The organism is Streptococcus suis (genome assembly GCF_029616525.1).
Taxonomy (GTDB): Bacteria; Bacillota; Bacilli; order Lactobacillales; family Streptococcaceae; genus Streptococcus; species Streptococcus suis_AF.
The window spans coordinates 1-44,379 of record NZ_JANFME010000017.1 but is presented as its reverse complement, the minus strand read 5'-3'; the positions used below and the strand labels follow the sequence as shown (position 1 = coordinate 44,379).

Annotated in this window: 38 protein-coding genes; 35 read left to right on the top strand and 3 right to left on the bottom strand. The window is 41.8% G+C overall.

From position 1 onward, the window contains the following. Positions 1-394: 394 nt before the first annotated feature. Positions 395-2,524, bottom strand: coding sequence for a GH92 family glycosyl hydrolase (locus NOL38_RS07665; protein ID WP_277941852.1), 2,130 nt, complete (start codon positions 2,522-2,524; stop codon positions 395-397). A 244-nt stretch (positions 2,525-2,768) separates the two neighbouring features. Here NOL38_RS07665 and NOL38_RS07660 point away from each other — a divergent pair, with 244 nt between their 5' ends. The 14 genes from NOL38_RS07660 to NOL38_RS07595 all read left to right on the top strand — a co-directional run bounded on the left by NOL38_RS07660 (position 2,769) and on the right by NOL38_RS07595 (position 20,434). Next, positions 2,769-4,055, top strand: coding sequence for a glycoside hydrolase family 125 protein (locus NOL38_RS07660; protein WP_202106374.1), 1,287 nt, complete (start codon positions 2,769-2,771; stop codon positions 4,053-4,055). A 1-nt stretch (position 4,056) separates the two neighbouring features. Further along, complete coding sequence (locus NOL38_RS07655) at positions 4,057-6,729, top strand: alpha-mannosidase (RefSeq protein ID WP_277941851.1); 2,673 nt, start codon at positions 4,057-4,059, stop codon at positions 6,727-6,729. After that, positions 6,710-7,576, top strand: a complete 867-nt coding sequence (locus tag NOL38_RS07650; protein ID WP_277941850.1) for an ROK family protein — start codon at positions 6,710-6,712, stop codon at positions 7,574-7,576. Before NOL38_RS07655 ends, NOL38_RS07650 begins: the two co-directional genes overlap by 20 nt. Positions 7,577-7,588: 12 nt before the next feature. Next, on the top strand, positions 7,589-9,469 hold the full coding sequence (locus NOL38_RS07645; RefSeq protein WP_425244234.1) for a beta-N-acetylhexosaminidase: 1,881 nt from the start codon (positions 7,589-7,591) through the stop codon (positions 9,467-9,469). 201 nt (positions 9,470-9,670) lie between these two features. Then, entirely contained in the window at positions 9,671-10,600 is a 930-nt protein-coding gene (locus NOL38_RS07640) for an ABC transporter permease (protein WP_277941853.1), read from the top strand. Between the two features lie 9 nt (positions 10,601-10,609). Then, positions 10,610-11,533: a carbohydrate ABC transporter permease gene (locus NOL38_RS07635; protein ID WP_012027800.1), complete on the top strand. Its 924-nt coding sequence runs from the start codon at positions 10,610-10,612 to the stop codon at positions 11,531-11,533. Between the two features lie 69 nt (positions 11,534-11,602). Next, positions 11,603-13,084, top strand: coding sequence for an ABC transporter substrate-binding protein (locus NOL38_RS07630; RefSeq protein WP_277941848.1), 1,482 nt, complete (start codon positions 11,603-11,605; stop codon positions 13,082-13,084). 129 nt (positions 13,085-13,213) lie between these two features. Further along, positions 13,214-13,819 carry a DUF624 domain-containing protein gene (locus NOL38_RS07625; RefSeq protein ID WP_014638652.1) on the top strand — a complete coding sequence of 202 codons (606 nt, stop codon included), beginning with the start codon at positions 13,214-13,216 and terminating at the stop codon, positions 13,817-13,819. Continuing rightward, complete coding sequence (locus tag NOL38_RS07620; RefSeq protein WP_277941847.1) at positions 13,816-15,465, top strand: sensor histidine kinase; 1,650 nt, start codon at positions 13,816-13,818, stop codon at positions 15,463-15,465. The genes NOL38_RS07625 and NOL38_RS07620 overlap by 4 nt, the downstream gene beginning before the upstream one ends. Further along, positions 15,455-16,747 carry a response regulator transcription factor gene (locus NOL38_RS07615; protein WP_277941846.1) on the top strand — a complete coding sequence of 431 codons (1,293 nt, stop codon included), beginning with the start codon at positions 15,455-15,457 and terminating at the stop codon, positions 16,745-16,747. Before NOL38_RS07620 ends, NOL38_RS07615 begins: the two co-directional genes overlap by 11 nt. Before the next feature lie 12 nt (positions 16,748-16,759). After that, positions 16,760-17,617, top strand: a complete 858-nt coding sequence (locus tag NOL38_RS07610; RefSeq protein ID WP_277941845.1) for a helix-turn-helix domain-containing protein — start codon at positions 16,760-16,762, stop codon at positions 17,615-17,617. Positions 17,618-17,629: 12 nt separating this feature from the next. After that, on the top strand, positions 17,630-18,835 hold the full coding sequence (locus NOL38_RS07605; RefSeq protein WP_277941844.1) for a glycosyltransferase: 1,206 nt from the start codon (positions 17,630-17,632) through the stop codon (positions 18,833-18,835). Between the two features lie 111 nt (positions 18,836-18,946). Further along, complete coding sequence (locus tag NOL38_RS07600; RefSeq protein ID WP_277941843.1) at positions 18,947-20,077, top strand: ABC transporter ATP-binding protein; 1,131 nt, start codon at positions 18,947-18,949, stop codon at positions 20,075-20,077. A gap of 138 nt (positions 20,078-20,215) precedes the next feature. Further along, positions 20,216-20,434: a hypothetical protein gene (locus NOL38_RS07595; RefSeq protein ID WP_277941842.1), complete on the top strand. Its 219-nt coding sequence runs from the start codon at positions 20,216-20,218 to the stop codon at positions 20,432-20,434. Here NOL38_RS07595 and NOL38_RS07590 read toward each other — a convergent pair. Beyond that, on the bottom strand, positions 20,431-21,399 hold the full coding sequence (locus NOL38_RS07590; protein WP_277941841.1) for an aromatic acid exporter family protein: 969 nt from the start codon (positions 21,397-21,399) through the stop codon (positions 20,431-20,433). The genes NOL38_RS07595 and NOL38_RS07590 overlap by 4 nt on opposite strands. Before the next feature lie 74 nt (positions 21,400-21,473). After that, positions 21,474-21,863, bottom strand: coding sequence for a DUF1761 domain-containing protein (locus NOL38_RS07585; protein ID WP_222327777.1), 390 nt, complete (start codon positions 21,861-21,863; stop codon positions 21,474-21,476). Between the two features lie 184 nt (positions 21,864-22,047). Between NOL38_RS07585 and NOL38_RS07580 the strand changes: the two genes are divergently transcribed. From NOL38_RS07580 to NOL38_RS07485, 21 genes are all read left to right on the top strand, one after another. Next, positions 22,048-22,617: an NAD-dependent epimerase/dehydratase family protein gene (locus NOL38_RS07580; RefSeq protein ID WP_277941840.1), complete on the top strand. Its 570-nt coding sequence runs from the start codon at positions 22,048-22,050 to the stop codon at positions 22,615-22,617. Continuing rightward, entirely contained in the window at positions 22,618-23,061 is a 444-nt protein-coding gene (locus NOL38_RS07575) for an SRPBCC family protein (protein ID WP_277941839.1), read from the top strand. It abuts the gene before it with no gap. Continuing rightward, positions 23,058-23,525, top strand: coding sequence for an RrF2 family transcriptional regulator (locus NOL38_RS07570; RefSeq protein WP_277941838.1), 468 nt, complete (start codon positions 23,058-23,060; stop codon positions 23,523-23,525). Before NOL38_RS07575 ends, NOL38_RS07570 begins: the two co-directional genes overlap by 4 nt. Before the next feature lie 197 nt (positions 23,526-23,722). Further along, positions 23,723-24,181 (top strand): TM2 domain-containing protein, encoded by a 459-nt coding sequence (locus NOL38_RS07565; protein WP_277941837.1) that lies wholly within the window; start codon positions 23,723-23,725, stop codon positions 24,179-24,181. Between the two features lie 10 nt (positions 24,182-24,191). After that, positions 24,192-25,640, top strand: a complete 1,449-nt coding sequence (locus NOL38_RS07560; protein WP_277941836.1) for a Stk1 family PASTA domain-containing Ser/Thr kinase — start codon at positions 24,192-24,194, stop codon at positions 25,638-25,640. Between the two features lie 42 nt (positions 25,641-25,682). Beyond that, positions 25,683-26,411: a 23S rRNA (guanosine(2251)-2'-O)-methyltransferase RlmB gene (gene rlmB, locus NOL38_RS07555; protein ID WP_172064537.1), complete on the top strand. Its 729-nt coding sequence runs from the start codon at positions 25,683-25,685 to the stop codon at positions 26,409-26,411. Next, positions 26,412-26,933 (top strand): NYN domain-containing protein, encoded by a 522-nt coding sequence (locus NOL38_RS07550; RefSeq protein ID WP_171997173.1) that lies wholly within the window; start codon positions 26,412-26,414, stop codon positions 26,931-26,933. Next, on the top strand, positions 26,930-27,793 hold the full coding sequence (locus tag NOL38_RS07545) for a DegV family protein (protein WP_277941835.1): 864 nt from the start codon (positions 26,930-26,932) through the stop codon (positions 27,791-27,793). Before NOL38_RS07550 ends, NOL38_RS07545 begins: the two co-directional genes overlap by 4 nt. Positions 27,794-27,881: 88 nt before the next feature. Further along, on the top strand, positions 27,882-28,043 hold the full coding sequence (locus tag NOL38_RS07540) for a hypothetical protein (protein WP_171997175.1): 162 nt from the start codon (positions 27,882-27,884) through the stop codon (positions 28,041-28,043). 214 nt (positions 28,044-28,257) lie between these two features. Continuing rightward, entirely contained in the window at positions 28,258-28,704 is a 447-nt protein-coding gene (gene rplM / locus NOL38_RS07535) for a 50S ribosomal protein L13 (protein ID WP_002876943.1), read from the top strand. A gap of 19 nt (positions 28,705-28,723) precedes the next feature. Then, complete coding sequence (gene rpsI, locus NOL38_RS07530; protein WP_002942223.1) at positions 28,724-29,116, top strand: 30S ribosomal protein S9; 393 nt, start codon at positions 28,724-28,726, stop codon at positions 29,114-29,116. Between the two features lie 262 nt (positions 29,117-29,378). Then, on the top strand, positions 29,379-29,831 hold the full coding sequence (locus NOL38_RS07525; protein ID WP_277941834.1) for a pyridoxamine 5'-phosphate oxidase family protein: 453 nt from the start codon (positions 29,379-29,381) through the stop codon (positions 29,829-29,831). A gap of 130 nt (positions 29,832-29,961) precedes the next feature. Further along, positions 29,962-31,146: a glycosyltransferase gene (locus NOL38_RS07520; protein ID WP_208582305.1), complete on the top strand. Its 1,185-nt coding sequence runs from the start codon at positions 29,962-29,964 to the stop codon at positions 31,144-31,146. A 103-nt stretch (positions 31,147-31,249) separates the two neighbouring features. Then, complete coding sequence (locus NOL38_RS07515) at positions 31,250-32,212, top strand: polysaccharide pyruvyl transferase family protein (protein ID WP_277941833.1); 963 nt, start codon at positions 31,250-31,252, stop codon at positions 32,210-32,212. 91 nt (positions 32,213-32,303) lie between these two features. Continuing rightward, entirely contained in the window at positions 32,304-33,182 is an 879-nt protein-coding gene (locus NOL38_RS07510; protein ID WP_277941832.1) for a glycosyltransferase family 2 protein, read from the top strand. Next, positions 33,182-34,174, top strand: a complete 993-nt coding sequence (locus NOL38_RS07505; RefSeq protein ID WP_277941831.1) for a sugar transferase — start codon at positions 33,182-33,184, stop codon at positions 34,172-34,174. The genes NOL38_RS07510 and NOL38_RS07505 overlap by 1 nt, the downstream gene beginning before the upstream one ends. 6 nt (positions 34,175-34,180) lie before the next feature. Continuing rightward, complete coding sequence (locus NOL38_RS07500; protein ID WP_277941830.1) at positions 34,181-35,926, top strand: SP_1767 family glycosyltransferase; 1,746 nt, start codon at positions 34,181-34,183, stop codon at positions 35,924-35,926. After that, entirely contained in the window at positions 35,927-36,817 is an 891-nt protein-coding gene (locus NOL38_RS07495; RefSeq protein ID WP_277941829.1) for a glycosyltransferase family 2 protein, read from the top strand. Positions 36,818-37,071: 254 nt separating this feature from the next. Further along, the gene (locus NOL38_RS10525) at positions 37,072-37,383 is read left to right on the top strand and encodes a KxYKxGKxW signal peptide domain-containing protein (RefSeq protein WP_425244233.1); all 312 of its coding nucleotides are present in this window, start codon (positions 37,072-37,074) and stop codon (positions 37,381-37,383) included. Then, positions 37,289-39,943, top strand: a complete 2,655-nt coding sequence (locus tag NOL38_RS07490) for an LPXTG cell wall anchor domain-containing protein (RefSeq protein WP_277941828.1) — start codon at positions 37,289-37,291, stop codon at positions 39,941-39,943. The genes NOL38_RS10525 and NOL38_RS07490 overlap by 95 nt, the downstream gene beginning before the upstream one ends. 822 nt (positions 39,944-40,765) lie before the next feature. After that, positions 40,766-44,379 (top strand): KxYKxGKxW signal peptide domain-containing protein (locus tag NOL38_RS07485; protein ID WP_277941827.1); only part of this gene is annotated, 3,614 nt, incomplete at its 3' end.

Genomic DNA, 44,379 nt, shown 5'->3' with positions numbered 1-44,379 from the left:
GACTACTAGGGACGAGCTAGTAGCCTAACATAAAAAATTTTTCGCTTTGATTATATCATAGGGAGGGAGTTTTTGCATTCTTTTGAGTTTTCGTATAAGAACTCGACTGGTCAAAAAGAGTTCGTCAACAATTTTTCGTTTTAAGTTGTTGAGCTGAAACAGTCTATCCCCAGACTGTTTCACTCCCACCCCCGCACAGCTCAAACTGTCTGGGAGACAGTTTGAGGTTGGAGATAAGGCGAACTCTGTTCGCATCAGTCGTAGAGGTCAGATTTGGAGTGTAAAACACGAACAAATCTGTCAATCAACCACTGCGCTGAGATGTTGACACGAACTCTGAGAAGTGAGGTTGGGCTTTTTGCCCAGCCTCATTTCTTTTGTTTGTAGAAGCTGGTTAGTTGCTTGGTAGTAGGGCAAGCTCAAATTCCAGACACTTAGCTGTCACTAATTGGTCATGCTTGATGGTTTGGATGACTTGTTTGTCTAATGAAACTTGCTTGACAAACTGGAAATTTGCCTCGCTTTTTGGAGTAGAAATGGTCAGCTTGTGTTGATCTGCAAGTAGCAAGTCTACTTCCTTAAAATGCGGTAGTCCGATTTGGTAGTCGGCTTTTCCGGGACAGACAGGGTAGAAACCTAGACAGGAGAAAATATACCAGGCTGAAAGGCTACCGTTATCCTCGTCACCTGGATAGGCTTGAAAACCTGTCTTGAAAGCTGTTTGTCTGATTTTGTGAATGAGTAGACTTGTGTATTCTGGTTTTGTAGACCATTGGAAAAGATAAGGGATATGGAAGCTCGGTTGATTTGAAATAGCAAGCTGACCGAGATTGACTTGCGCCATTTCCGACATTTCGTGGATTTCGTAGCCGTATTGTTCAGGTGAGAAATAAGCTTCCTGATTGCACAGTTGGATGAGATAGGTGGTGAAGGCTTCTTTTCCGCCTATCAATTCTATCAGTCCATCGATGTCATGAAAGACGGACAGGGTTGCTTGTAGGGCAGAGCATTCGGCATAGTCTCTTCCCCAGCTTAGAGGGGAAAAATCTGCTCGGAATTGTTTCTGTCTATCCTTGGCACGCATGAGACCTGTTTGGTTATCGAATAACTGTCGGTAGCCGAGGCTCATTTGAGCGTATTGCTTAGCCAGTTGGTCCTGCCCCAGTTTTTCTGCTACTTGGCTGATAGCCCAATCACTGTAGGCATAATCAAGGGAATGGCTAACGGATTCATTGAAATCTAGAGGGAGATAGCCTAATTGGCGATAGATCTGACTACCATGGCGACCGTAACGTTGATCTGCATCGGTCTTTTGACTGGTTTCAATCATGGCTTGGAGAAAATCTTCCATCAAATCAAGAACAAGTCCCTTGCAGGCCGCATCAGCAATGACTCCATCCACAAGAGTTCCTGGCATGATACCGCGCTCGTCTGGCGATAGCCATTTGGGTAAAAATCCAGTATCTCGATAGTGTTGGAGAATGCCGTGGAGAAACTCTTCCAAATAGTCTGGGTAGATAAGTGAAAGCAGAGGATAGGAGGAGCGGAAGGTGTCCCAGTAGCCGTTGTTGGTGAAAAACTTACCTAGCTTGGCCTGATTGCTGATAGGGTCGAAATGAATGGCTTGTCCATCAGGACTAGGTTCATAGAAAGTCTGTGGGTAAAGTAGACAACGATAGAGGCAGTGGTAGAAGAAGTTAATGTCCTCTGTTTTTTTGTCACGAATCCGAACACGACCTAAGAGCTGATTCCATGTGTTTTCTGCTTGTTTTTGGGCTTGGGGGAAGTCAGGAACATCTTTCAATAGAAAGGTGGCCTGCTCAGGGCTGATAAAAGAGGTAGCCAAGCGCCCCTTGATAGAAGTGCTTGAGAAATTGATGCGAAGGTGCAAATCTTCTCCCACCACTTCCGTTTTAGCTATCTTGCGATCCTTGACCAGATGATAACCTTCTGTTATTTCCTCTTCAAATTCTAGGAGAGCATACATGCAGAAATCAGGGGATTGGCAGGCGCTGACCTGAAAAATCTGAATGAGCAATTGGTGAGGATTGAGTAGTCGATAAATGGATTTTCCAGATGAATAGAAGACTATTCCGATAGGCTGGTTAGCAAAAGACGCTATCTCAAAACTGGCTCCGTATCGGCTGGGAGCTAAACGGCTTATCAAGCGATAGCGGTTGGATTGTAATTGGAGGAGGTCAGGTCGAAAAATAGCTTGGTCGAGTTGGTAGCTGGATTGACGGTGAAAGAGGCTATCTCGGCTTAATTCGCCTGTGACAGGCGTCAATAGGAGGGAGGCAAAATCTCCCAACCAAGGACTGGGTTGATGGGTTAAGCGAATGCCCTGATAGACAGGTTCATAGGGATTGAACCACCAGTTTCCAGTCTGGTCGCTGGTCTGGGGAGCAAAATAATTCATGCCGAAAGGGACCCCTGTCAATGGCAGGATGTTGCCGTTTGAAAATGCATGTGAGTTATAAGTACCATAGCGGGTGTCAATGGTTGAAACGATGGAGGTATACATAGGCTATCCTTTTCTTTTTTATTGATAATAAGTTGTGTCTCCTTATTATATAGAGAAAGGGAAAGAAAGGAAAGCGTTTTCCAAAACTGGCAATATTTGTGTAAAAATGCGTTTAATTTGTGTATAGGATTTGCATATAGAATTGTATAGACTGATACTAGGAACCTTGTGTCTAATGAAAATTATATGGATTTTCCAGATAGAGGTTGGAAGAACTCTGAGCAAAGGATGAAAGGGAGAAATCATGTTTTACACAAAAGAAATCATAGAGAACTGGCTGACAGGCATTCAAAAGAAAACAGCAGACCACCCAAGTTGGGGGAGTGTATTTGAAAGGTGTTATACGGATACGCTTGATAGGACCATTAGTCAACTGGAAGATGGGACTACTTTTGTCTTAACGGGGGACATTCCAGCCATGTGGTTGAGGGATTCGACAGCCCAGGTCAAACCCTATTTAGCCTTGGCTAGAAAAGATGAGAAATTACGCCAGATGATTCTAGGTCTGGTAGAGAGGCAAATGGCCTTTATTTTGATGGATCCATATGCCAATGCCTTTAATCAGGCAGCCAATGGGCGGGGGCACCAGACCGACCACACTCAGATGGGACCCTGGATTTGGGAGCGAAAATATGAGGTGGATTCTCTCTGCTACCCCCTTCAATTAGCCTATCTACTTTGGAAAGCGACAGGGGAAACCAGTCATTTTAACCAGACCTTCTTTGGGGCAGCTGAAAAAATTGTCCAACTCTGGAAATTGGAGCAGCACCATGAAAACTCCCCTTATAGCTTTGAACGGGACACTGATCGGCTAGAGGATACCCTCACGCACCAAGGAAAAGGGGCTCCCTGCACCTATACAGGGATGACTTGGTCCGGTTTTCGTCCAAGCGATGACGCCTGTATCTACCCTTACCTCATCCCCTCAAATATGTTTGCGGTCGTCGTCTTGGGCTATTTAGGGGAAATAGCAGAGCAGTTTGCCAGTGAGGAATTCTCAGATTTGGCTGAAGGTGCCAGACGGTTGGCACAGGAAATTGACCAGGGGATTCGGACCTTCGGGCTGACCAAGAATCAGGCGGGAGAAACCATTTTCGCCTATGAAGTGGACGGCTTGGGCAATCAGTCTATCATGGATGATCCCAATGTTCCTAGCTTGTTGGCGGCTCCCTATCTAGGATACTGTCAGAAAGATGATCCCATCTATTTGGCAACCCGTCGGACCATTTTAAGTCAAGAAAATCCCTATTACTACGAGGGCGACTATGCTGCGGGTCTTGGTTCCAGTCATACCTTCTATCGCTATATTTGGCCGATTGCCTTGGCTATTCAAGGATTGACAACGGATGACAAGGAAGAAAAAGCGCGTTTGCTGGATACCATGGTAGCCTGTGATGGCGGTACAGGACTGATGCATGAGAGTTTCCATGTGGATGATCCGACGCTTTACTCTAGAGAGTGGTTCTCCTGGGCAAATATGATGTTTTGCGAATTGGTTTTAGATTATTATGATATACGACCGGAGGAATAAAATGGGAAAAGAAACGGTTCATATTATTTCACATAGCCACTGGGATAGGGAATGGTATCTTCCTTTGGAAGAACATCGGATGCGCTTAGTAGAGCTATTTGATGACCTATTTGACTTGTTTGAAACAGATCCTGAGTTTAGGAGTTTTCATCTAGATGGACAGACCATTGTCCTAGATGACTATCTGGAAATTCGTCCGCAGAATCGAGAGTTATTGAAGAAATATATCCAAGACGGTCGGCTGATTATTGGTCCCTTTTACATCTTGCAGGATGATTACCTCATCACCAGCGAGGCAAATATGCGCAATACCCTTCTAGGTCATTTGGAAAGCAAGAAGTGGGGGCGGGCTCCGAAGATTGGTTATTATCCAGATACTTTTGGAAATATGGGACAGGCTCCTCAGCTACTGCGTCAGGCTGGTATAGATGTGGCCTTGTTTGGTCGTGGGGTCAAACCAGTTGGCTTTGATAATCAGGTTCTGGGAGATGACCAATTCCAGTCCACTTTCTCGGAGATGATTTGGGAGGGGGCAGATGGCAGTCAGGTTCTGGGCATTTTATTTGCTAACTGGTACAGCAATGGCAATGAAATCCCAGTTGATGAGGAGGAAGCGCGTGTTTTTTGGGAGAAAAAATTGGCAGATGTTCGCAAATACGCTTCAACCTCCCACTATCTGCTGATGAATGGCTGTGATCACCAGCCTGTCCAGAAAAATCTCAGCCAAGCATTACGACTGGCCCGAAAACTGTATCCAGATATAGACTTTGTTCATTCAAGCTTTGAAGAATATATCGCAGCTGTCAAGGAAGAGTTACCAGTAGACCTCAGTCGTGTCAAGGGAGAATTGACTAGTCAGGAAACGGATGGCTGGTACACCTTGGCAAATACGGCCTCTTCGAGAATTTATCTCAAACAGGCCAATGACCAGGCCAGCCAGCTTTTGGAACAAGTTGTAGAACCCTTGGTGGTGATGACAGGAGATAAGGTGCCGAGAGATGAGTTACGCTATGCCTGGAAACTTCTTTTGCAGAATGCCCCCCATGATAGCATCTGTGGTTGTAGCGTAGACCAGGTGCATAGTGAGATGGAAACCCGCTTTAAGAAGGTCAAGCAAGTCGCTCATTTCCTGAGCCAGCGCTCCCTAGACAGGTGGGAAAAGCAGGTGGATTCTAGCCAATTAGACGGCTTACTATTTACGGTTTTCAATACTACAGCCTGCCGACAAACCCAGTTAGTGGAGGTTGATTTGCTTGTTGAACAGGAAGATTTTCGCGATGGGCAGCTAGATCAACACTTCCAATCCATGGCAGATATATCCCTGCCAGCCTTGGGCCTCTTTACCAGTCAAGGCCAAGAGCTTGAGGCAACCATTGAAGATCTAGGTGCCAACTTCCGCTACGATTTACCAAAAGATGCTTTTCGTTCTGCCAATTTTGCCCGCCAGATTCGTGTCCGCTTTGTAGTGGAAAATCAGGCGCCATTTTCATGGCAGACCTATCAAGTCAAGCCGATTGGTGACACTAGGGTGAATAGCAGTTTAAGTGAACAGTTTGAGAATGATTACTACCGTATCGATGTGGAGGATGGTCAGCTCTTACTAGAAGACAAGAGAACGGGTCAAACCTATAAAGACTGGCTACGCTTTGAAGATTGTGGAGATCTGGGCAATGAATATATCTTCATGGCGCCTAAGAATGACCAACCGCTCTATGGTCAGATAGAAGACTTCAGTCTTGTCTACCAAACAGAAGCGGTCAGCATTGCCAAGGTCACTCACCGTTTGCATCTACCTGTGGCTATGGAAACAAGTCTGGAAGATGAACAGAAGCGTCTGGTAGAATTTAAACATCGAACATCTCAAAGGAGTCAGGAAAAGAAAGACCTGCTCCTTACCACCTATCTGACCCTCTACCGCCACCAACCCCAAATTCGCATCCAGACAAATTTCCACAATCAAATGAAGGACCATCGCTTACGAGCAGTCCTTGATATTGGAATAGAAGCCGAGAATCACTTGGCAGATTCCATCTTTGAAGTCGTTGAACGTCCAAATCAGCCACATCCAGCTTGGGAAAATCCGTCCAATCCTCAGCGTCATCGCAGTTTTATTAGTCTATCAGATGACCGACAAGCCATGACCGTTTCGAGCAAGGGCCTACATGAGTATGAAATCCTAGATAGGGGCAAGATAGCTTTGACACTACTTCGTGCGACTGGAGAGCTAGGAGATTGGGGCTACTTCCCAACACCAGAAGCCCAGTGTTTGAGAGAATGTCAGTTGGACTATGCCTTTGAAATTTGCCCAGTAGAGGAAGGTTTTGCCAGCTTCCAAAGAGCGCAAGCCTTCCAAGGACACTTGTTAACTAAGCAAGTAACCAGCCATAGTGGGCATCTGCCATGTGATCATCAGTTTTTGAGCCATCCAGCACTGGAAGAGAACCGCTTATGCGTGACTTCTTTGAAGGTGGCAGAAACATCGGACCGCATCCTGCTACGTTACTACAATATGAGTCAGGAGCAGTTAGCAGACTGGAGTGAGTGGACTGAGGGGGTTGATTTGCTAGAAGAACCACTAGAGGCTTTGCCGGCTAGGATTGAACCTCAGGCAATCCGAACAGAGGTCATTGGCTATCATGGAAAGGAGAAAGAATATGGTAGTAGCTTGTTTTGATATTGGAGGTACGGGCATAAAGGCGGCCCTGATTGGTTTAGATAAGCAGATCAACCATCGACAGGAATGGCCAACACCGGTCAGTTTAGCGGAATTGTTGGCGCTTATGGACAGTCTTATTCAGCCGGTAAACGGCTTGGAGGCAATTTCCCTCAGTATCCCTGGAGCGGTAGACCTTGAAACGGGTGTCATCCAGGGGCTGAGTGCCGTTCCTTATATCCATGGTGTATCTTGGTATGAGTTATTGAGTCAGTATGGCTGTCCTGTGTATTTGGAAAATGATGCCAATTGTGTCGGGCTGAGTGAATTGGCTGTTGATGACCAGTTATCGACTTTTGCCTGTGTCGTCTGTGGTACGGGTATCGGTGGTGCCTTGATTGTGGATAGAAAACTCATCCGAGGGAAACAAGGTTTCGGTGGCGAATTTGGCTATATGCTGATTGCTACTGGAAAGGTACCTCTCAAAAACTGGTCCCAACTTGCTTCTACTGGAAGTTTGGTTAGACAGGTTGCTAGTCAGTATGAGGAAGCTGTGGAAGATTGGAACGGCAAGCGGATTTTTGAACTAGCAGAACAGGGAGATGAGGTATGTCAATTAGCCATTGAAGAAATGACACACAATCTAGCCTATGGCATTTTAAATATCTCCTATTTCCTGGAACCAGAAGTGCTGGTTATCGGTGGTTCTATCAGCCAGAATCCAGTCTTTATCCAAGCCATCCAGGAGCAACTAGAGGCTATTCAAAAGGAATATCCAGAAGAATTCCCATATCTACCAGCTATTCGTGCCTGCCACTACCAGCAGGATGCCAACCTCATGGGTGCTTATATGAAGACCCTACAATAAGGAGAAATGATGATGTTACAAATAAACCATTCGTTACAGCAGTCGGAGGGAGTCTTAGATGAGATTTGTTCTGGGCTGGGCTTGGATTGCCAGTTAGAACTTGAAGTCGATGGCAAGGAGAGTTTGCGGATTGAAGGTTCAGCAGGTTCTTACCGTATCCGTGCGCCTAAAGAACACATGATTTATCGAGGCTTGCTTGTTTTGGCTAGTCAGTTGGCTCAGGGGGAAACTGAAATTCATATTTTAGAAAGACCTGTTTACCGTCAACTTGGTTTTATGGAAGATTGTTCCCGAAATGCTGTCCTGACGGTTGAAGCCAGTAAGATCTTGATTAGACAATTGGCCTTGATGGGCTACAGCCATTTCCAGCTTTACATGGAAGATACCTACCAACTACGTGAGGAGCCTTATTTTGGCTATTTCCGAGGGGCCTATACAAAAGAAGAGTTGCAGGCTATTGAGGAGGAGTGCCACCATTACGGTATGGAATTTGTTCCCTGTATCCAGACCTTGGCCCATCTGATTGCCTACCTCAAATGGAACATTTCATCTATTCAGGCCATTCGAGATGTGGACAATATTCTCTTGATTGGGGATGAGAGGACCTATGCCTTGATTGATAAGATGTTTGAGGCCTTGTCCCATCTGAAAACACGAACCATTAACATCGGTATGGATGAGGCTCACTTGGTTGGGCTGGGTCAATACCTCAATCAACACGGCTATCAGAAACGAAGTCTGATTATGTGCCAACACTTAGAACGGATCTTGGATATTGCTGATAAATATGGTTTTCATTGTAGTATGTGGAGCGATATGTTCTTCCAGTTGTTGACAGCGAGTAAGGATTATACCGGTCAGTTGGAAATTGATTCGGAAATTCAGGATTATTTGGATCGTCTCAAGGACAGAGTGACCTTGATTTATTGGGATTACTACCAGACTAGCAGTGAGAGTTATGCTCAAAAACTGGCAAGTCATCAGCAGTTGGGAGAACAGATTGCCTTTGCAAGTGGTGCCTGGAAGTGGATTGGTTTTACTCCTGATAATGATTTCAGTATGCGGATTGCACCAGAAGCACATGCTGCCTGCCAAGAGTATGGCGTCCAAGAAGTGACAGTGACAGCCTGGGGAGACAATGGTGGAGAATGCGCAACCTTCTCGATTTTGCCGAGTCTTCATGCCTGGGCAGAACTCCAGTACCGAGGAAATTTTGGCTGTCTGGCTGAGCATTTCTATCAACTACACCAAGTTTCCCTAGATGACTTCCTGCAATTGGATTTGCCAAATAAGACACCTAGCCACCCTGGTCCAGGTCATCACGGTTTCAATCCCAGTCGCTACATCTTGTATCAGGATATTCTCTGCCCCTTGTTGCAGGAGCATATTGATGCCGAAAAAGACAGTGCCTTTTATCAGGAATTAGCGCCTAGATTGGCAGAGATTGGAAGCCGAGCCAAGGGCTATGCCTATCTCTTTGATACTCAGGCTAAGTTGTGTCAGGTTTTAGCGACCAAGGCGGCAATTTCAGTAGGTATTCGTCAGGCCTATCAGGAAGGAAATCGTCAGGTCTTGGCAGAACAAGTTGACGGTTTGCAGCAACTAAGGATAGACCTAGAAAGCTTCTATCAGGCACTCAGCTACCAATGGATGGTAGAGAAGAAGGTGTTTGGTCTGGATACGGTGGACATTCGCCTAGGGGGATTGGATGCCCGCATTCGCCGTGCAATCCAGCGGTTGCAAGCCTATCTGAACAATGAAGTACCTAAACTAGATGAACTAGAAGTGCCTATTCTCCCTTATGATGACTTCTATCAAGACAAGGATTTTCGTGCGACAACTGCCAACCAATGGCAGATTATTGCGACGGCTTCAACCATCTATACAACCTAGTGATGTTCGAGCTCGAAAGGGCTCGATTTTTTATGCAAATTTTGATTAGCAACCCATATTTTCTTTGTTTTTTACAGAAAATATATCGGTTGTTATATACACCTATAATTTGTAGAATTTTGCCTATAATGTGGCAATTCACAGTTGGCCCAATCAGGAGTAAACTAATAATGTAAAGGTTCATAATAGAAAGGAGCTATGATGAAAGACCTCATAAAAAATCTAAAACAAAATGCCGTTTTTTTCCTAATGGTATTGCCAGGAGTCATCTGGCTCATTCTATTTTTCTATATTCCAGTATTTGGCAATGTGATTGCTTTTAAGGACTATCGCCATACAGGTAATGGCTTTTGGGATAGTCTCATACAAAGTAAGTGGATAGGATTGGATAATTTTAAATTTTTATTCCAATCATCCGATGCCTATATCATCACAAGAAATACCATCCTATATAATCTTGGTTTTATCGTACTAGGACTGATTTTTGCAGTAGGTATTGCCATTATCTTTAGTGAGATGCGGTCGAAGAAGCTGGTAAAGATCTATCAGACCACAACATTGTTCCCTTATTTCCTTTCTTGGGTCATTATCAGTTTCTTCGTTTACGCATTTTTGAGTCCAGATAAAGGATTGATAAACAATATTCTCAAGGGAATGGGAATGGATCCTATCAACTGGTACAGCACACCGACCTATTGGCCCTTCATCTTGCTTTTCTTAGGAATTTGGAAAGGTTTGGGCTACAACAGTATTATTTATTATGCAACCATTATGGGCATTGACCCAACCTATTATGAGGCTGCTATTGTGGATGGAGCGACCAAATGGCAACGCATCCGCTATGTCACCCTTCCTCAGTTAATGCCTCTGATGACTATTTTAACGATTCTGGCTGTCGGAAATATCTTCCGAGCAGACTTTGGCCTTTTCTATCAAATTCCGAAAAATTCAGGTCCTCTCTTCAATGTGACTCAAGTCCTTGATACTTACGTTTATCGTGGAATTGCAGGAACAGGGGACATCGGTATGGCTATCGCGGCAGGCCTCTATCAATCTGTTGTCGGCTGTATCTTGGTGGTAGTGACCAACCTGATTGTTCGTCGCTTTGATAAGGAATCAGCCTTATTCTAGGAGGGGAGTATGAAAAAAAAGAAACAAATCACTTCTGTTTCTATTCATTCATTTAGTAAGAAAACAGACCTATTTTTCTCAAGTTTACTAGGGATATTTGCCCTATCTTGTACCCTTCCCTTCATATTTGTTATCATCATTTCTATGACAGATGAGACAAGCTTGGCTATCAACGGCTATTCTTTCTGGCCAGAGCAATGGAGTTTGGCAGGTTATGAATACCTCTTTCAATTAAAAGATCAGATTCTCCAAGCCCTCTTTATCACCTTCTTTGTGACCATTGTAGGGACGAGCTTGAATGTCTTCTTCACCGTTCTTTACGCCTATGCCATTTCGAGAAACAGTTTCAGATACAGACGATTTTTTACCCTGATGGCTCTCTTTACCATGCTGTTTAGCGCAGGGACTATCCCAACCTATATCGTCATGACCTCATTTTTAAATCTCAAAGATACAGTGGCAGCCTTGATTCTACCCATGCTGCTGTCTCCTTTCAATATCATGGTGATGAGGTCCTTCTTTAGAAAGACTATTTCTGAGTCTATTATCGAATCTGCCAGGATTGACGGGGCCAGTGAATTTCGGATTTTCTTCCAAATCTGCTTACCACTAACCCTGCCAGGTATCGCAACAATCGCTCTCTTTACAGCCCTCGCTTTTTGGAATGATTGGTACAATGCTCTCCTCTATATCCAGAGCGATAACCTCTTCCCCCTCCAATACCTGCTGATGAAAATTCAAGCAAACATTCAATATCTCTCTGAAAATGCTGCCGCAGCAGCGGCCATGTCATCAGAAGTTGCAGGGGCCCTTCCAAAAGAAGCAACACGGATGGCTATTGTGGTCGTATCGACTCTACCAATTGCTTGTCTCTATCCTTTCTTCCAACGTTACTTTGTCAAAGGTTTGACAATTGGCGGAGTCAAGGAGTAGAGACATCACTCTATCTTAACAATCGTATTCCATACTTCATTATCTAAAAAAATAGAAAGGAACAGCCAAATGAAAACATGGAAAAAATTTGCCTACTCCTGCGTGACCCTTGCGTCCGCAGCTGCCCTTGCCGCTTGTGGTAGTCTGACTGGAAATAAGACCGCATCAAGTAGTGCTACAACAGAAGATGGATTGACAAACATCCTCATGTATCAAATCGGAGACGCACCGAAAAATATCGATGTTCTTTTGGAAAATGCCAATAAGATTATCGAAAAAGAAGCAGGCGCCCATCTAGACATCAAGTATATCTCATGGGGTGACTATAAGGATAAAATGGCCATTATTACCTCATCTGGTGAGGAATATGATATTGCCTTTGCAGACAACTATATTATCAATGCGCAAAAAGGAGCTTATGCTGATTTAACAGAACTTTACAAGAAAGAAGGCAAGGCCCTCTATGACATTATTGACCCTGCCTACATCAAAGGAAATACCATCGACGGAAAAATATACGCAGTCCCTGTCATCGGTAACGTAGCAAGTCAACAGATGCTTTCCTTCAATCAAGACTTAGTTGATAAGTATGGTTTCGATATTTCTAAGGTAGACAGCTACGATGATATTGAACCAATGTTGGCAACCATCAAAGAAAAAGAAGCAGATGTTACACCACTTGCCTGGGTAAAATCTAGTAAACCATCAACAGACGGCTTGGAATATCCAGCTGGGAATGAGTTACCATTTGCTATCGACTTGAAAGGCGACACTACAAAAGTGGTAAACCCATTTGAAGTGGACCGTCACATGGATAACCTTCGTACCATTCATAAATACTATAAGGCTGGCTACATTATGGCAGATGCAGCGACTACTGACGCAACCTTCTCACTTGATGTAGCAAACTGGTTCGTTCGTGAAGAAACACAAGGACCAGCTGACTTTGGTGATAGCCTCCTTTCAACAGTTGCAGGCTATAAGATTACTTCTAAACCAATCACATCTGCCTATAAGACAAGCGGATCTACCCAAGTAGCAAACTTTGTCATTTCAAAAACATCTAAGAACAAAGAAAAAGCTATGGAAGTATTGACCCTTATCAATACAAATCCAGAATTGCTGAACGGCTTGGTATTTGGTCCAGAGGGAGTCAACTGGGAAAAAGACCCAAGTGCTGAAAATCGTATTAAGTTGTTGGATGGTTACAAAGGTGATACTCGTATGTCAGCTTGGAACACAGGGAACAGCCAAATTCTCTACATCACTGACAAGGTAACAGATGAAGATGTGAAAAAAGCAGAAGAATTGCTGGCAGGTGCAGAAGAGTCTCCACTTCTTGGCTTCAACTTCAATGCTGATGCAGTTAAGACTGAAATTACAAGTATCCAAAATATCATGAGCCAATATGCAGCAAGTATCAATACTGGTACTGTGGATCCTGATGTTGCTGTTCCAGAAATGCTGAAAAAATTGGAAGCAGAAGAATCCTACAAAAAAGTAAAAGAAGAAATGCAAAAACAATACGATGAGTTTTTAGCAAATAAATAATTCGATACAGGTGATGAAGTGTGAAAAGAGGTTGGGTTCAACATCCAACCTTTTTGCATTTGCTTTATGTTAATATATACAAAAAGTGCCGATTTTTTGATAAAATAGATAAAAAAGGAGGAATATACAATGTTAGGGTGGTTAGACAGGCTTTTTACTCTTCTTTTCTTCCTCATGAAATTGAGTGCCATCTATTTGGTTCTTCTATTGCTAGGAGGCGTAGTGCTGGGCATTTCACCAGCAAATGGAACGATACTTTACCTCTACGATAACTATCATATGGATGCATCTAAGTATAATTTTCGAGAGGCGTTTGGCTATTTTAAAGAGCATTTTATTCGGCTTAACCTTGGACTTGGTCTTGTCCTCTTATTGATTGGTCTTTTATTTAGCGGCATTTGGCTCTTGATTCAATTGCCCCAGACCTGGTGGATGCCAGCAGTTCTTATTACAAATGCTTTTGGTCTTTTCTATGTTTTTGCGCTCTATGCTCTCTTTTTAAAACTTCAAGTACATTTTGAATTTAGTCTAAAAACAGGCTTACAGTTGGCGGCTGTCTCGCTTTTTCTTGATTGGAAAGCCCTGGTCAAATTTTTGTTGGGCAGTCTCGTCTGTGGGTTCTTGCTATTCAAACTTCCCTTGATTTTATTCTTCTTCCTACCGGTCCTATGGCTCTTGTTTCTCTATGATGCCTTTGATCCAGTTTATAAGAAAGTTGACAAGGATTACTTATGAAAAAAGTTTTAATTCATACTCTTTTGAAAAGTTATTCTTTATTAGTGATTGGGATTGTCATTTTCTTTGCCAGTATTCTTTCCTACATCAGCTGGTATCAGTATGATACCAATCGCATCCGCATTCAACAGGAAGTAGCAGATGGTCTAAAAGAGGAGTTGGATTATTATCAAGGACGGGTTGGGAATTATCTAGCAGACTACATTACGGACAGGGATCGTCTAGACAGTCTTTATCACTATTTTCAATTATCTCCTTCTCAGTATCAGGTCTGGTTACTGAGTCACCCTCACCTAATGGTCAAACGGATTTCCTTGCAGGATTCTGTTCGCACTCTCTATCTCTATTATCCCTTCGTAGAAGGAGTCGACATTGCTCCGATGGATGCAAATACTGTCTTTGTTTCTACCTCTGACTTAAAGTCTGGTAAAAAGGTCACGGCTGAAAATTACAAGGCTCCGCAACATAGTATTTCGATGACCTTATTTTCTCCATCGACAACAGAAGGTATTGCGACCATCTATGTCACCATCGATGCGGATTTGCTCGAACAATATATTCAACGTAAGACGGATCTCCCCATGACCGTTAGAGTTCAAGATTCTCTGGATCGGGAATTTTATAGTCTGCGACCAGATGTTGCCTCGCCTCCGCTCTCCTATCGAATGAGTGGGGATTTGCAAATTGCAGTTGGGGTTGACCAGCAACATGCTATTGAAAAAGTTGGCAGCCTAGTCGGAATCATTTTTCTAGGAAGTAGTTGCCTCGTTGCTCTTTTACTACTGGTCCTGAGAAGGGTGTTTAAACGATATGAAGTTCAAGTACTGGACATTGTTGATACCATGCAACAGATTCGTGGCGAAGACAGGCATCTTCGTCTACAGACGGACAATAAAGAGCAGGAAATGTATCTCATTTCATCAGAAATCAATCAGATGCTGGATGCTATGGACCAGAGTATTCAAGACATCTATCGCTTGCAGTTAGCTCAGAAAGATGCCAATATGCGAGCCTTACAAGCCCAGATTAACCCCCATTTTCTCTACAATACCTTGGAATTTTTCCGTATGTATGCGGTTAGCAAGCAGATGGATGAGCTAGGGGATATGATTTATGAATTTTCAAGCTTGCTTCGCAGTAGTGTGACACAGGCAAAAATGACAACGGTGGCAGAAGAACTTTCATTTTGCGAAAAACATAGCTACATTTGTCAAATCCGCTATCCCCGTTCCATTGCCTATGCCTATCAAATGGATCCTGGGTGCGAAAGAGTTGAAATTCCTCGGTTTGTAATCCAGCCTCTGGTAGAAAATTATTTTGTCCATGGAGTAGACCTCAAACGAAAAGACAATGCGCTTAGTGTCAAAGCTCTCAAGCAAGGACAGGATATGGAAATTCTCATCAGAGATAATGGTAAGGGAATGAACGCGGAAACTCTGGAAGCCTACAAACACCTCTTGGCAAGTCGAGAACTGTCACAAGAAAATCGGTCACAATCAATCGGATTACGAAACGTTCATGAGCGGTTACTTCTCTATTTTGGAGACCGTTACCAGATAGAATTAGATTCTAAAGAAGGGGAAGGGGTGACATATTCAATCTTATTTGAAGGTGTCTTCCCCCGAGGAGATGAGCATGATGCATAAGATGTTAGTAGTTGATGACGAATATATGATTTTGGAAGGGATGAAGCATCTTCTCCCTTATCATGAATACAATGTCGAGATTGTTTATACGGCAGAGACCGCCGAAGAAGCGCTGGATTATTTTTCACAGCATACTGTGGACCTTGTCCTAACAGATGTCAGCATGCCAGATATGACAGGCCTAGAAATGGTTCGACGAATGAAAGAACAATCGCCTGATACCCATATTATCATCATGTCTGGTTTTCAAGAATTCGAATACGCCCGTAAAGCTATCTCCCTAGGGGCAATGGATTATCTCCTTAAGCCCATCAATAAACAAGAACTGGCTAAGCTGCTCCAACAGCTACCAACCTTGAAGAAAGAGACGGATAGGGAATATATCAAGGGCTTCTTGGCAGGAACCCTGACGGCGAGTGAGTTATTACGTCACTCCCAGAAAACATGGTTTGCCGCTAGAGAGACTCCAAACCCAATGGGCTACTGTCGTGAAAAAAATATTTTACATCAAGTCTACTATTTTCAGTTGACAGAAAGTCGACCAGAGGGTAGTCTATATACAGAAGAAGTTACCCCGACGATGACCATACGGCAGTTGATTGATAAGGTAGAGAGGTGCTTATTTTATAAGCAACTATCAGAAGATCTAACGGCTACTACCACTGAACTCTATAAAGATATGGAACCGCTTCTACGTGCAGGAAGATTGGCAAAAATCGTTGATGTTTTACCACATTTGGCTGATAAATTACGGGAAACCACTCCGGCAGTCTACCTAACAAAACAATTTTTTAATCAGATGATGTCGGATGTGTTTTACTATTTTAATGAAGAAGACCATCAGCGCTTGGAAGATTTCTATGTAAAGGTAGAAGCGAGTCGAGATTTACATCAACTATTGGATTATTTCAGTCATTATCTGAAAAAATTTTCCGAGAGTTCCACTTACAGTCCACATGTACAGGAAGTCGTTACGATTGTTCGTGAACGCTTTGCAGAGGAACTGTCATTGAAAGATATGAGTGCTCATCTCTACCTAAATACGGTTTACCTAGGTCAACTTATCAAAAAAGAGACCGGGCATACTTTTGCAGAATTGCTCAATCATCAGCGAATCAAGGTAGCACAACAGCTTCTCTTGAACAGTCAGTTGGGAATCGAAGAAATTTGTTTTCAAGTTGGATATACAAATGTCGGTTACTTCTATAAGATTTTTAAACGCATTTGTGGGGAATCTCCCAAAAATTACCGACAGAAAATCGGTCAATTGCATATAGAATGAAAGTGAGGCTAGATGACTAGCAAGGATCGATTACAGCAATTATTTCCAAAGGGAAGAATCTCTATAAATAGGAGAGAGGGTGAAGAGCTCCAACTTCCGCTATCAGACGGGGTTTGGTTTACAATACCAAAAGAAGACTTGACTGAGCGTGAACTTGGTTTGGTAAATTTATTGTTTGGGGAATTAAGTCAGGATGATATCCATCCCTGGGCTCGCTATTTTCATGGAATAGGGTCCATTCCCCAACAGTTGACCACGCTTCAGATCATTCATATCCATATTTGGACGGTATTGGACGAGGATACTAGGCAGACATGGCTCGATATGATGACCAAGTTATTGCCTAATCTCAAGGCCTTTTACACTACCAATGGACATGATTTTACATTTGTTTTGGAACAATCTACCCAATTTGATGTTAGGGAGATTCTCGGGGATACCCTTTCCGCGATGGAATTTGATTTCGGTCTCAGGATGACCGTATTCCTTGGTCAAATATGGCCTGAAAATGTGGTTGGTTTATGGCCTGATTTAGTAATGGCAGAACAATCTATCTTTGCTAAATGGAGAAAACACCACCATCAATCGAGTTTACTTACCTTTAGTCAATTGTATTTGTGGGTAGGTCAGCTTTACCCTATTTTAAGAAAGGGATTGACTTCCTTGATTGTTCATCAGCAATTAGAAAAGGAAATTCTGGCTCTCTGGAAAGAAGGAGCCGTCTTGACAAAGGCGGCTCAGTCCCTCTACATCCATAGGAATACTTTACAGTATCGTTTGGATAAGTGGTATGATTGGACCGGTCTGCAGTTAAAGGATTTAACGGATTTAGCTGTATGCTATATGGTAATTGCAGATATGAATCTATAATAGGAGCTTAGGATGAGAAAAGCGATTGTTTTAGCAACAGATAAAAATTACTTAGAAAAGACTTTAGTTACCATAAAATCGATATCTGTTTATAATCGGGACATTGATTTTTACATCTTTCACCAAGGTGATGTTCCTGTAGAATGGATTCGTGTGGTTAATAAGCGCTTAGTACATCTAGGATCAAGTCTGAAACACATCTTTATATCTGATGAAAGGGTCAATGCCTTCCACTCTTTTTTACCTTCTAGCTCATGGCTACGTTTGTTTATTCCACAGTATGTTGCAGAGTCGAAAGCTCTCTATCTAGACTCGGATATTATTGTTAATGGGTCTTTGGATACCTTGTTTGCAATAGATTTAGAAGATAAAATGTTGGCTGCTGTCGAAGATCCCAATATGAATGAAGCTGGTAATTTTAATTCAGGTGTGTTATTGTTGAACTTAGACTTATGGCGTCGAAAAGGTCTGACCAATATCCTTTTGAAAGTTGCGGCAATCAAGAGTTCTTCAGTTCGAAATGGCGATCAGAGTATTTTAAATCTCGTTGTTGGTAACCTATGGATTCCTTTGGAGAAGCAGTATAACTATCAGACCTACGATGTGGTCAGTCGGTATGATCACAGGGCCTATCTTTATGAAGATATAGGTTCTTGGACGCCCCTCATTATTCATTTTTTGACTGCTGATAAGCCTTGGAATGAATACAGTGTTGCTCGCTTCAGGGAGCTCTGGTGGTATTACGCTAGTTTAGAATTTAGCTCCTTGGATGGAAGAAGAAGCCAAGCGGTTTCTTTCGAGGAGGCCTTAGATGCTCTGACTGGTCCGAGCAAGCACGCTTTTCTATTGACGGAAACCGATCAGTTGGAGCACATTGATTACCTGGTTTCCAATTTGCCTGACATTCAATTTCATATTGCTGCCTATACAATGGTTTCGTCACGATTGAAATCGCTGATGAATTACGACAATGTACAGGTCTATCCTGAAATAATTGATGCGAGAGTCGATAAACTCTTGGATTATTGTGATATTTATTTGGATATCAACCACTATTCAGAGGTAAAGGGAATTGTTTCAAAAGCAAGAGAGAAAGGGAAGTTGATTCTTGCGTTTGAGAATACAGTCCACCATCCGGAGCTTGCTTCAGAAATATTTTCTCCTAAGAACCCGGAAAAATTTTTAGAGTATTTACAAGCGATGTTGATGATTCAATAAGGTATTTTGTGCAACTTGCACAGAATATCTTTTTTCTTTTGTTCACATTGACAGAGAAAAATAAAACGTTTTCATTTATAATAAAACTATCAAAGAAAGCGAGGATTGAACATGGTTCAATTGAATTTAAAAAATATCTACAAAAAATACCCAAACAGCGAGCACTACTCTGTTGAAGACTTTAACTTGGACATCAAGGACAAGGAGTTTATCGTATTCGTAGGTCCTTCAGGATGTGGTAAGTCAACGACTCTTCGTATGATTGCTGGTTTGGAAGATATCACAGAAGGGGAAGCATACATCGACGGCGTTCTCATGAATGATGTGGCTCCAAAAGACCGCGACATTGCCATGGTATTCCAGAACTATGCCCTCTACCCACACATGACTGTATTTGATAATATGGCTTTTGGTCTTAAGTTGCGTAAATACAGCAAGGACGAAATCAAAAAACGTGTAGAAGAAGCTGCTCAAATCCTTGGTTTGACAGAATTCTTGGAACGCAAACCAGCAGACCTTTCAGGTGGACAACGCCAACGTGTTGCCATGGGTCGTGCCATCGTTCGTGATGCCAAAGTATTCTTGATGGATGAACCTTTGTCAAACTTGGATGCCAAACTGCGTGTATCCATGCGTACAGAGATTGCTAAAATCCACCGCCGTATCGGTGCAACAACCATCTACGTAACCCACGACCAAACAGAAGCTATGACCTTGGCAGACCGTATCGTTATCATGTCTGCAACTAAAAACCCAGCAGGCACAGGTACAATCGGTCGTATCGAGCAAATCGGTAGCCCAGAAGAGCTCTACAACCGCCCTGTTAACAAGTTTGTTGCTAGCTTCATCGGTAGCCCAGCTATGAACTTCTTCACAGTTACGCTTCAAGATGGCGTTCTTGTTGGAGATGGTTTCAAGGTAGCTCTTCCAGAAGGACGTCGCAAACACTTGGAAGAAAAAGGCTACAATGGTAAGAGCTTCACACTCGGTATCCGTCCAGAAGACATCAAGGCTTCTCAGTTGGAATTGGACACTTACCCTTCTTCAATTGTAGAAGCAGAAGTAGTTGTATCTGAGCTTCTCGGTGCAGAAACTATGCTCTACTCTAAAGTAGGTAGCACAGAGTTTGTATCTCGCGTTGATGCACGCGACTACCACAACCCAGGAGACAAAGTTCGCTTGACCTTCAACCTCAACAAAGCTCATTTCTTTGATGATGAAACAAGCAAGGCGATTGTCTAACCTTTCTAAAATTGTTCATAAAACACCTGACCGTCGGATGAAATCTGGCGGTTTTTTTGGGGTTGAGAACGCATAAATACTTGTTATTTTTATTAAATTCTATATAATAAATTTATAAAACACTTACAGGAGGTTCCTATGAAGACACTACTGAAAAAAATTCGTTTGGCAGCTCATTCTATCCTTCTTTATAATCTCATTTTAATCCTCTCCATTTGGCTAGGAAAGGTATCTTCCAAGGAAGAATTTATGATTGCAGTTGCAGGGAATGCGGTCATGATGGGCCTATCTTTCGTGCATTTGCACAACCAAGTATCAGATGAATTTCATGGAAAAGTAGAAGAACCGTCGGCTTAAACTGACGGTTCTTGGTCTTTATAAACTTCATAGAAATCAACCTTGAGGCGAATAAAGGCTTCCATGTCGTGTAGGAGTTGAAAGAGGGTAGCACGGGTTTCAAATTCTTCCCTGGTTTGCGGTAGAGGTCGCTCGCGGAAGGTGGCATGGAAGAGTTCGATGTCTAGGAGCAGTTCCTTGGCGGAGTTTTCTCGGCTCAGTTGCTGGGCTGCTCGCTCAAAGAGGCTGGACAGGATGACATTTTCTCTGCCTTCCAGTAAACACTTGTTGATATTTCCTGCCATGGTTCGCAAGATTTTATTTTGTGTAGCCCGCATTTCAAAGTAATGGACCTGGTAATTGGTCTGCTGGAAGAGTTGGTTGTGGCGGTCTAGGTAGACGACTTTCAGGGCCTCATCCAAGGTCTTATCCAGCTGCGTAATCAATTCTGCCTCGTTTCGTCCGTCGCCATTTAGCAGAAAAGCTTCAAAGCGAAGGAGAATCTGCTTGAGTAGGTCTTCGACTTGGTCGTGGTAGGCCTCGATTTTCTTTTCTTGCGAGGGCATGTAGAGGTTAAACAAAAGTGCCAGTCCTGCCCCAATCAGAAAAAGCGTCAGCTCATTTCCCAAAAATATCAGAGAAATATCCTGCTCCAGCATGAGGTGGGTGACGAGGACGGTCGAAGGGGCGATGCCAGCCTCCCAGTTGAAACGGTAGGCCAGAGGGACGTAGAGTGCCAGGTAGATGCCTAGGGTCCAGATGCCAAAGCCGAAGAGAGCGAAGGTCAGGACGGCGATGGTCAGGGCCAGGAGGGTAGAGAAGAGGCGGTTGCGGGCCATTTTGAAGCTGGACTTGCGGGTGTCGAGGACGCTGAGAATGGCGATGATGCCTGCCGCTGTCGCATAAGACAAGCCCAGGGCGGTCGCTAGGTAAATAGCCAGAACGGTGGCAAATATCAGTTTGATGGTGCGGAGGGAAAGGGACATGGGGGCTCCTTTGGTTTTAGTCTATTTCTATTGTATCATAAAATAAAAACCTCCTAAGGATAGGAGGGAATTGCTTATGCAAATAGAGCCAGAATACCAACTACTAGGTAGCAGACCAGCTTGTAGCTTTCGTTGATGAGGATGAGGTTGATAGGTCGTTGCTCAAAGACGTAGTTTTTCAATGAAGCAAGTACTGCAATCACGCCCATGCCACCAGCTGCGTGAAGAGGTGAAACACCGAGGGTCTTGATGAAGAAAATAGTAATGATAGCAGTCAGCACTTCAATGACAAGGGAAATCACCATTTCCTTCTGACCATTTTTTCCAGCCTGACGGTCTGCTTCTACCTTAGCCATGTCAATGCCTGAAGCCTTGATCCAAGCATCGCGGAAAATCAATCCATACCACAAACCACCAATCGCAAAGGCAATCAGCCCTGCCACAATTCCCAAAATAAGTGTCATAAAATCTCCTTTTACTTGTACGGACAAGTTGATCAAGCTTAGCATACCACATCGTATGTCACATGTCAAAATTTCTTTTTCAAAAAATACAAGCAAAACCATTGACAAAAAAAGTCTTTGGATATATACCAAAAACCAAGGATTTTAAAAATCCTAAGAAAGAGGAAGAAAGCAGGAAAACAATATGACAAACGTAGTATTACTCGGTGGAAACGGCTATATCGGCCGCAATGTAACAGAAAAATGGCTCAAAAAAGACCCAAGTGCTGTCTTTTACGTCATCTCACGCTCTGGCAAAAACCAGCTTGCCAACGCCCGTATTTATAATTTTGCGGCGGATGTGTCGGATTATAAGGCAGTGGCAGCCGTCCTACCAGACCAGGTTGACTACATTGTGGATTTTGTTGGCCGCCCAGAAAGCGACCCAGCTGCCTTTGAAGCGGTCAATGACAAGCCAGCTCAGGCTATGTTGCAGATTGCCAAGGACAAGCAAGTCAAGGCTATGGGCTTTATCGGCGGTCTTTTGGGACCAAAATCCTTCCTAGACGGCAAAAAACGCATCGCAGACCAACTCCGTGCCAGCGGCATTCGCACCGAAGTGGTTGAGCCAACTGTTGTCTATGGTAATGGCCGCAGCGATGCCCTCGCTAAACTCGTTCCCGTCTTCAAATTCTTTGGTCGGTTCATGAAAAACATGAAACCTGTCTTGGTGACCGAGGTGGCGGACGAGCTGGTTTCAAAAATGGTGAAATAAATGCCTATTGAACGCGTTCGTATCAGTCAGGAAATCGCGGCTCCTCTCGACCAAGTCTTTACCTGGTTTTACCAGTCTGAAAACTTTACGGCCTCGCCCATTGTTTTTCGCTCCGCTTGGCTGGGAAAAAGCCGGCGGACAAAAGGCTCCCAGCGTGATATTATCATGATAGCAGGTTGGTATCGAGAGGAAATTACCGCCGTCAGCCTCAATCACTCGATTTCTTACAAGGTCACTCGCTCCTTCCCAGCTGTCCGTCAGGATTTCACGGAGATTGCTTTTGAAAAAATAGCAGAGCAGAAGACAAAGGTCACTTGGACCATTGAGATTGAGGTGCCCACGCCAGTTGGGCAAAAGCTAGCCAACCGCCTAGCAGGGAAAATGGCTAAAACACTCTATGCCACCATTCTAAGAGCAGGCAAACGTGCCTTGGAGGATCAATGAAAATCAACAAAAGTGTCGAACAAGCAGTCTATGTACTGATTATCCTAGCCTTACAAGAAGACCACCGCCCTGTCAAAAGCCACGTGCTCAGCCAGGTCTTACAGGTGTCGGATTCTTACTTGAAAAAAATCCTCATGAAACTCTCAAAAGCAGGTCTGGTTTCTGCCAATGCCAGCAAGGCAGGTGGTTACCAGCTGGGACGGTCCATTGAAGAGATTAGTCTGAAAGATGTCTTCTATGCCTTGCAGTTGCATGAAGATACCATTCAGTTCAAGCACCTCTCCCATAGCATATTTGATGACCAAGCCCATGTCGAAGAGAGTGAGAACAAGATTCGCACCACCCTAGAAAACGGTCTAGCGGCCTTCTACGCCCAACTGGACCAACTCACCCTTTCCCAACTCCTCCACCAAGAAGCCTATGAAAATGGAGCGATTGATTGGGAGGGGCGGATAAGAGACTAGAGAATTGTGACAGGCAAACAATCAAAGACGGCAGATGTCCTCAGTGACACTGCTGTTTTTGGTTGGAATTTATAGTATAAGTAGTCTGTCATACACCCTGTCTTTTCATACGTATGATAGGAGGAGACATTGTTTTTGCTTTGAAAAAGAGTTATAATATTATCAATGCTTTATAGCTTTTAAAGAGGAGATAAAATATGTTTACAAGTTCGGTAGATGGCTTTATCGCAGCCAATTCTAACTCGCTTCCTTCAACAGAACTAGCTATGCTACGCTATAGATTACATTTACTACCAGAGCAGCAACAATATGCGCTATTGGCAGTACCAATGAAATCACCAGTCATTACGCTAGTATTGGCGATTTTTTTAGGTTGGACTGGTTTGGATAAATTCTATATTGGCGACGTAGGAACAGGGATTGCAAAGTTGTTCTTTTTCAACTTGTCGGGCTTTCTTTTATTGCCAGCTGTGTTTGTTTCTTATGGTAGTGAAGCATCCATGATTGCTGGGAGCATTGGAATCATGCTAACCGCGATTCTCTGTCTTCTTCTCCTACTCATCTGGTACTGGGTAGATGTATTTACAAGTTTTGGAGCAACCAAGCGCTCTAATTTGCAACGGATTTATAAAAATATCCTACTTTTAGCCCAATAGGGAGGGCGGTATGCAACCATCGAATAGAAAATATAAAGGTCGGATACGTAATTGGAAAAAACCAGTACCTCGAGAGCAGCAGGAGCCTGAAGCGATAGTGGAAGCGGCTCCTCAGCAAGTAGAGCATCCAACTTCACAACTAGATGGAACGTCTGTTATTGATGCGGACTTTGGTAATTACGCACCGACTCAAATCTATGCTGTTCCGAGTGAACTTGACCAAGATCCTCAACCAATTCAGTATAGCCGAAAAGAATGGAGAAAGTCTGAGTCGTTTCATAATGAGGAAACCGTGCTTACTACCGAGGTAGAAAATGAAGAACCTTCCGATCTAGAATTGCAGGATATGTTACAGGAACTTGCTCGAGAAGTCGAACGTGTAGATAAAGCTCAAGGAAGAAAATTGTTGATTCTGGTTTCTGTATTCGCTGTTTTGACATTGCTTCCTCTAGTCTTCCTACAGTTTACTCGGAGAAGTATTGAATCGGAATTAGCTTCTGGTTCAAATGCGGTATCCTCTACTTCTACAACTTCTAGTTCAAAAACAGCTACAAGCTCAAGTCAGACTGCGCAAATGAAAGTTCCAGATGTGACGAATATGAGCCTGGATGCCGCTAGGCTCAAGTTAGAACAAGCAGGTTTTGTGGTTGGGACTATCAGCCAAGAAAAAACGGATACTAAGGCCGATGGGACCGTAATTCGAACCAATCCGCAAGCGGGTTCTAAGAAAGCAAAGGGAGAAACAGTTCATATTGTTGTGGCAAATAAATCAACACAAACTCTTTTGAATCTGGTTGGAAAAACTTCTGATGAGGCGGCAGAAATTCTCAGAAGCATGGGAGCAACTGTTGAAATTAAACTGGAAAATAGTCAGCAAGTTCCTAGTGGTTCAGTCATAAAATCAGAACCCTCGAGCGGTGCCACCATTGAAAAAGGTAGTAAGGTGACCTTGTATGTTTCTAACGGAAGCCCTCAAAAGGCAGTGCCAAATGTAGTGGGTCAGTCAGAAGATACCGCTGTGCAATTGTTGCAAGACGAAGGGTTTGCTGTGGGTACAAGCAACCGAGAGTATCATTCCTCCATTGAAGCCGGTAAGGTCATTAGTCTAAATCCACCAGCTGGGACCAAATTAGAAGCTGGGGCAGTTGTTGATATCACTATTTCCAAAGGTAAAGAGCTTGTAATGCCTGATTTATCTTCTGGTCAACTGACCTATGCCCAGGCCTATAAACAGTTACAGGCATTGGGAGTTAATGTAAATCTAATTGAAAAAGTGGAGGATAGAAGCTATGTCTCTACAACGAGTGACCTGGTTGTAGGTCAATATCCATCGGCAGGAAGCACAATTGAAGGGACTATTACCCTATATGTTTCAGTTGCTTCAACAACAACTACTAGTTCCTCTACCCTATCTTCCTCTACTCAATCTTCATCTATGCACAGTGAAGAAGGGCGATAGCTCTTCTTTTCTTATCCTCTCGACCTATGCTATAATACTCTTATGGAACAAAATGATATCGTATATGGCGTGCATGCTGTGGTAGAGAGTTTGGAGGCCAACACCGGCAACAAGCTCTACATTCAGGATGATTTACGCGGAAAAAATGTAGAAAAAATCAAGGCGCTGGCGGCAGAGAAGAAGGTGTCGATTTCTTGGACGCCCAAGAAGAGCCTGTCTGACATGACAGAAGGTGCGGTTCACCAAGGCTTTGTCCTGCGGGTCTCTGAGTTCGCCTATGCGGACCTGTCGGTGATTTTGGAAAAGGCAGAGCAGGAAGATAATCCCCTCATTCTCATCTTGGACGGTCTGACAGACCCCCACAACTTCGGCTCGATTTTGCGGACCGCAGATGCCACTCAGGTAGCTGGCATCATCATTCCCAAGCACCGAGCAGTTGGGGTGACCCCAGTTGTGGCTAAGACCTCCACAGGTGCGGTGGCCCATGTCCCAATCGCCCGAGTGACCAATCTCAGCCAAACCCTAGATAAGCTCAAGGAGGCTGGTTTCTGGGTATTTGGCACGGATATGAACGGAACCCCAAGCCACAAGTGGAATACGGCTGGCAAGCTAGCTCTCATTATCGGCAACGAAGGCAAGGGCATCTCCAGCAATATCAAAAAGCAGGTGGATGAGATGATCACTATTCCTATGAAGGGTCATGTCCAATCTCTCAACGCCAGCGTAGCAGCCGCTGTACTCATGTACGAAGTATTTCGGAAGAAAATCTAAATGAAAGAAAAAGTTCTCATTGTAGATGGCTACAACATGATTGCCTTTTGGCAATCGACCAAGCAGGATTTTAAAAAGGGAGACTTGGACGCGGCCAGAACGACCTTGCTTCGAACCCTGTCTCACTACGCAGCCTTTGAACAGATTGAGGTGATTTGTATCTTTGATGCCCACCATGTGCCAGGTCTTCGCCAGCAATATGACGAATTCAAGGTATCGGTCATTTTTACAGAGGAGGAAGAGACGGCAGATAGCTACATAGAACGGCTTAGTGCCCAGCTCAATAGTGACCGTCGCAAGCAGGTTTCCGTCGCAACCAGTGACCTCAATGAACAATGGGTGGTCTTTTCACAAGGTGCCTTACGGGTTTCAGCGCGTGAGTTAGAGGAGAGAACCAGGGTCATCAAAAAGGACTTGGACAAGTTTGTGGACCAGGTAGAACTCTACACCCCACGGCTCAATCCCTGGTCAGATAGGAATTTTCAAGCCTTAAAAGAAATGATGGAGGAAATGAAAGAGTGACATTTACAATCGTAACCGATTCGACCTCGGATTTGCCAATCAGCTGGGTCCAAGAAAACGATGTGACCGTGCTTGGTTTGACCATTAACCTAGACGGCGTGACTTATGAAACAGTCGGTGAAAACCGCTTGACCTCAGCAGATTTACTGGAGAAAATGGCTTCTGGCAGCCAACCTACGACCAGTCAGGTCAATGTTGGTCAGTTTGAAGAAGTTTTTGAAGCGGCAGCCAAGGAAGGTCATGAGGTACTTTATCTCGCTTTCTCAGCAGCTCTTTCAGGGACCTACCAGAGTGCAGTCATTGCACGAGATATGGTAATGGACCAATATCCAGAAGCAGTCATCACCATCGTTGATACAAAGGCAGCGACCATTGGAGAAGGCTACTTAGTCATGAAAGCCGTTGAGGCACGTGCTGCAGGTAAGACTCTGGCAGAAACCAAGGCAATCGTAGAAGATTTGGTGCCGCGCTTACGGACCTACCTCTTGGTCGATGACCTTAATCATTTGGTGCGAGGTGGACGCTTGACTAAAGCGGCAGCCCTCATTGGTGGATTGGTCAATATCAAGCCTCTCCTTGCACTCAATGCGGAAGGGAAGTTAGAAGCCATTGCCAAAATCCGTGGTCGTAAAAAAGGAATTAAGGAAATGCTGAATCTGACCTTGGATAACTTGGATCATTCTACGGTTATGGTGGCCTATACAGGCGATATTGAAGCGGCAGAGGGTGTCAAATCTAGTTTATTGGAAGACGACCGTATTTCTGATGTTCTATTGACAGAATTAGGGCTTGTGATTGCTACTCATACAGGGACAGGAGTCTTAGCTATTTTATCAATTGGGACAGCAATGAGAGCCTAGATTCTAAGGGATATTTCTTGTAAAGATGTGTCCTTTTTTGTGCGATGACGACTTATGTAGCATAGGGTAATCAAAAGGAGATACGATAATGCTCATTGTCAAGTTGTTCCAACCAGAAGCCTTTGATGGCCGGGACTGGTGGTTTACAGGTCCTCTGGTCTATACGGTGGATGAATTGGTCTTGGAAGAATTTGACAAGACCTTTCTTTATAAGGAGAAGCTGGTCTTGCCTGGACAACTAGGGCAGTAGGGAAAGTAAACTTGATAAGGCTTTCATTCTCAGCAGCTCTGCTATCTTTCAAAAAATAAAAAAAGTAAAGTAAAATAGCTTGACGGAGACTAGTAGATTTGATAAAATGGTAGACGGTATTGTTTACCCCATTTGAAAGGCCCCGGAACCTTCCAAATACCCGCGGACCGGAACATCCGCCCAGTAAACAAAAACGATTCGTATAGGAGAAATCATGAACAAAACAACATTTATGGCTAAACCAGGCCAAGTTGAACGTAAATGGTATGTAGTAGACGCTACTGATGTACCTCTTGGACGCCTTTCAGCAGTAGTTGCTAGCGTTCTTCGCGGTAAAAACAAACCAACTTTCACACCTCACACTGATACTGGTGACTTCGTTATCGTTATCAACGCTGAGAAAGTGAAATTGACTGGTAAAAAAGCAACTGATAAGATCTATTACACTCACTCAAACCACCCAGGCGGATTGAAATCAATCTCAGCTGGTGAATTGCGTTCTAAAAACGCTGTTCGTTTGATTGAAAAATCAGTTAAAGGTATGCTTCCACACAACACACTTGGTCGTGCACAAGGCATGAAATTGAAAGTGTTTGTAGGTGCTGAGCACACTCACGCTGCACAACAACCAGAAGTACTTGATATTTCAGGTCTTATCTAAGGGAAAGGACGTAATCTAAATGGCACAAGCACAATACACAGGTACTGGTCGTCGTAAAAACGCGGTTGCACGCGTACGTTTGGTCCCAGGTACTGGTAAAATCACAGTAAACAAAAAAGATGTAGAAGAGTACATCCCACACGCTGACCTTCGTTTGGTTATCAACCAACCATTCGCAGTAACTTCAACTCAAGGTTCATACGACGTTTTCGTTAACGTGAACGGTGGTGGTTACGGTGGTCAATCAGGTGCGATCCGTCACGGTATCGCGCGTGCATTGCTTCAAGTAGACCCAGACTTCCGCGATTCATTGAAACGCGCTGGCCTTCTTACACGTGATGCTCGTATGGTTGAACGTAAGAAACCAGGTCTTAAGAAAGCTCGTAAAGCTTCACAATTCAGTAAACGTTAATATCAAGCGATATATCAACGTTTCAAAGCACTCAAGAGTTTACCTCATGGGTGCTTTTTTTGTGGTTTCTACGGGAACAGATTTTATTTTTATCGGATGTGGTATTTGTCATTAATGGCTGTCTAGATATATTCTATAATTGGATTGTTAGTAATTAAAATAATATATCTGATATAGGAACATGGTTTTAGATTTATTCATCTTAACTTTCTGCATAGAATTTGCTATAATTTAGGTAGAATGTAAGTCTAGGAGGCTACTTATGGAAGTCAAAGATGTCATGGAAATTTTGGAAGGCATGAAGCTAGGGATTTTTGCAACAGTAGATGAAGCAGGGAATCCCCATGCTCGACCTATTCATATTACTGCTGCGAATGAAGATGGTATCTTCTTTATGACTGGTTCTGAGACTCATTTTTATAGACAGTTAATAGAAGATGGTCGCGTGGCATTGTCGGCCTTGTCTGAAGAAGAGTATCTCATTCAGGTTATTCGGATTGAGGGAAAGGCAAGACTGGTAAGCCAAGAACTGCTGGACAAGGTGTTTTCGGATAATGACTATATTCAACATGTCTATAAAGATGAAGAAGATCAAAAGACTATGAGGATTTTTCAAATTTATGAAGGAGATGGGTTTTATCATAGTCTAACTCAAGGACATCGCTACTTATTTTCTATTGGAGGCGACAACGAAGGACAAGCAAGAAGTTTATAGAGAATCGTATCTTTAATAGTCTGTGGTAAATTACTCGGTTATTTTATTCTTTTCATGGTATAATGGAGTTGTAGTATCGGATTTTTATCCCACAAATTAAGAAAGTTGATTGAAATATCAGGAGAGAAGAATGAATAAGGAAACAAAGGCAATCGTATTGGCAGGAGATTATGGCTATATTCGCTACATCGAGGCAACGATTAAATCAATTTGTTATCATAATGCCAATGTAAAAATTTATATATTTAACCAGGACATCCCTCAAGAATGGTTTATTTATATCAGAAAACGAATGCGAGAAACTGGAAGTCAGCTAATTGATGTAAAACTTATCGGTACCGGAGTGGAGCTTGGTTGGACATTGCCTAAGAATGGACCTCATATAAATTATATGACCTATGCTCGTTTCTTTATTCCGAAATTTGTTGAAGAAGATAAGGTTCTGTATTTGGATAGTGACTTAGTAGTGACGAGATCATTGGATGAATTATTTGCTAAAGATATCGAAGATTATTATCTTGCTGCTGCAAAGATTGGCTATGGTCTAGAAGAGAGGTTCAATGCAGGAGTTCTGTTGATTAATAACAGACGTTGGAAAGATGAACAAATTATGGAACGCCTGTTGGAGGTAGTAAGTCAAGAACATCAAAACTTGACAGAAGCGGATCAATCTGTCTTGAATATGGTCATTCAAGATCGTTATCTTCTGCTTGAAGATGCCTACAATTTCCAAATTGGGACAGATAAATTATTAGAGCAATTTGGCTATAAATTTATTTTTGATATTCCGCTTGATCCACTCCCAGCGATTATTCACTATGTTTCACCGGTAAAACCATGGTTGACATATTCAACGAGTCGCTTGAGAGAAGTTTGGTGGCGTTACTCGCAACTAGAATGGGCTGATATTTTACATCATCATAATTCCCAGCTATCCCTTTCTATTGAAAAGAATTTATTGATTATTTTTGAATTTCCAAAATTGGAGCAGATCGAAAGTTTGGTGCAGTTATTGCCACATTGTAACTTTCACATTATGGCGTTTACAGACATTATTCCAGAATTGAAACGATTAGCAAGCTATGAAAATGTTAAGCTCTATCCACATGTTATGCACTATACAGCGGATCGTTGGATTGATAACTGCGATATGTATTTGGATATTAATCATGGTTCAAAATTTAGGGATATTTTGCAAATGCTTGTAGATCGAAATAAACCTCTATTGACATTCGCTGCGACAAAAACAGATGGTTTTGAAGAAGCTGTTTTTGATACGGCAGAAGAAATGGCAGAATTCATAATGAAAAACTAAGAGAATAGGTTGCAAAACCTACTCTCTTTTTTGGGGTCAAATAAATTGGTTTTAGATATTTCTTGTGCTATAATATTGAAAAAATTCTGAAAAGAGAGGGTTTATGACAAAATTTGCTTTATTATGTTATAGTACTGGAAATATTGGTGATGAAATACAGTCGGTTGCAGCCGAGCGTTTTCTACCACAGGTAGACTACTACCTGAACCGTGATTATCTTCATGATTTTATTGCTGACTCTACTGACGAAGAGATAAAACTAATTATGAATGGTTGGTACAGTCATCATCCACAAAATTTTCCTTTAAAACATCCTCAGATTCATCCTCTGTTGATTTCTATGTATATTGATGGTCCGGTTCAGCCTATATTTTCTTCGAAAGAAAATGTGGAGTTCTTCCGAAAATTTGGTCCGGTAGGAGCGAGAAGTTATGGGACTAAGGAGTTTTTTGACAAAATAGGAGTCGAAACTTACTGGTCGGGTTGTTTAACATTGACTCTTCAACGTGAGAAGGATGTTCCAAAACAAGACTTTATATTGGCTGTAGATGTATCGAACGAAGTTTACGAAAAAATGAAGTCGGAGTCGAAATTGCCGGTAGTACGATTGATGGTAGACGTAGCGCATATCTACATGTCCACAGAACGTCGTATGAAATTGGCGAAGTATTATTTATATTTATATCAGTCGGCAAGATTGGTTGTGACAACTCGTTTGCATGGAACGCTTCCTAGTTTAGCGTTGGGAACACCGGTATTAAATATTTCTTTGCCTGGCTATGAAGAAGGTCGCTTTAGCGGTCTCAGAGAATTAGTGCATTCTATGACAGAGGAAGAATTTTTAGCCGGAGCTTATGATGTCAATTGTCCGAAAGAAAATCCTGATACTTTTCTGCCAATCAGGGAATCGTTGATAAGAATATGTCGAGAGTATACAGGCTTTTGTTCGGGACAGGGGTATTTAAACGGGCAACCAGTGGTTAATTTTTTAAGTGACCCAGATTTGATACAATCATTTGCGACAGGTTTGTGGTCTGCTCATCTAGAACACGGAATTTATCGCTAGGGGGATAACCTCCTTTTTCTATGAACGTTGCAAATATTTGTTGGGCATGCTATGATAGTTAATAATAGAATAAAAATTTAGGGGAGCGTTCATGGAAAAAGTCAGTGTAATCGTACCTGTTTACAATGGAGAGAAACATCTGAGACAGTGTGTAGAGTCAATTATGGCTCAAGATTATAAAAATTTAGAGATATTATTAATAAACGATGGTTCCAAAGATGGTTCTGCGCTTATTTGTGAACAGTTAAAGCATCAGGACAGTCGAGTGAGGGTTATTCATAAGCGACAAAACGAAGGTCTCGGTGCTGCTAGAAATACATCGATTGATGTTGCTACAGGAGAATATATCGTCTTTGTGGATGCAGATGACTGGATAGATCCAAATCATGTTAGTGACCTATATGACTTGATGCAACGGACGGGTAGCGATGTGGCTATTTCAAATTTCACCCAATACTATGAGGATACTGGACGTTATAACCTTCATATTGGGCCAGAAGATTACTATGAGGCAGTATATAGCCCAGAGGAATGGTTTAACTATCAATACGGAGTTGGTCACAATATCAGTCTTTGTTTCACTGTTCCGTGGTCGAAAATGTATCGAAAATCCTTGTTTGAATACATATTGTATCCGACAGATGGTTTTGGTGAAGATGATCGTACAACCTGGAAAACCTATCTCGCTGCCAATAAAATTGCATACATGCATCGCTCAAGTCTAATTTATCGTGTCAATGAAGGTTCTATGACACAGACTGCGGATCAAGCCACGATTTTTTCAACTGTACCTGTTGCAGAACGTTTGGAAGTTTTGGGGCTTCTTGGTTTTGATTTGTCGAAAGAAATTGCGGCTTTTAAGTGGCGGTCTCAGTTAAATCGCGATAGTAAATTGCGCAGCGGTGATGTAGTAGCCTATAAAAACTTAGAGTATCGAATCCGACTATTAGAAAAATATGGTAAAAAATAATGCGTGTATATATTACAAATTTGAATGGACATGCGGCTTCTAGTACCGCACAAATCTGTCAGAATATGGTAACGGATATTGCGACATCGCTAGGCTATCGTGAAATGGCTATCCATGCTTATCGCATGGATGCAGACACACCAGAGGAACTGAGTAAGCGTTTGGATGGGATTGTTGCAGGTCTTAGACACGGGGATGTGGTCATTTTTCAAACGCCGACTTGGAATACAACGGCTTTTGACGAAAAGATAATGGCAAAATTACGTGCATATCAGATTAAAATAGTCATCTTTATTCATGATGTTGTTCCGTTGATGTTTGCTGGAAATTACTATCTGATGGACCGTACAATTGCATATTATAATCAAGCGGATGTTATTGTGGCTCCGAGTCAACAAATGATTGATAATTTAAAACGTCATGGTCTAACTGTAGAAAAAACGATTGTACAGGGAATGTGGGATCATCCAACTAATGTTCCGCAGTTACCAGCAATTTTCAAAAAAGAAATCCATTTTCCAGGGTCTCCAGATCGATTTAGTTTTGTGAAATCTTGGGAGTACGACGTTCGATTGAACTTGTATGCACGTCAGGAAGCAGAGTTGCCTACAAATGTGAAGCATTTTACCTATCGACCAGATGAACAATTGCTGATTGAAATGTCAGAAGGTGGATTTGGGCTGGTTTGGATGGATGAGCACGATAAAGAGTATCAAAAACTATACTGTCCTTATAAATTAGGTGCGTTTGTTGCCGCAGGGATTCCTGTTATTGTTCAGCGTGGTTTAGCCAATCAAGAAATTGTAGAAAAAAATGGCTTGGGTATGGTTGTAGATAGTCTAGAGGAAGCTGTTGCTCGAATCGAGACCATGTCTGTCGAAGAATACCAAGGAATGGTAGCTAAGGTCCGCTCATTTAGTTCTTTGGTTCGACAAGGCTTCTTTACAAGAAAATTGTTGACGGAAGCCGTCTTTGAAGCGGTATGTAAGTAGGGTATTATGAAAAAATTAGAAGATATTCGGGTGTTACCCATTTTAGAAAGCCTTGAGTTTATTCAAGAAAATAATGCTTCAGTTGTCCGGTTCGGTGATGGTGAAATCGATCTGATTCTAGGGCATAGCATCCCTTATCAGGCTTATGATAAAGAACTGGCTGGAGCATTGAAAGCAATTTTACAGATGCCTAGTAATGAGCAGCTGTTGGTGTGCCTGCCAGATGTTTTTCAGAATCTTGAGCGCTACAATAGCAATGCTCGTTATTTCTGGAGTAAGCATTTTGAACAGTACCATGCTTTTTACGAAGAAGAATGCCAATCAGAGTGGTATGGTTCGACGTTCCTGTCTCGGCCTTATATTGATTTGGTTGATAAGAGTCACTCTGATAGGTATTTTGCGGCAATCAAAAAATTATGGTCAGGTCGTGATATTCTAATTGTTGAAGGAGAAACATCACGTTCTGGTATGGGAAATGATTTGTTTGAGCAAGCCAATTCTGTTTCAAGGATTATTTGCCCGTCAAAAAATGCCTTCTCATCGTATGATCGAATCATTTCCTCTATATTACGTCATGCTGAGGGACGGTTGGTCATCTTGATGTTGGGACCGACTGCTAAACTGCTTTCTTATGATTTGACAAGGCGTGGTTATCAAGCAATAGATTTAGGTCATATTGATTCAGAATATGAATGGTTCCAGATGAAGGCGGAGTCTAAAGTCAAATTGGAACACAAACATACAGCTGAGTTTAATTATGATGAAAATATTGCGGAAGTAGTCGATGAGGAGTATATCAATCAAGTTTTGGAATGGGTTGATGTCCCAGCTAAGTCGTTGATTCATAAAGAGGAGGAAGTAATGGATCAAAGTTTAATCAGCGTGATTGTACCGGTATATAATGTAAAACCATATTTGGCACGTTGTCTTGATTCGCTTCTGAAGCAAACACATACCAATTTCGAACTTCTACTGGTAAATGACGGTTCGAAAGATGGTTCAGCATTTATTTTAGAGGAGTATGCAAAGAAAGATAGCCGTATTCGAGTGATACATCAAGAGAATATGGGGGTATCTGCTGCTAGGAATCGTGCGATTGATGAAGCAAAAGGCTCTTATATTACCTTTATTGATTCGGATGATTTTGTAGAGGATTTTTACTTAGAGCATCTCTATCAGGCAGCTGTTTCATCGGGTTCTGATATTGCAGCGACAAACTTTTCTTCGTTTAATGAAGAAAGACAGAGTTTTCTTTTTTATCATACAAAAGAATCCTACTTCCAGAAAGTGTACTCGGTGCAAGAATGGATGGACTTGGAAGGTGATATGAAAAATAATATGCATCTGGCATTCACTTTTTCACCTTTGAAGTTATTTAAGAGAGAGTTATTTGGGGATATTCGTTATCCTGTGGGTCGACTGCGTGAAGATGATGCAACAATTTATAAGCTATACTTGAAAGCTAATCAAATTCATTTTACTAATGAAGGACCCTATTATTATTCTCAGCGTGCGGAGGGATTGTCTAGAACAGCTATGCATGATGATATAGCAACAATGGTTTCCAATGCAGAGGAGCGGATTTCTTTGATGGTTGCGCTTGGTTACAATCCGACCGCACAGATTACATCCTATGTTGAGCGTTTGAAAAAATGTCGTGGAGATGCCCTCTATGCAGGTCAAGTTAATCTCTATCGTACAATCTGTTCAAAAATTGATTTATATGAAGGTTATCAAAAGAGGGAGGGTTAGATGGAAAAAGTTTCTGTCATTGTTCCTGTGTATAATGCGGGGCCTTATTTGCGACAGTGTATAGATAGCATTCTTTCGCAAACCTATTCAAATTTTGAATTGATTTTAGTGAACGATGGTTCAACAGATGCGAGTGCAGAAGTTTGTGAAGCTTATCGACAGGCCGATAGTCGTGTGCGACTCATCCACAAAAAACTTGGTGGTGGAGGAGTAGGAGCAGCACGTAATTCGGCTCTTCCATTAATCACGGGTGATTTTGTTCTTTTTGTTGATAATGACGATTGGTTAGAACCGAACCATATAGAAGTGTTGTACCAAGCGTTAAAGGAGACGGAGTCAGATATTGCTGTAGTTAATTTTACCCAGTTTATAGAAGAGAGAGGGAGTTTTGCTTTTCATGTAACAGAAAAGGACTATTTTCGAGAGGTTTATACTCCTCAAGAATGGTTTGCTAGAGAATATGATGGGCGATTTTCCTTTAGTCAGTGTTTTACAGTTCCGTGGTGTAAATTATATAAGGCGTCTTTGTTTGAGAATATTAGCTATCCTGAAGACGAAAAAGTTGAGGATGACTATACGACCTGGAAGCTGTATTTGATGGCTGATCGGATTGTATTTACCAATACTGCATTGTATTATCATCGTAAGCGCGAGACTAGTGTGACTAAAACAGTAGAGACAACTTATGTTTTTCCGTTAAAAAGTATCGAAGAGCGAATAACTATTTTGAGTCTGATTGGTTTTGATATAGCTGCAGAGTTGAGAGCTTATCGGTGGAGATTAGATCTTCATAGGGATAGTTTTTTGGCGTCAGGTCATATGCAAGAATATCAAAAATGCCTGCAAAAGATAGCTATTTTGGATAAGTATCATAACAAAAATAACATATAGATATAAAGCTGTGTTTGAGAAAAACACAGCTTTATATGTTTATAAAAATAAACTAGAATTGAATAAAGTAGATGAACACGCTGTAAAACAGGGATTTCTTATTGTTCGAAGAAATAAAGTCAAAAACGAAGATTTTCATCAAAAAAATTGACAATACTAAACAATTTGTGTATAATATCTAATTAGAAACTTTGAAAACCGAATATGTTTTCTGGTAAAGATTTTCTATTAACATATATGAAAACGGGGTATTTATGGAAGGTAAAAATAAGAAACAGTACACAGAAGTCTCGCGTAAAAGTCGAGTAAAGATGCATAAATCGGGTAAACATTGGGTCCGTACTGTGATGTCGCAAATTGGTTTTATCCAGTTAGGAAAAAGGAGTGATAACACCGGTTCAGAGGTAAAACTTGCTTCATCAAAACACCCGACTTCAGCGACGCGCATGATGAGAGGTTTGATTGCTGCAGGTGCAGTGGTTAGTGGGGGGAGTCTCTGTCGATCAAGTGTTTGCAGAAAATACAGTGGTGGCTTCAGAAGTTGCTACTACTGTTTTGGTAAATGAAGAGACGGTTAGCATGAGCAACGCTGGTACTGAGTCTGATACAAATTCGCAATCAACTAGTGAATCAGAATCAGACAGTCTCTCAATTTCGGAAAGTGAATCAGTTTCAATGAGTGAGTCAGCTTCGGAAAGTGAATCACTTTCTTCAAGTGAATCAGCTTCGTCAAGCGAATCAGTTTCAATAAGTGAATCAACTTCTGCATCTGAAACTTTGTCAAATATAAGTTCTGCTAGTGAAACATCAAGTTCGGAGTCAGAGACTGCTTCAACAACTGCTTCAACGACTACAACAGTGGCTGAAGAAAAAGGGACATTAGAGCAAGTAACATCTGAAGCTGAGATTTTGGTTCAAATAGCTAATAGCGAAACGGGCATTAGTCAAGAGCTTGAAAATGCCATTGCTTTGAGTATCAAAGATATTGCAGTTGCTAAGAGTCTTCTTGGAAATGAATCGGCGACAGTAGTAGAAATCCAAACAGTGATTTCAAGTTTACAAGCAAGTAGCCAAACGCTTGGTTTACTATTATTGCAAGATGACGAAGATGGAATTATTACTTTTGCGCTGAACACGACTACAACAGCAACGCTTAAGGTTGGTGAGGGTCAAGGTGTCTTGGTAGATACCTTATCAACTGCTAATCCTACAATGGATAATGCAAACGGTGCGACTGTAACAGATCAGACGGTTCCAACACCTTTTGCAGCTACAACTGAGTCAGGATGGCATACCTTTGGTTACTATTCAACTGAAACGTACGATGCTACACAAGAATCAGGCTATGATGAATCAGATATTAACAACGTCAAATTAATTGACGGTACAGCAATCAATGCTTATTTACGTTATTCATTGGATTCAGACCCAACGACATCTACAGTACTTGCTGAGCTAGTTGATAAAGCTACAGGTAATGTTGTAGAGTCATATCAAATTGAACCTGGTTCAAGTGCAACATTTACATATCCAACAACAGTAAATGCGAATAACCAAGCTATTACAATTCTCTATGATACCGCTACTGCAACGGATGGTAGCCCAGGGTCAATGCGTTTTACAACTCTAAATGGTACAACGTACTATTACAACAACCCAGTTCCAGCATATAACACCAATACAACCTATTACAAAACAACTGATGGCACCACAATCGCAACATATACGATTGTAACAATTGGTGGTCAGACAGTTACCGCTTCTGGAGTAAGGGATTTTGTTGGATATGACTACTCGTCGACAACCAATGCACAAGCAACTGTTGATCAGGCAGTAGGGACAGTTCATCTATTTTCAAAAATTGACTCAGGTTTGGATGCACTTAAAATTAAAACACTGGCAACTGTTGTTGATTCAAATGGTGCAGTGACTAAAGGTGTGTATATTGCAGATCCATCTTACACAGGTACATTAGACTGGTCAGGTACAAATACTGACGGATTTATCAAGATCCTTGAGACCAGTAAGTTGAACGCTCGAAATGATTCGGGTTATTCATGGAATACTTCAGATGTTATTGCGGCTAATTACACTACTGATACCTATAATGGTAGTGAAATCATGGTATTCTATACAAGTCCAGATGGTCTTTATCGATTGGTTGGTCAATTTTCAGGAAATGATTCTACAGGTGGGACTTATGGTCGTATCTACTTAGGTGTTCAAATCTGGTCAACTGAAAATACAGCTAGTACAGAATACAAATGGTTAGGATCAGGCGATTCATTTGTTAACAATGGACACGAGCCTCTAGGTCTTCAGCTTTCCCTACGTAACACTTACTACGCTAATGCTAATGAGACGACACACTGGTATACAGTAGATACATCTGAGTCAGAGTCATTGTCAGAATCTAACTCCTTGTCGCTTTCAGAGTCTGAATCTGAGTCAGCAAGTACGTCAGCTTCAGAATCAGAATCAGCAAGCACATCAGCTTCAGAGTCAGAATCTAATTCATTATCTGAATCTGTTTCAAACTCTGAATCTATCGCTGAATCGGTATCCGAGTCTCTTTCAGAATCAGTCCGTGAGTCGGTAGTTGAATCGCTGTCAGAATCGGTTCGTGAGTCAGTAGTTGAATCGCTATCAGAATCAGTTTCTGAATCAATCTCAGAATCTGTATCAGAATCAATTTCTGAGTCAGTCAGCGAATCAGTAAGCGAGTCAGTCTCTGAATCAATCTCAGAATCAACTTCAGAATCTGTATCAGAGTCAATCTCTGAATCAGTATCAGAGTCAATCTCTGAATCAGTATCAGAATCAATCAGCGAATCAGTTTCTGAGTCAATCTCTGAGTCAGTATCAGAATCAGTATCAGAATCAATCTCAGAATCCGTCTCTGAGTCCATTTCTGAATCAGTATCAGAATCAATTTCAGAATCCGTGTCTGAATCTATCTCTGAGTCAGAATCAACTCCATCTCGTCACTCTCAAACTCCGCGTAAACAAGGTGCGCTACCAAATACGGGTGAGCAATCATCAGCTTGGGCTGGAATCCTTGGGGCAGGTCTTCTTCTTGGTGGTTTGTATAAACGTCGGAAGAAAGAAAATGGAGAAACTGAATAGTTGTACCTAATAGAGTTTGTGTGTTAGTGGTAAAAATAATAAAAGGGAACGAAATCGTTCCCTTCAGATTGAAGAAAAAGTCCATTTTGGACAATTTTCTTCAATCTTTTTTCTTTATGTTGAAAATAAAAAAACTCTCAGAAACGCCGAAATATCAATGTTTCTAAGAGTTTAATGACTTGCTATCTTTCGCAAGCTTCTTCAATTTTTTATATTTTTAGGAGTTTGTCTACGTTCTGAAGGGAACGAAATCGTTCCCCTTTTTTTATTACAATCAAACTTATAACTAAGAGATATACAATTTATGGTAGTTGAATAGTGAGGGGGAGTGGTAGCTGAAAAGCAGGAGTTCTCTTTTGGTTAACTGTCTCATCCCAAAAGAGCTGTGTTTTTACTGGGGCCTGGATTGGAAGTTATGTTTATTTCGAGTATATTTATAAAAAATGTTCGAACAAATATATGTTTGTTGTGTAGTTATCTGTAAAATGAATCCGATTGTATTGAACAATTTGATAAAGTTTTGCGAGGATGTTACGTGCGCATTTGACTTAAAAAAATAATAAAAACTATGTTTTTGAAGGGAAACAACGATTTATCTAAATGAAAAAAACTAATCAAGGTTCCCTGTGTGCATGAAAACGCTGTAAAATGACCAGTGTTTTTTACTATTTATATAAATGTATTAAAAAACAAATATTTAGAGCATGAAGAATTGACAATCTTTGTTTTTTTAGGTAATATATAATATGATAACCCTCAAAGAGACAATAATAAATGTGTTTCCGGGGGGGTATATATCAATATACAGGTTACGAGGTGTTTATGGAAAGAAAAAATGGGAAACTGTATACCGAGGTCTCGCGTAAAAGCCGAGTGAAAATGCACAAGTCTGGGAAGCACTGGGTACGTACAGTTATGTCACAGATTGGACTTATTCAATTGGGGAAACGTAGCGCTTCTGAAAGTCCAAAAATAAAATTAACTTCTGCAAGTCAGCAAGAGTCAGCTGCGAAGCTGCTGCGTGGATTGGTAGCTGCAAGTGCTGTGGTCGGTGGAGGACTTACTGCAGAGCAAGTTCTTGCCGAAGATACGGTCATTGCTACTGAAGTAACCACATCAGTGCTAGCTAACGAAGACACTATTCGTATGAGTGATGCTGGTACGGAATCAGATACATCTTCACAATCAGTAAGTGAATCTGAGTCGACAAGTCATTCAGAGTCAATCAGTGAGTCTGAATCTATTAGTAGTTCGGAATCTGATAGTGTATCAGCTTCTTCAAGTGAGTCAATATCAGAAAGTGAATCGATTTCATTTAGTGAATCTGCTTCTTCAAGTGAGTCAACAATAGCTTCAGAAAATAGTCAGTCTTCATCAACGACATCAGAGTTATCAGAGAGTTCAACTGCAGAGTCAACAACTTCAGAAGAAACTCCTCAACAAGTCTTAGAGCAAGTAGCAACGGAAGCTGAAATTCTTATTCAGATTGCCGAGTCGAAACTAGAGGCTGCTCCAGATAGTGATTTAGCAGTTGCTGTGGCTGTTTCACGAACAAATTTAGAAACAGCGAAACAATTGTTGGGAAATTCGAACGCTACTATAACAGATATCCAGACAATTACTTCTGCCCTTCAAAATAGTTCTCAATTATTAGGGTTAGAGTTGCTGAAAAACGAAGAAGATGGCATGATTACGTTTGCTCTTGACACAGCAACGACTGCAACAGTGACTAAAGTTGGTGAAGGTTATGGTATTTTAGTTGACACGCTTTCAACAGCGTCACCAGCGATGGATGATGCTAATGGGGCAGCCATTTCTAATCCGACGAATACTACAAGCTTTACACCGTCTTCAGAAGCGGAACGCTTTACCTTTAACTATTCAAAATTCAACTGGTTTGGTGATCAATTAACGGATCAAACAATCAAAGAAAATTATTATTTCCGTTATTCTTTAGATTATGATACAACAACAACGACAACTTATGTCGAGTTAGTTAATAAGACTAATAATACAGTTGTTGAAAGCCATACTTTAGAAAAAGGTCAAACAGCAACATTCACTTACTTCCAAAACTACTCAGGTGCTAATAACCTGCCTCTAACTATTACTTACGGTGACAGTACCTCATCAAGTACAACGGCAGGAGAGCTCCAATTACAGTATAACGGTGGAACACTTACTAACACCCTAGTACCAACCTATCAAGAATATACAACTTACTATAAGACAACTGATGGTACAACAATAGCAACCTATACTATTAAAGGTATTGGTGGTCAAATGGCTACGCCATCTGCCAAACGTGATTTTGTAGGCTATGACTATTCAAGTACAACAGGTGGTACTACGGTACGTCTTTATTCTCCAGGAACGATTTATAATGATGGTGCGATCTCAACATCGTATATTAAACGTCTGGCAGAAGTTGTAGATGAGAACGGTAGCCTTGTTAAGACTATATGGGTAAAAGATCCTACTTATACAGGTACAATTGATTATAACTCGACTGACACAACAGGCTTTATCAAAGTCATGGAAACGTCTGTTATGGCTCCAGGAACAGCGAATACAAGTCTTGTTGTTCCTGTGACAGATGTTATCTCAGCTGAAGAATCTGCTTTGGCTACCGCAAATGCAGAAGCTGGTAAAACCGACAATGATATCTTCTCTGTCATCTATGAAGATAACTATCAACAAATCCGTATCGGTTTTGATGGTTATGCTAAAGCGGCGAAAAGCTATCCAGTGAGTATGCTGGTTCAGGTTATCCTGAAACCAGGTCATCCGGAATATGCACCAAGCTATACAGATTCAGCAGGTCAGGTTGTAAACCCAAATACCAAAGGATCATCGGTAAACTTAGCCAACACTTTGAGTTCAAATACCGTTAACGTTACAACTCACTGGTACACAGTTGATACATCTGAGTCAGAGTCGCTTTCGAACTCAAACTCAAATTCCTTGTCTGAATCTGAATCTACTTCTAACTCAGAATCAACATCAAATTCAGAATCTATCTCAAACTCTGAGTCACTGTCTAATTCTGAATCAACTTCAAATTCAGAATCACTTTCAAATTCGATTTCCGAATCTGTTAGAGAATCAGTATCAGAGTCGATTTCAGAATCAGTCCGTGAGTCAGTAGTTGAATCCTTGTCGGAATCGGTTCGTGAGTCGGTAGTTGAATCGCTGTCAGAATCGGTTCGTGAGTCAGTAGTTGAATCGCTATCAGAATCAGTGAGCGAATCTACATCTGAGTCTATCTCTGAATCAGTGAGCGAATCTACATCAGAGTCTATCTCTGAATCTACATCAGAGTCCATCTCTGAGTCAGTAAGCGAATCAATTTCTGAGTCTGTATCAGAATCCCTCTCCGAGTCAGTAAGCGAATCGATTTCAGAATCTGTATCAGAATCTATCTCTGAATCTACATCAGAGTCAATTTCCGAGTCAGTAAGTGAATCAATTTCAGAATCCGTCTCTGAATCTATCTCAGAGTCAGTAAGCGAATCTATTTCTGAGTCTACATCAGAGTCAATTTCTGAGTCAGTAAGCGAATCTATTTCAGAATCTGTATCTGAATCAATTTCTGAGTCAGTAAGTGAATCAATTTCAGAATCCGTATCTGAATCTATCTCCGAGTCAGTAAGCGAATCGATTTCTGAGTCTACATCAGAGTCAATTTCTGAGTCAGTAAGCGAATCTATTTCAGAATCTGTATCTGAATCAATTTCTGAGTCAGTAAGTGAATCGATTTCAGAATCCGTATCTGAATCTATCTCAGAGTCAGTAAGTGAATCAATTTCAGAATCTGTATCAGAATCTATCTCTGAATCAGTGAGTGAGTCAATTTCAGAATCCGTATCTGAATCTATCTCCGAGTCAGTAAGCGAATCTATTTCTGAGTCTACATCAGAGTCAATTTCTGAGTCAGTAAGTGAATCAATTTCTGAATCTGTATCAGAATCTATCTCTGAATCTACATCAGAGTCCATCTCTGAGTCAGTAAGCGAATCAATTTCAGAATCCGTATCAGAATCTATCTCTGAATCTACATCTGAGTCTATCTCTGAATCAGTGAGTGAGTCAATTTCAGAATCTGTATCAGAATCTATCTCTGAATCTACATCAGAGTCCATCTCTGAGTCAGTAAGCGAGTCGATTTCAGAATCCGTATCTGAATCTATCTCCGAGTCAGTAAGTGAATCAATTTCAGAATCTGTATCAGAATCTATCTCTGAGTCAGTAAGCGAATCTATTTCTGAGTCTACATCAGAGTCAATTTCTGAGTCAGTAAGTGAATCAATTTCAGAATCTATCTCTGAATCTACATCAGAGTCAATTTCTGAGTCAGTAAGTGAATCAATTTCAGAATCTGTATCAGAATCTATCTCTGAATCTACATCTGAGTCCATCTCTGAGTCAGTTTCAGA

What these genes read in the sequence shown, in the direction of transcription:
- NOL38_RS07665 (WP_277941852.1), bottom strand. Translation starts at nt 2,524, where the DNA reads ATGTATACCTCCATCGTTTCAACCATTGACACCCGCTATGGTACTTAT.
- NOL38_RS07660 (WP_202106374.1), top strand. Translation starts at nt 2,769, where the DNA reads ATGTTTTACACAAAAGAAATCATAGAGAACTGGCTGACAGGCATTCAA.
- NOL38_RS07655 (WP_277941851.1), top strand. Translation starts at nt 4,057, where the DNA reads ATGGGAAAAGAAACGGTTCATATTATTTCACATAGCCACTGGGATAGG.
- NOL38_RS07650 (WP_277941850.1), top strand. Translation starts at nt 6,710, where the DNA reads ATGGTAGTAGCTTGTTTTGATATTGGAGGTACGGGCATAAAGGCGGCC.
- NOL38_RS07645 (WP_425244234.1), top strand. Translation starts at nt 7,589, where the DNA reads ATGTTACAAATAAACCATTCGTTACAGCAGTCGGAGGGAGTCTTAGAT.
- NOL38_RS07640 (WP_277941853.1), top strand. Translation starts at nt 9,671, where the DNA reads ATGAAAGACCTCATAAAAAATCTAAAACAAAATGCCGTTTTTTTCCTA.
- NOL38_RS07635 (WP_012027800.1), top strand. Translation starts at nt 10,610, where the DNA reads ATGAAAAAAAAGAAACAAATCACTTCTGTTTCTATTCATTCATTTAGT.
- NOL38_RS07630 (WP_277941848.1), top strand. Translation starts at nt 11,603, where the DNA reads ATGAAAACATGGAAAAAATTTGCCTACTCCTGCGTGACCCTTGCGTCC.
- NOL38_RS07625 (WP_014638652.1), top strand. Translation starts at nt 13,214, where the DNA reads ATGTTAGGGTGGTTAGACAGGCTTTTTACTCTTCTTTTCTTCCTCATG.
- NOL38_RS07620 (WP_277941847.1), top strand. Translation starts at nt 13,816, where the DNA reads ATGAAAAAAGTTTTAATTCATACTCTTTTGAAAAGTTATTCTTTATTA.
- NOL38_RS07615 (WP_277941846.1), top strand. Translation starts at nt 15,455, where the DNA reads ATGATGCATAAGATGTTAGTAGTTGATGACGAATATATGATTTTGGAA.
- NOL38_RS07610 (WP_277941845.1), top strand. Translation starts at nt 16,760, where the DNA reads ATGACTAGCAAGGATCGATTACAGCAATTATTTCCAAAGGGAAGAATC.
- NOL38_RS07605 (WP_277941844.1), top strand. Translation starts at nt 17,630, where the DNA reads ATGAGAAAAGCGATTGTTTTAGCAACAGATAAAAATTACTTAGAAAAG.
- NOL38_RS07600 (WP_277941843.1), top strand. Translation starts at nt 18,947, where the DNA reads ATGGTTCAATTGAATTTAAAAAATATCTACAAAAAATACCCAAACAGC.
- NOL38_RS07595 (WP_277941842.1), top strand. Translation starts at nt 20,216, where the DNA reads ATGAAGACACTACTGAAAAAAATTCGTTTGGCAGCTCATTCTATCCTT.
- NOL38_RS07590 (WP_277941841.1), bottom strand. Translation starts at nt 21,399, where the DNA reads ATGTCCCTTTCCCTCCGCACCATCAAACTGATATTTGCCACCGTTCTG.
- NOL38_RS07585 (WP_222327777.1), bottom strand. Translation starts at nt 21,863, where the DNA reads ATGACACTTATTTTGGGAATTGTGGCAGGGCTGATTGCCTTTGCGATT.
- NOL38_RS07580 (WP_277941840.1), top strand. Translation starts at nt 22,048, where the DNA reads ATGACAAACGTAGTATTACTCGGTGGAAACGGCTATATCGGCCGCAAT.
- NOL38_RS07575 (WP_277941839.1), top strand. Translation starts at nt 22,618, where the DNA reads ATGCCTATTGAACGCGTTCGTATCAGTCAGGAAATCGCGGCTCCTCTC.
- NOL38_RS07570 (WP_277941838.1), top strand. Translation starts at nt 23,058, where the DNA reads ATGAAAATCAACAAAAGTGTCGAACAAGCAGTCTATGTACTGATTATC.
- NOL38_RS07565 (WP_277941837.1), top strand. Translation starts at nt 23,723, where the DNA reads ATGTTTACAAGTTCGGTAGATGGCTTTATCGCAGCCAATTCTAACTCG.
- NOL38_RS07560 (WP_277941836.1), top strand. Translation starts at nt 24,192, where the DNA reads ATGCAACCATCGAATAGAAAATATAAAGGTCGGATACGTAATTGGAAA.
- rlmB (WP_172064537.1), top strand. Translation starts at nt 25,683, where the DNA reads ATGGAACAAAATGATATCGTATATGGCGTGCATGCTGTGGTAGAGAGT.
- NOL38_RS07550 (WP_171997173.1), top strand. Translation starts at nt 26,412, where the DNA reads ATGAAAGAAAAAGTTCTCATTGTAGATGGCTACAACATGATTGCCTTT.
- NOL38_RS07540 (WP_171997175.1), top strand. Translation starts at nt 27,882, where the DNA reads ATGCTCATTGTCAAGTTGTTCCAACCAGAAGCCTTTGATGGCCGGGAC.
- rplM (WP_002876943.1), top strand. Translation starts at nt 28,258, where the DNA reads ATGAACAAAACAACATTTATGGCTAAACCAGGCCAAGTTGAACGTAAA.
- rpsI (WP_002942223.1), top strand. Translation starts at nt 28,724, where the DNA reads ATGGCACAAGCACAATACACAGGTACTGGTCGTCGTAAAAACGCGGTT.
- NOL38_RS07525 (WP_277941834.1), top strand. Translation starts at nt 29,379, where the DNA reads ATGGAAGTCAAAGATGTCATGGAAATTTTGGAAGGCATGAAGCTAGGG.
- NOL38_RS07520 (WP_208582305.1), top strand. Translation starts at nt 29,962, where the DNA reads ATGAATAAGGAAACAAAGGCAATCGTATTGGCAGGAGATTATGGCTAT.
- NOL38_RS07515 (WP_277941833.1), top strand. Translation starts at nt 31,250, where the DNA reads ATGACAAAATTTGCTTTATTATGTTATAGTACTGGAAATATTGGTGAT.
- NOL38_RS07510 (WP_277941832.1), top strand. Translation starts at nt 32,304, where the DNA reads ATGGAAAAAGTCAGTGTAATCGTACCTGTTTACAATGGAGAGAAACAT.
- NOL38_RS07505 (WP_277941831.1), top strand. Translation starts at nt 33,182, where the DNA reads ATGCGTGTATATATTACAAATTTGAATGGACATGCGGCTTCTAGTACC.
- NOL38_RS07500 (WP_277941830.1), top strand. Translation starts at nt 34,181, where the DNA reads ATGAAAAAATTAGAAGATATTCGGGTGTTACCCATTTTAGAAAGCCTT.
- NOL38_RS07495 (WP_277941829.1), top strand. Translation starts at nt 35,927, where the DNA reads ATGGAAAAAGTTTCTGTCATTGTTCCTGTGTATAATGCGGGGCCTTAT.
- NOL38_RS10525 (WP_425244233.1), top strand. Translation starts at nt 37,072, where the DNA reads ATGGAAGGTAAAAATAAGAAACAGTACACAGAAGTCTCGCGTAAAAGT.